Source organism: Streptococcus sp. 27098_8_22 (assembly GCF_041432415.1).
In the GTDB taxonomy this organism is placed as follows: domain Bacteria; phylum Bacillota; class Bacilli; order Lactobacillales; family Streptococcaceae; genus Streptococcus; species Streptococcus pseudopneumoniae_M.
In genome coordinates, this window is sequence record NZ_JAPVZP010000007.1 from 1 (window position 1) to 57,671 (window position 57,671).

The following is a 57,671-nucleotide window of genomic DNA, read 5'->3' on the forward strand; positions in this document are numbered from 1 at the left end:
ATATTGTTGTTATTAGAAGAAGGTCTAAAGTTGTTGAGATCGTTAAAGAAGTCTCCAAAGGGATCAAAATCACGGTTGTTTAAATCTGTAATTCCTTTAAATAAGCTATTGTTAGGATCTGTTTTGATAATTTTGTAGCAATTTTGGCAAAGATCGATTTGCTTTTGTTGTCCATTGAGATTGGTATAAAGATGAATCGTTGAGTCATTGATTTTACAGTTTTGACAGAGCATACCGCCACCTCATTTCTTTCTTAGTCTTGACTAAATCTAAAAGGTCAAAAATAGTCAAACAAGTATATAATTTAATTATATCATGATTATTGGGCAATTCAAGTAAAAAGATTGAATACTAGCACTATAAATAGTAGAGCGCTAATCTGGAGAAGATTTTGATAGCAAGAAAAAAATCCTATTTGTCATACAAAAAGGATTCTCGTTAGTGAAAGGCGGTGGGACAGAAATCGATAGACAAAGTCTCGATTTCGTAGTCCCAGCCCCGCGAAGATGATTAGGAGTTTTGGGAGTCTAAAAGACGAACGAAAAGTCCAATCAGCTACCGCGTCAAAGTTTGATTGCTAATAAAAAGTGAGGTCGGGATCTTTTGTCCCAACCTCTGTATATCTATTATTAGTATAGAAGTTCGTAAATTTCCATCGCAATCAAGTCGATGCTGTCAAAAGTATATGTTTCACGAGCTTCAACATCACGAAGTGTAAAGATTGGGCCATTTTCTTCATCATGGTTAAAAGCAACTTCAGCTACAACAACTCCCTCGCGCTCAAAGTTACGTTTTAAGTTACCACCATCTTTTGTCATTGCTTCTAGGCGGTTGATGATTCTAACCAAATGTGATTCCATTTTGATTCTCCTCCATTTCTTATCGTTACTATTTTACCATAAAGAGTATCCACTTGACTAGAAAAAACTAAGATTTCTCGCTATTTCTGTTTTCTTTGAAATTTTATTGAAAATAAAAGGAAAAAGATTGCATTTTTATTCAAAACATGTTATACTCATACAAGTTTTAAGTTAGAAATTAGAAAGTAGTGGATTTATGAATTTTTCTTTTTTACCTAAATATCTGCCATATTTTAACTATGGTGCTCTTGTAACAGTCTTGATCTCTGTTTTGGTTGTCTTTTTGGGGACAATTTTAGGGGTAGTCTTGGCTTTTGCTCAACGTTCTAAAATGAAGCCCATAACTTGGCTTGCCAATGTTTATATTTGGATTTTCCGTGGAACACCTATGATGGTACAGATCATGATTGCTTTTGCTCTTATGCATATCAATGCCCCGACTATTCAAATTGGAGTTTTGGGAGTTGATTTTTCACGTTTGATTCCAGGTATTATCATTATCTCTATGAATAGTGGTGCCTATGTATCAGAAACAGTTCGTGCTGGTATCAATGCAGTACCTAAAGGTCAATTAGAGGCGGCTTACTCTCTAGGGATTCGTCCTAAAAATGCCATGCGCTATGTCATCTTGCCACAGGCTATCAAGAATATCTTGCCAGCCTTGGGGAATGAGTTTATTACCATTATCAAGGATAGTTCACTCTTGTCAGCAATCGGTGTTATGGAATTGTGGAATGGAGCTACTACGGTGTCAACAACCACCTACTTGCCTTTAACTCCACTCTTATTTGCAGCCTTTTACTACTTGATTATGACCTCTATCTTGACACTAGCCTTGAAAGCTTTTGAAAATCGTATGGGACAAGGAGAGAAAAAATAATGACTGAAACGCTTATAAAAATTGAAAACCTTCATAAAAACTTCGGGAAGAATGAAGTTTTAAAAGGGATTAATCTTGAAATCAAAAAAGGGGAAGTTGTGGTGATTATCGGACCATCTGGTAGCGGTAAGTCAACCCTCCTTCGCTCTATGAATCTCCTTGAAGAAGCGACAAAAGGAAAGGTTATCTTTGAAGGAGTAGACATTACAGATAAGAAAAACGACCTCTTTGCCATGCGTGAAAAGATGGGAATGGTTTTCCAACAGTTCAATCTCTTCCCCAATATGACAGTGAAGGATAACATCACGCTTTCTCCTATCAAGACCAAAGGGGAAAGTAAGGAAATTGCTGAGAAGAGAGCGCATGAGCTCTTGGAAAAGGTTGGTTTACCAGATAAGGCAGATGCTTATCCACAAAGTTTGTCTGGTGGGCAGCAACAACGTATCGCTATTGCTCGTGGTCTTGCCATGGAACCAGATGTCCTACTTTTTGATGAACCGACTTCTGCCCTAGACCCAGAAATGGTAGGTGAAGTACTAGCGGTTATGCAAGAACTTGCTAAGTCAGGAATGACTATGGTCATCGTGACGCATGAGATGGGCTTTGCGCGTGAAGTGGCAGACCGTGTCATCTTTATGGCTGACGGTGTTGTTGTCGAAGATGGAACTCCAGAGCAAGTCTTTGAACAAACCCAAGAACAAAGAACCAAGGATTTCTTGAGTAAGGTTTTGTAAGAATATCATGAAAAGCTCCAAGTGGGCTTTTTCTTATAGTTTCAGACTATAAGGTCTCTTAGGTAAGAAGTGTTAGAGGGACAAGTGTTTTTTTGATATAATAGAAGATATTTGTTAGAAAAGAGAAAACACATGACACAGATTATTGATGGCAAGGCTTTAGCAGCCAAGCTCCAAGGACAATTGGCTGAAAAGACTGCAAAATTGAAAGAAGAGACAGGTTTGGTTCCTGGTTTGGTGGTTATTTTGGTTGGGGATAATCCAGCCAGTCAGGTTTACGTTCGTAACAAGGAACGTTCAGCGATAGCTGCAGGTTTCCAAAGTGAAGTCGTGCGAGTTCCTGAGACCATTACCCAAGAGGAATTATTGGATTTGATTGCCAAATACAATCAAGATCCAGCTTGGCATGGGATTTTGGTTCAATTGCCTTTACCAAAACACATCGATGAAGAGGCTGTTCTACTAGCCATTGATCCAGAAAAGGACGTGGATGGTTTTCATCCGCTCAACATGGGGCGCCTTTGGTCTGGTCATCCAGTTATGATCCCTTCAACTCCAGCTGGCATCATGGAAATGTTTCACGAGTATGGGATTGAACTAGAAGGTAAGAATGCAGTTGTCATTGGTCGTTCTAATATCGTCGGTAAACCAATGGCCCAGTTGTTATTAGCTAAGAATGCAACTGTAACCTTAACCCACTCACGAACACACAATCTTGCCAAGGTAGCTTCTAAGGCCGATATTCTTGTCGTAGCAATCGGTCGTGCTAAGTTTGTGACTGCTGATTTTGTCAAACCTGGGGTTGTTGTCATTGATGTGGGGATGAACCGAGATGAAAATGGCAAGCTCTGTGGCGATGTTGACTATGATGCTGTTGCGCCAATCGCTAGCCATATCACACCTGTACCTGGTGGAGTTGGGCCTATGACCATTACCATGCTGATGGAGCAGACCTATCAGGCTGCATTGCGTAGCTTGGATAGATAATACAATCATTTATTCTAGATAGTGAAGAAACAAGTTCTAAAAAATGAACTTGTTTTTTCTTGCACTTATTTTAATAAAATTACAGTAAAACTTCTACAAATTATTGAAAAAACTCTACTATTTTGATATATTAAAAACATCAATATTTATATGGATAAAATAAGTAAGCGTCTAGAGGGAGGTTTATTTTTTGGAGTAAAATGTAATCGCTTACTAGAACATTGGAAAGGAACAATAATGGATAAGAGATTTTTTGAAAAACGGTGTCATTATAGTATTCGTAAATTTGCCATTGGTGCGGTTTCAGTTATGATTGGAGCTAGTATATTTGGTCTTCAGGTGGCTCAAGCAGCTGAAACCGAAACAGCAAGTCCCAGTGAGGAAACGATTCATCAAGTTCAACCTTTAGATAAGCTTCCAGATGAGGTTGCTGCAGCAATTGCAAAAGCTGAGCAAAATGGCTCACAAGATTCCGCTACTGAAAAAGAAAATGATACTGTTGAATCTGCAAAACCAATAACTGAAGAAAAGGTGACTGAGGCAACAAGTCCTAAGGAAGAAAAGGAAGCGGAAGTAGTCAGCCCTAAAGAAGACAAAGTTGAAAAAACTGAAAAACCTGCTGCTGAAGTAGAGGGGAAAGAGTCTACAATTTCAGAAGGAAGTTCTGAAAAGCCAGCAGTTCGAGAAGAACATACTGATACACCTAATCAAAATAAACCTGTAACGGATGATAAAAGCAAGGAAGAAAAAGCTTCTTCAAGTGAATCACCTCAAGCTACAAAAGAGAAGGAAAAAGAAAATCAGCTCCTTGAAGAGAGAAAACAAAATTTCAACAAAGACTGGTATTTTAAATTAAATTCTCAAGGTGATTTTTCTAAGAAAGATGTAGATGTTCATGATTGGTCTAAGTTGAACCTTCCTCATGACTGGAGTATCTATTTTGATTTTGACCACAAGTCTCCTGCCCGAAATGAAGGTGGTCAATTAAACGGGGGTATTGCCTGGTATCGTAAGACCTTCACGGTTGACGAAGCTGCCAAGGACAAGGATGTTCGGATCAACTTTGATGGTGTCTACATGGACTCTAAGGTCTATGTCAATGGTAAATTTGTAGGTCATTATCCAAGTGGTTATAATCATTTTTCATACGATATTACTGAATTTTTAAATAAAGATGGTAGTGAAAATACCATTGCTGTCCAAGTTACCAATAAGCAACCAAGTAGTCGTTGGTACTCAGGAAGTGGTATCTATCGCGATGTAACTCTGAGCTATCGCGACAAGGTGCAGGTAGCTGAAAATGGAAATCATATTACAACTCCAAAATTGGCTGAACAAAAAGATGGCAATGTTGAAACACAAATCCAAAGCAAGATTAAAAACACTGCCAAGACTTTAGCCAAGGTATTTGTGGAGCAACAGATTTTTACCAAAGAAGGTAAGGCTGTTTCAGATTTGGTTCGTTCTGTAACTAAGAGTCTAGCAGGAAATGAGACAGCAGACTTTAAGCAAACGATTTTGGTTAATAAACCAACTCTCTGGACAACAAAAAGCTACCATCCTCAACTCTATGTTCTAAAAACCAAGGTTTATAATGACGGGCAGCTAGTTGATGTGACAGAAGATACTTTTGGTTATCGTTATTTCAACTGGACAGCCAAGGAAGGCTTCTCTCTTAATGGCGAGAGAATGAAATTCCATGGAGTTAGTATCCACCATGACAACGGAGCCTTGGGAGCAGAAGAAAACTATAAGGCAACCTATCGTAAATTAAAACTCCTGAAGGATATGGGAGTTAACTCTATCCGTACAACCCATAACCCAGCAAGTCCGCAGTTGCTCGATGCTGCAGCAAATCTAGGACTTTTGGTGCAAGAAGAAGCCTTTGATACTTGGTATCGTGGCAAGAAAACGTATGACTATGGACGTTTCTTTGACCAAGATGCAACTCACCCAGAAGCCAAGAAGGGTGAGAAGTGGTCTGATTTTGACCTCAGAACCATGGTCGAACGTGATAAAAATAATCCATCTATCGTTATGTGGTCACTCGGTAATGAAGTTGATGAAGCAGATGGTGGCGAGCGTTCACTGGAAACAGCCAAGCGTTTGAAAGCGATCATCAAAGCAATTGATACAGAACGCTATGTGACCATGGGGGAAAATAAATTTAGTCGTAGATCAAGCGGCTTGTTCTTAGAATTAGCAGCAATCATGGATGCTGTTGGTATGAACTATGGGGAACGGAATTATGATGCGGTTCGTAAGGAACATCCAGATTGGTTGATTTATGGTTCTGAAACCTCTTCAGCGACTCGAACTCGAGATTCTTATTTTGATCCTGCTCATTTACTCTGGCACGACAATCGCCCAAATCGTCACTATGAACAATCAGACTATGGTAATGACCGTGTAGCCTGGGGTAGAACAGCTACTGAATCTTGGACTTTTGACCGTGATCGTGCTGGCTATGCAGGTCAGTTTATCTGGACTGGTTTTGACTATATCGGTGAACCTACACCATGGCATAACCAAGATAATACACCAGTAAAAAGCTCTTATTTTGGTATCATTGATACGGCAGGCTTGCCTAAGAATGATTTCTATCTCTATCGTAGTGAATGGTATAGTGCCAAAGAAAAACCAACTGTTCGTATCATGCCTCACTGGAATTGGACTGAAGAAACGCTCAGGGAACGTAATATGCTGGTCAATGGTAAGGTTCCAGTTCGGACCTTCTCAAATGCCGCTAGCGTAGAATTGTTCTTGAATAACGAGTCCCTTGGTAAGAAAGAATTTGTTAAGAAAACAACTGAAGATGGGCGCCCTTATCACGAGGGAGCTAAACCAAGTGAATTGTATCTTGAGTGGTTGGTGGACTATAAACCAGGTACCTTAACTGCTATTGCTCGTGATGAAAATGGCAAAGAGATTGCGCGTGATAGTGTGACAACAGCAGGGGAGCCAGCTAGAGTTCGACTCACCAAGGAAGAACATGTCATCACTGCAGACGGAAAAGATTTGTCTTATATCCATTATGAAATCGTTGATGAAGATGGCAATGTTGTTCCAACAGCTAACAATCTTGTTCATTTCAATCTTCATGGGCAAGGACAAATTGTCGGTGTGGACAATGGAGAACAAGCTAGCCGTGAACGTTATAAAGCTCAGAAAGATGGTACATGGCAAAGAAAAGCCTTCAATGGTAAAGGTGTTGTCATTGTAAAATCTACTGAAAAAGAAGGTAAATTTACTCTATATGCGGATTCTGCAGGATTGGCTTCTGACAAGGCGACGGTTACAACTGTTTTAGGCAAAAAAGAAAATCGCCATTTTGTCGCTTTTGCCCCTGTGAAGGCAAGAACTGATGTCAGCGAAAATCCTAAATTGCCAGAGACTGTGACAGCTATTTATAGCGATGGTAGTGTAGAAGAAAAAGCTGTGACTTGGGACATCCCAGAAGATCTCCTTTCAAGTGCTGGTGAGAAAAAAGTCCTTGGTAGTGTAGAAGGACTCGAAGCCAAGGCTGAAGCCCTTGTCAAGGTAGTTGCGCTTGATAAGTGGTTGCCAAAAGTAGCAACTGTCCCAGTTGGTACAGCTGTTGAAAATTTGGACAAGACTGTTACGGCTGTTTTATCAGATGGTAACTTGGTTGATGCGGATGTCGTTTCTTGGACCTTGAAAAATCCTGATGCCTTGAAAAAAGAAGGTGGACGTACTGAAGCAACTGGTAAATTGGAAGGCAATGACTACGAGGTTACGGCAACCTTTATCGCGAGTGATAAGGAAACAGAAAGTACTGTTACAGGTCTCACGGTTGGTGACAAGTCTCTTGAAAACTTTGAGCCTGGAAAGACCTACTACCGAGTATCCCTTCCTTATACTGCTAAAATCCCAAGTGTTGGAGCACAAACTACTGGCTACCAAGTAACTGTTCAACAAGCTTCATTAGCTAATGATTATCAGGCTTCTGTATTTTTGAGTGACCAGAAGGGCGATTTAGTTCAAACTTATTTGATTCAGTTTGTAAAAGAAGCGCCTGCCTTGACACGCTTGGAAGTAAGCGTTGAAGGAAAAGAGACTGCAACAGAAGACCAAGTTCTCCCTTATCATGTCATTGGGCACTACGAAGATGGTACACAAACTGAATTTTCAGCGTCAGATATCCATTTGGAAGTTAAGTCAGCTGATGGTGCTCATCTTGAGGTGAATGGTCAGAACTTGCTTCTTTACAAGAAAGGTAGTGTAACCCTCACTCCTCGTATTGACAATCAAACTGATAAGACTCAGTCTGTAGCAACTGAACTTGTGATAAAAGAAAATACAGTAGCCAAGAAAATTGTTAAGCTTCATCCTGTTTCAATCTCTACAGACATCAATCAGCAACCGAATTTGCCTGATCAAATCGGAGCAGAATTTGATAAGGGCTTGCCTCGTAAGGCAGCTGTAACTTGGGACAAGGTAGATGCCAAAGAACTTGGTTACTATCATAGCTTTACCCTTAAAGGTCATGTAGAAGGAACAGATATTGAAGCTCTTGCCAATGTAACTGTTGAAGGTTTGCAGGTTGCTGAAGAAATCAGCCTCACTCTTCCTAAGGGTGAAACTGTTCAATTGCCAGCTAACGTACGTGCCTACCATTCTAATGGAACAACTGTCTATAAAGATGTCCTTTGGGACAAGGTTCCTGAGAACTTTAGTCAGACTGAAGGTATCTATGAAATCAAGGGTCAATTGGTTGGTAGCCATTTGACTACCAAGGCCCATGTCCGTGTTTCTAGTCAAGTTGTTGCTGGAAACAATATCTCTAAACAGTGGACTGGTTCTCAATTGCCAGCTGCTATTGTATCCAATACGGGTGGTGATGATTCGGCTAATACTTTGAACGACTTGACAGTTTCAAGAGCCAATACAGATGTTAAGAATCGATGGACTACATGGCAAACAGGTACAGATAATGATTGGGCGTCTATCTTGTTTGGTAATTCAGGAGATTTGACTAAACGCTTTGTCGATAATCTTTCCGTTGATTTCTATACAGATGGTGCAATCGGACTTCCAAAAGAATATGTCATCGAATATTATGTTGGTCAAGAAGTTCCAGATCTTCCAAACGATGTCAATCATGCTCAAGGAGATACCAAGCATCCATTTAACAATGCTGCCAACTGGAAAGAAGTTGAACATCTCAAAGCTCCAGGACAATTATCCGCAAGCCAAACTAACCACTTTACATTTGATAAGGTTGAAACTTATGCTGTTCGTATGCGTATGAAGAAGGCAGATGGAAAGGCTGGTGTTGGTTTAACAGAAATCACTATCTTAGGAAGTAAGGTTCCAAGTGCTACCAGCTCAGAAATTTCTATCCAAGTAGATGGTAAGAAGCTCGAACATTTCAATCCATCTAAGACAGATTATTATATTCCTCAAGCAAGCAAGGAAATCACTGCCACAGCCAGCAACAACGGTTTGGTAACGGTTGTTCCTGCAACAAGTGAAAAAGGTGCGACACGCCTTATCTTGAAAGCTGAGGATGGAACCATCTTGAAAGAATATCGCATCTTCCGTGATGATGAAAAAGAAACAACACAACCAGTAGCTACGGAAAATAGTGCTCAGACCTTGAATGTTGGTGATCAACTTCAATTGCCTGCAGAGGTAACAGTCTACTATCCATCACAGACTGGCTGGGTTAAGGCTAACCTTTCTGTCCAATGGGATGCAGTGCCAGAACATGCGACTGCTCAAGAAGGTAGTTTTGAAGTCCTTGGTCATGTTCTAGGAACAGACTTAACAACCAAGATGCAAGTAACAGTTGTTACAAAAGGTAATCAAGTCATTTCAGAAAATGCAAATAATAATGAGACTGATTCTAAAGCCTTTGCGTCTACTACAAATGACACACAAGCAGCTTCTCGGGATAAGATTTTCTATATCAACGATGGGCACTTTAACGAAGATGGACGTTGGACTAACTGGTCTCGTACTCCGAAAGACCAAGAAACATCTGTGGGAATTCTCTTTAAGAAGAATGGTCAGATTACACCTCAATCTGTTGGAAAAGTAGCCATTCAATTCTTTAAAGACAGTGGAACAGACGCACCAGCAAAAATGGTACTGGAAAGATATGTTGGTCCTGCCTATACAGAACCAAGCACCATTTCTCGTTATGAAGAAAATGCGGATCATCCATTTAACAAGGCAGAAAACTGGCAAGAAATTCCTTATAAGGCATCTGGAGAAATCGTGGCTGGTAAGCCAATCGAATTTACCTTTGATCCAATTGAGACATCAGCCATTCGAGCACGCATGACTCGTAAATCGACAACTAATGGTCTAGCAATGGTCGAGTTTAGTGCTTACTCTCCTGCTAAAGCAAGAGATGAGGAAACTCCTTCAGTATCCATTTCGGTTGCTGGAAAAGCATTAGAAAACTTTGATCCTGAGGTTTCAGATTATACAGTGAACTTAAATGGCACTAAACCACAGGTGACTGCTCAAGCAAGTGGTCACGGTGTGACAACGGTTGTTGAGTCTAGTCAGGATAACCTTCCTACTCTTGTCCGTCTTCTTGCTAAGGATGGTAGTCTTGTCAAGGAATATCGTATTCACTTCAAGGCTAGTCACCGTATAGTTCCTGAAGAAGGCGACCAAAGTCCTGTTCTCGAACGACCAAGTCTAGAAGTTGTCAAGACCGAAATTCCATTTAAGGAAATTATTCGTGAAAACAATGATTTAGCTCAAGATGAACGTCGTGTAATCTCAGAAGGTAAGAAGGGTGAAAGAGTTGATTATGTTGAGGTTCTAGGATCTAACCGTACAACTGTTCATACAGATACGACTGAGGCGCAAGATCGAATTGTTGAAGTTAAGGTTAAACCAGTCATTACTACTAGCAAAGGTGACGATCCAGCTCCAGTCGTAGAAGTTCCAGAATTTGAGGGCGGTGTCAATGCAGTAGAGGCTGCTAAGAATGAGTTGCCAGAATACACAGATGTAGTCGGCACAGTAGGCGACGAACCAGCTCCAGTGGTAGAAGTGCCAGAATTTGAGGGCGGTGTTAATGCAGTAGAAGCAGCTAAGCATGAGTTGCCAGAATACACAGATGTAATCGGCACAGTAGGCGACGAACCAGCTCCAGTGGTAGAAGTCCCAGAATTTGCAGGTGGTGTCAATGCAGTAGAGGCAGTTAAGAACGAAGTCCCAGAATACACAGGTGGCGTCAATGCGGTAGAAGCCGCTAAGAATGAATTACCAGAATACACAGGAACAGTAGCTACAGTGGGGAACAAGCCAGCACCAAGTCTTGTTAAACCAGCTGAAGAGATCCGAATCTTGACTGATAAGGAAACTGGAGTTCTGGTAGCAGGGATAACTAAAGAGTTATCTAAAGACCTCAAGCTTCAAGTTCAAAAGGTACTACGCCAAGAATTAGCTGGTAAACACTATGATGCGTATCAGGTGAAATTACTAGATAAGGACAACCAAGAAGTTGAACTCAAAGGTGCTGTCCTAGTGAGATTACCAGTTAAGGGTCAGGTTCAAGAGGTTTATCACATGAGCTTAGATCAAGGATTGCAGGTTCAAAAGGTGACGCTAGTAGGTGATATGCTTGAATTTACAACCAAAGATCTAGGACTTTATGCGATTGTCTATAAAGAACAAAACCAAGAACCGGTAGAACAAGCTCATGGGCCAGCGGTTAATGGAGAGATTCTTGAAAATGCTTCAGAGAAAGTAGATTCAGCAAGACTTCCTGAAACAGGTGAAAATCAATCTGATACAGCTGCCTTCCTAGCAAGTCTCAGTCTTGTTTTATCAGTAGCTCTACTAACAGTTAAACGTAAAGAAAAATAAGGACTGATAACTCCCAGCTCTAAAAAACTAATCATTATAAATAAAGGAGAAGATAGCATAGTCTTCTCCTTTATTAATTGGGTAGTGAGGTGTATAATTGAAGTAAGAGAGTTTGAAGAGAAGGACCATGATTGTAAAAGTTTGTAATGCAGATTATAGTCTCCAGTGGGATGGAATCTATCAATTTGCTCTTGAAAACTATCCACAGATTCAAGAATGGGAATTGGAGAAGCTAGCAAAGTTTATTGCTTATGAACAGGACCATCGTCATCAGACCATTATGGAATGTGAGGATCTTGAATTAAATATACAAATTCATGATTACTTGCAAGAGCATAGCTTTTTTCCTCCCTAAAGACCAAGTCATCGCCTTGTAGCTTCTACCTATGATATTCAGAGGAAGTTGGTTACTTCAAATTATTGTAGTCATATTTGTACAGTTGAAGTGGCTCAGGCTATTTTTCAGACTGGAAAACTCATGTCGGCGGTAAAAGTATTTGGTAAAAGTGGGGCTGAACTAGTTACAGATAGTCGTAATGCAGCTTCTGATCCAGCAGACTATTTTGACTATATCATGTTCGGATGGTCTAATACGACTTCGGGTTACCGACTCGCTATGGAGCGTTTGTTAGGACGGGCACCGTCTGAGGAGGAATGCAAGAAAAGTTCATTCCTGGCGTTAGTTTTCATTTTCTGTATGAAGAATTAATTCAAGCGCCAGGTTATATCTTTGATGGCTATCATGTTGCGAAGGTAAGAGATAGGTTAGATTTGGATACCTTTCTTCATTTGTGTGTCATCCCGTCAAAAGATAAGGCTTGTTTTGAAGATTTGATTTCTAGTCAATTACAAGATAGAGTGATTTACCTAGACTATGAGGGAGAAGGGTTACAGGATTGGAATACTAAGGTTAATCAAGTGTTACATAGTAAGGTTAAGTTGAAGGAGTAGTGTATGAAAGAGATTGATCAAGCTCTACTGAAAAAAGTTATCATCGAGCGTTCTCGTTCTAGTCATAAGGGAGACTATGGGCGTCTTCTCTTGATTGGAGGGACTTATCCCTATGGGGGAGCGATTATTATGGCTGCCTTAGGGGCTGTTAAAAGTGGCGCAGGATTGGTGACAGTAGCAACGGATAAGGAGAATATTCCAGCTCTGCATAGTCATCTGCCGGAGGCTATGGCTTTTGCTCTTGACGATAAGCAATTGCTGGAGCAACAGTTGCAGAAAGCAAGTGTTGTCTTGGTCGGACCTGGACTAGTGGATGATAAGCGTGGAGAAAAGCTTCTCCAAACAGTCTTTCATCATTCAAATCAAGACCAGACCCTCATACTGGATGGTGGCGCCTTATCCATTTTTGCTAAGACGGGAATGAAATTTCCTAAAGCTCAGCTTGTTTTAACTCCTCACCAGAGGGAATGGCAAGTCTTGTCAGGCTTAGATTTGGATTCCCAAGGAAGCAAGGAAACAGGAGAGGCTTTGATGAGTTTTCCTTCAGGAACGATTTTGGTTCAAAAAGGTCCAGCTACTCGAATCTGGCAAGCCGGACATGCTGATTTTTATCAGCTGGGTGTTGGCGGTCCCTATCAGGCGACTGGCGGCATGGGGGATACTCTGGCTGGGATGATCGCTGGCTTTGCAGGCCAATTTCCACAAGTTAGTCTCTATGAAAGAGTGACAGTAGCGACCTATTTACATTCAGCAATTGCTCAAGAACTAGCTGAGGACAATTATGTCATCATGCCAACTACGATTAGTCAACATATCCCAGGCTTCATGAAAAAAATACAAAAAGACACCTGAGGTTTTCAGGTGCCTTTTAAGGATTAGAAGAGTCCTTTGACCTTATCAACAAGATTACCGATTCCTTCTGAGCCTGAAACTAAAACGTGTGCTTGGTTAAGATACTCACCGAGTTGATCCTTATTTTCTTCGACAAAGGTTTTTGCGGCAACCAAATCTTTTTTCTCGATTAGCTCTTTTACTTGATTAAACAAATCTAATGGGTTCATGATGCCCCTCCTTTTCTAAACTTCTATTCAATCATTTTTTAGAAAAACTTGCAAGAAACTTGACCCTTCCAATAAAGTTCATGGATGTCAAATTGTGTAAATTTTGATATAATTTTTAATGATGAATTTTAGAAATGATCGTTACGTGGTCGTGGATTTAGAGGCGACCAGTACCGGAAGCAAGGCAAAAATTATCCAAGTGGGAATCGTGGTCATTGAAAATGGCGAGATTGTTGACCAATTTGCAACGGATGTTAATCCCCACGAACCCTTGGATTCTCATATCAAAGAATTAACGGGCTTGACCGATCAGCGACTAGCAGAGGCACCGGAATTTTCTCAGGTGGCTGGAAAAATTTTTGACTTGGTCAAGGACGGTGTTTTTGTTGCGCACAATGTCCAGTTCGATGCCAATTTGTTGGCAGAATTCCTCTTTTTCGAGGGTTATGAATTGCGCACGCCTCGTATCGATACAGTGGAGTTGGCTCAGGTATTTTATCCTCAGCTTGAAAAGTATAATCTGGGGATTCTCTGTCAAGAGTTGGGAATTTCACTAGAAAAAGCCCATACTGCCTTATCAGATGCCCAAGCAACAGCAGAGCTCTTTCTTTGTATGCGACAAAAAATGTTTGGACTGCCAAAAGGCTTATTGGAGCGCTTGTTAAGTTTGTCAGATGGTCTATTATATGAGTCTTATCTGGTCATCGAGGAAGTTTATCAGAAGCAGTCAATCCTAGTTGAACATGATTTAGTTGAGGTGCAGGGTCTGTTTTTGAAAAAGGAAAAACCAGCCCTTTCTCCACGTAAACTATCTAAAGATTTCCAAACCAATATTGCCTTGTTGGATTTGGAAGATAGAACCCCACAAGCTAGTTTTTCTCAAAAGGTTCAAGATTTTCTACAGAATGAGAAAATTGCTTTTGTGCAAGCTCAGACTGGAATTGGGAAAACCTACGGCTATTTGTTACCCGCTTTATCACTAGAAAACGAAAAAGGAATCCTTCTCAGTGTTCCTACTAAAGTTCTACAAAATCAAGTGATGCAAGAAGAGGCTCGTAGATTGGAAGAGGTCTTTCACCTTTCGATTCATAATCTTAAAGGACCACAGAATTATCTAAAACTAGATGCCTTTCATCATGCACTAGAGGAAGAAGAGTCCAATCGCTTGTACACACGTTTTAAGATGCAACTCCTAGTTTGGTTGACCGAAACAGAAACTGGAGATTTGGATGAGATTGGACAACTTTATCGCTACCAGCAGTTTTTACCAAACTTGGTACATGATGGGAATCTTCCCAAAGCTTCTCTCTTTTGGTTAGAGGATTTTTGGAGACGGGGGCAGAAAAAAGCTCGCTCTTGCCAGCTACTTGTGACCAATCATGCTTATCTAGTTACCCGACTTGAGGATGATCCCAGTCTACTAGAGGGCCGTCTCTTGATTTTGGATGAGGCCCAGAAGATCTTACTAACTTTGGAAAGTCTTTTACAAAAGAGTTTCGTTTTAAATGACATAGTAGACCAGCTAGATCAAGCTCTAGTTCGAGAAGAAGGGACGCTTCAGAGACGCTTGATGGAGAGTATTCGCTTTGAGCTTTGTCATTTGATGGACCAGTTCCTATCTGGCAAACGAAGAATGTGCTCTGCGACAACAATGGCACAACTCCAACAGGATTTCTCAGAGTTAGAAGTTCAAGGTTTCAAGGACTGTCAGCGATTTTTCTGCACTGATGGAGAATTTTGGCTATCAGCCTCAGACTTGTCTAGCAAGAAGGTTGTCATTTCTTCCAGTCGCAATCAACGTCTGCTCTTTTCGGAAATCTTTCCAGAGAGTTGTCAACTCTTAGCTGTCTCTGCAACCTTGGAAATTAGTAGCAGAGTATCTTTACCAGAACTAATGGGATTCCCGCATGCAGCCTTTGAAAGACTGGATGAGAATTTTCAAGAAAATCAAGAAATTTTGGTTGTTAAGGATTTTCCATTGGTGACTGAAACCTCTCAAGAAGACTATGCTCATGCTCTTGTAGAAGTGCTGGAAGATTTGTCTTATCTTGAAGAGCCCATGCTTGTTTTATTCACTTCAAAAGACCTTTTGTTGCAGGTATCAGATTCTTTATCTCTTTCTCATTTAGCCCAATATAAAAACGGAGATCCGGCTCAACTCAAGAAACGATTTGAAAGAGGAGACTCTCAACTCTTACTAGGGACAGGAAGTTTTTGGGAGGGAGTTGATTTTGCAACTCACCCTCGAGTGATTGAAGTGGTGACACGCCTGCCCTTCCAAAATCCAGAAGATCCTTTTACGAAAAAAATGAATCAGGAACTGCGTCTTGAAGGGAAAAATCCTTTCTACGACTATCAACTGCCAATGGCTATTATTCGCCTCAAACAAGCGATAGGTAGAACCATGCGTCGTCTTGGACAACGCTCCTCTGTCCTTATATTGGATAGTCGAATGACAAGCAAGCGATATGGAAAGCAGATTGGCAAGGCCTTGTCACAGACTAGTCGAGTGAGAGAAGTTGGCAAAGAGCAAGTATTCTCAAAAGTTCAAGAATTTTTACACAAAAAATAAAATAAACATCTGAAAGAATGAAGGAGACCTTTATGAAACGTTCTCTCGACTCTCGAGTCGATTATAGTTTGATATTGCCAGTATTCTGTTTGCTGGTGATTGGAGTGGTGGCTATTTACATAGCTGTCAGCCATGACTATCCTCAAAATATTTGGCCTATTCTAGGTCAGCAACTAGCATGGATCGTCTTGGGAATTATCATCAGCTTTGTAGTCATGTTTTTTAATACAAAATTTTTATGGCAGGCGACTCCCTATCTCTACGCCCTAGGTCTAGTCCTCATGGTTTTACCCTTGGTTTTTTACAATCCCAATTTAGTGGCAGCAACAGGGGCAAAAAACTGGGTGTCAATTGGAGGAGTGACACTTTTCCAACCTTCCGAATTCATGAAAATTTCCTATATTTTGATCTTGGCTCGGGTCATTGTTCAATTCACACAGAAACACAAGGAAAGTGAACGAACGATTCCTTTAGACTTCCTCTTGATACTGTGGATGATTATCTTCACGCTACCAGTCTTAGGTTTACTGGCCTTGCAGAGTGACTTAGGAACGGCCTTGGTTTTTGTCGCCATCTTTGCTGGACTAGTCTTGCTCTCTGGCGTTTCTTGGAAAATTATCATTCCAATTTTTGCGACAGTTGTATCAGGAATTGCAGGATTTTTGGCAATTTTCATCACAAAAGATGGGCGTGCTTTCATACATCAAATCGGGATGCCAACCTATCAGATTAACCGTATCCTTGCCTGGCTCAATCCCTTCGATTATGCTCAAACGACTACCTATCAACAGGCGCAAGGGCAAATCGCCATCGGTAGTGGAGGTCTGTTTGGTCAAGGATTTAATGTATCCAATCTCTTAATTCCCGTTCGAGAGAGTGATATGATTTTTACCGTCATTGCAGAAGATTTTGGTTTTATTGGTTCTGTCCTTGTAATTACACTTTATCTCCTACTTATCTATCGAATGTTAAAAATCACTCTGAAGTCCAATAATCAATTTTATACCTACATTTCAACTGGCTTCATTATGATGCTCTTGTTCCATATTTTTGAAAATATCGGTGCGGTGACAGGCCTCCTTCCTCTGACAGGGATTCCTCTGCCGTTCATTTCCCAAGGGGGATCAGCCATTATCAGTAATCTGATTGGTGTTGGTTTGCTTCTATCGATGAGTTATCAAACGCATTTAGCCGAAGAAAAGAGCGGTAAGACAAGATTTAAACGGAAGAAAGTTGTTTTGAAAAAAGTTAAATAAGGAGTAAATCATGGCTAAAGTAGCAGTTATCTTAGCAGAAGGCTTTGAAGAAATCGAAGCCCTAACAGTTGTGGACGTATTACGTCGTGCCAATATTACTTGTCATATGGTTGGTTTTGAAGCCCGAGTGACGGGATCACATGCCATCCAAGTACAAGCAGATCGTGTGTTTGATGGTGATTTATCTGAGTACGACATGATTGTCTTACCAGGTGGTATGCCAGGTTCAGCTCACTTGCGTGATAATGAGCAATTGATTGCTGAACTTCAAAAATTTGAGCAAGTTGGTAAAAAAGTAGCAGCCATTTGTGCAGCACCAATTGTACTGAATCGAGCTGGTCTCCTCAAGGATAAAGTGTTCACCTGCTATGATGGTGTCCAAGAGCAAATTGCTGATGGCCACTATCGCAAGGAAACAGTAGTTGTTGATGGTCAACTGACTACTAGTCGCGGGCCAGCAACTGCCCTTGCATTTGCTTATAACCTAGTAGAACAACTTGGTGGAGATGCAGATGCTTTAAGAGAAGCCATGCTCTATCGTGATGTGTTTGGATTAGATTAACTAAAACGAGAGGAATCTATCAATTAGGGGATTCTTCTCGTTTTTTACTGTTAAAATAGAAGGAAATCGTCGCTTTTTTGATAAAAAAATGCTATAATGAAGGGTATGAAATATCACGATTACATCTGGGATTTAGGTGGAACTTTACTTGATAATTATGAGACTTCGACCGCTGCTTTTGTGGAAACATTAGCTCAATTTGGAATCGAAGAAGAACATGATAAAGTTTACAATGCCTTGAAAGTGTCAACTGCTTTTGCGATTGACCAATTTGCCCCAACAATAGAGCATTTTTTAGAAAAATATAAGGAAAATGAAGCGCGAGAGCTTGAACATCCTGCCTTGTTTGAGGGAGTACCTGCTTTATTGGAGGAAATCTCAGACCAGGGAGGACGGAACTTTTTAGTTTCGCATCGCAATGACCAAGTTTTGGAAATCCTTGAAAAGACTGGAATTGCTGACTATTTTACAGAAGTAGTAACAGCTAGCTCTGGCTTTAAGAGAAAACCAAATCCAGAGTCTATGATCTATTTGCGAGATAAGTACAAGATAAGCTCTGGAATCGTTATTGGTGATCGAACTATAGACATTGAAGCTGGACAAGCAGCTGGTTTAGCGACGCATCTATTTGAAAATATCGTGACATTGAGACAAGTATTAGACATGTAAAAAAGGAAAATAAGAAAAAGGGAAAAAATGACAGAAGAAATCAAAAACCAACAGGCACAGGATTATGATGCCAGTCAGATTCAAGTTTTGGAAGGTCTGGAAGCCGTTCGTATGCGTCCTGGAATGTATATCGGGTCGACTTCAAAAGAAGGTCTTCACCACCTAGTCTGGGAAATCGTTGATAACTCTATCGATGAGGCCTTGGCGGGATTTGCTAGTCATATTCAGGTCTTTATTGAGCCAGATGACTCTATCACGGTTGTTGATGATGGACGTGGTATCCCTGTTGATATTCAAGAAAAGACAGGCCGTCCTGCCGTTGAAACTGTCTTTACCGTTCTTCACGCTGGAGGTAAATTTGGCGGTGGCGGATACAAGGTTTCAGGTGGACTCCACGGTGTAGGTTCATCCGTTGTAAATGCTCTTTCTACTCAGTTGGATGTTCGTGTTCACAAAAATGGAAAAATCCATTACCAAGAATACCGTCGTGGTCATGTTGTCGCTGACCTTGAGGTGATTGGAGATACGGATCGTACTGGAACAACCGTTCACTTTACTCCAGACCCAGAGATTTTTACAGAAACAACAACCTTTGATTTCGATAAATTAAACAAACGTATCCAAGAACTCGCCTTTCTGAATCGTGGCCTTCAAATCTCCATCACTGACAAGCGTGAGGGACTTGAACAAACAAAACACTACCACTACGAAGGTGGGATTGCGAGTTATGTTGAGTATATCAATGAAAACAAGGATGTCATTTTTGAAAAACCAATCTACACTGATGGAGAAATGGATGATATCACAGTCGAAGTAGCTATGCAGTACACAACTGGTTACCATGAAAATGTCATGAGTTTCGCCAATAACATTCATACACATGAAGGTGGAACCCATGAACAAGGGTTCCGTACAGCCTTAACCCGTGTCATTAACGACTACGCTCGTAAAAACAAACTCCTCAAAGACAATGAAGATAATCTAACAGGTGAGGATGTCCGTGAAGGATTGACTGCTGTTATCTCTGTGAAGCATCCAAATCCTCAGTTTGAAGGACAAACGAAAACTAAACTTGGAAATAGTGAAGTTGTCAAGATTACCAACCGACTATTTAGTGAAGCATTTTCAGACTTCCTAATGGAAAATCCTCAGATTGCTAAGCGTATCGTTGAAAAAGGGATTCTGGCAGCTAAGGCGCGTGTCGCAGCCAAGCGTGCGCGTGAGGTTACTCGTAAGAAATCTGGTTTAGAGATTTCAAACCTTCCAGGGAAATTAGCAGATTGTTCCTCAAACAATTCAGCTGAAACTGAACTTTTCATCGTCGAAGGAGATTCAGCAGGAGGTTCTGCAAAGTCTGGTCGTGACCGTGAATTCCAAGCGATTTTACCAATTCGCGGTAAAATCCTCAACGTTGAAAAGGCCAGCATGGATAAAATCCTTGCCAATGAAGAAATCCGTAGCCTTTTCACAGCTATGGGAACAGGCTTTGGTGCCGAATTTGATGTCAGCAAGGCCCGTTACCAAAAACTCGTTATCATGACGGATGCCGATGTTGATGGAGCCCACATCCGTACCCTCTTGTTAACGTTGATTTATCGTTATATGAAACCCGTTTTAGAAGCAGGTTATGTTTATATAGCTCAACCACCAATTTACGGTGTTAAGGTCGGCAGTGAAATTAAAGAATACATCCAACCTGGAGCAGATCAAGAAACCCGTCTACAGGAAGCCTTAGCTCGCTATAGTGAAGGACGTTCAAAACCAACTATTCAGCGTTATAAAGGTCTTGGAGAAATGGATGATCATCAACTTTGGGAAACAACCATGAACCCAGAACATCGTCTCATGGCGCGTGTATCAGTTGATGATGCTGCAGAAGCAGATAAAATCTTTGATATGCTCATGGGTGACCGCGTAGAACCACGTCGAGAATTTATCGAAGAAAATGCTGTCTACAGTACGCTTGACGTTTAAAAAAATTGGGAAATAGTTCCCATGGTTTGAAAAATATGATATAATCATTACATTGTTTCAAGTATAAAAAGGAGTTTGATATGTCTGATAATCTGTTGATTATTACTATGATTGCAATCGCGGCTCTTCTGATTATTGCATATGTTGTGGCAGTTTTGTTACGCAAACGCAATGAAAAGAGGCTGGCAGTATTAGAAGAAAGAAAGGAAGAGTTGTATAACCTTCCAGTTAACGATGAAGTAGAAGCTGTTAAGAATATGCATCTGATTGGTCAAAGTCAGATTGCATTTAGAGAGTGGAACCAAAAATGGGTAGACCTATCACTCAACTCATTTGCGGATATTGAGAATAATCTGTTTGAAGCAGAAGGGTACAATAATTCATTTCGCTTCTTGAAAGCTCAACACAAAATTGATCAAATTGAAAGCCAGATTACCCTTATCGAAGAAGATATTGCTTCCATTCGAAATGCTTTGGCAGATCTAGAAAAACAAGAATCCAAAAATAGTGGTCGTGTCTTGCATGCTTTAGATTTATTTGAAAGCCTGCAGAAAACAGTCGCAGGAGATTCTGAGAAATATGGTCAAGCACTTCCTGAAATTGAAAAACAATTGGAGAACATCCAATCTGAATTTTCTCAATTTGTGACGCTAAACTCTTCAGGAGATCCAGTTGAAGCAGCAGGGATTTTGGATAATGCTGAAAATCATATTCTCGCTTTGACACATATCGTAGAGAAAATTCCAGCAATTGTTACTAAACTAACGACTGAACTCCCTGATCAACTTGAAGATCTAGAGGCTGGCTATCGTAAGTTACTTGATGCTAACTATCACTTTGTAGAGACTGACATTGAATCACGTTTACAGTTGTTGTATGAAGCTTTGAAAAATAACCAAGAAAATATTAAAAAATTGGAATTGGATAATGCTGAATATGAAAATACTCAGATTCAAGAAGAAATCAATGCTCTCTATAATATTTTCACACGAGAGATTGCTTCTCAAAAAGTTGTTGAAAACTTGTTGTCAACACTTCCAACCTACCTTGACCACTTAAAAGACAATAATCAAGTCTTGGTGAAAGATATCGAGCGTTTGAGCAAGTCCTACTTGATGGCTGAGAGTGATGTAAATCATGTTCGTCGTCTTCAAGTGGATTTGGATTCCCTAGAACTTACAGTTAGCGATTTGACTTCAGAACAAGAGGAATATTCAGAAGCTTACTCTGTATTGGAAGAACGTTTAGAAAATGTTCAAGCTACATTAAAAGAAATTGAAGATGATCAAGTTTCAGTGAGCGAACGTCTAGTACAGATTGAAAAAGATGATGTTAATGCTCGTCAAAAGGCAAATGTTTACGTCAATCGACTTCACACAATCAAGCGCTACATGGAAAAGAGAAATCTTCCAGGAATTCCACAGAACTTCTTGAAGTTGTTCTTTGCTGCTAGCCATAGTACTGAGGATTTGATGGCAGAGTTGGAACAGTCACAAGTCAACATTGAGTCTGTCAATCGTATCCTAGAAATCGCGTCACATGATATGGAAGTTTTGGAAACAGAAACATACAGTATCGTGCAATATGCTACCTTGACAGAACAGTTGCTTCAATATTCTAATCGCTACAGATCATTTGATGAAGGGATTCAACAAGCCTTCCATGAATCTTTAGAAATCTTTGAAAATGCCTTTGATTATCAAGCATCTTTTGAAAAGATTTCCCAAGCTTTGGAAGTTGCTGAACCAGGAGTAACAAATCGCTTTGTTTCTTCATATGAAAAAACAAGAGAAATCATTCGATTTTAATCAAGTGAAGGCGGTGGGACAGAAATCGATAGACAAAGTCGCGATTTCGTAGTCCCAGCCCCGCGAAGATGATTAGGAGTTTTTGAGTCTGAAAGACGAACAAAAAGTTCAATTAGCTACTGCGTCAAAGTTTGATTGCTAATAAAAAGTGAGGTAGGGATCTTTTGTCCCAACCTCTTTCTTTTACCGATCTTTTTCTAAAAATGGACATTTTCCTATTTATCATTGAAATTATAGGCATGATTTGATATGATAAGACTATGACAAAAAAAAGAACAAGCCGTAAAGTAAACGACAGAAAGAGAAGAAATTTGTGGATTATTGTGGGGCTTCTATTCTTCACAATCTTAACATTAGGAGCAGGTATTGCTTATAAAGTCTTGACGAAGCAAGCTTTTGAGCAAAAAATTGAAGCACTGAAAAAAGAAAAAGATGATTCCTATTCACAAGGAAGTCAGAAAGATCATTTTCGTAAAGGGCAGGCAGAAATCATCACCTACTATCCTATGACGGGGGACAAGGTCATTACCCCTGTTCAGGATATCATTGTAAAAGATATCACGGATAAGGTAGAAGATAAGGAAGATTTGATCTTTTACTACTCTGAGAAAGATTCTTCTTCTATCAAGGGTGTGGAGAGTCATCTTGTGAAAAAACAGGTCTATGATTTGAGTGATTCTACTGTTGTAGAATTAGAAAATACATCATTGGATCAGCTTTATCTTAAGGAAGATGGGACCCTGTTTACTTTAGATCAGCTCTTTACAGATGCTAGCAAAGCCAAAGAAACATTTCTTGAGAATATCAAGTCAACGCTCCAAGATAAAAAGCTTGAACAAACTCTTGTTGATCAAGTAATAGCCGATTTTTCAGCTACCGATTTATCATCTTGGAAGTTCGCTTACAAAGATAGTCAATTGGTGTTATATCCAGTCAAAGAAACTAATAATGTAGAAGAAATAGCTTTGCCTATTTCAGACTTCTTTGATGTTATCCAATCGTCCTATCTAACTGAAAAGGATGCAGAACTTTATAAGAAGGCTCAGGCTGAGAAAAATAAAAAAGTAGTAGCTCTTACCTTTGATGATGGACCGGACGGAAATACAACACCACAGGCATTGGATATCTTGGCTAAATACAAGATTAAAGCAACTTTCTTTGTCCAAGGAAAGAATATTGCAGGTAATGAGTCGATTCTTAAACGTATGCAGTCTGAAGGTCATGAAGTTGGAAACCATAGTTGGAATCACCCAATTTTAACAAAACTGTCATTGGAAGATGCTAAGAAACAGCTCACAGATACCGAAGACGCTATTACAAAAGTTCTTGGAAAAAGTTCTAAATTGATGCGTCCGCCATACGGTGCAATCTCAGATGATATTCGCAATAGCCTTGATTTAAGCTTTATTATGTGGGATGTGGATAGTTTGGATTGGAAGAGTAAAAATGAAGCTGCTATTCTAACAGAAATTCAACGTCAGGTAAGCAATGGATCTATCATTTTGATGCATGATATCCATCAAACATCTGTTAATTCATTACCAAAGGTAATTGAGTATCTGCAGGGACAAGGTTATAGTTTTGTTACTGTATCAGATCTACTCAACACTCGTTTGAAGCCACATGAGATTTACTATTCTCGTAACCAGTAAGGTCATTGTCGGCAAATATTTAGAAAAAATTAAAAAAAGATAGTTTTAATCTTGACAAGTAGGGGAAAATTTGATATCATATAAAAGTTGAGAAAAGCAGAAGTGAGAACTTCTCGCCTTGCGACTAACGTTGTCTGGCCCCTACGGATCAAATTTCAGAAATGAAATACAATCATGTAGTGCGGGTTTGCGTTAGCAAGTCCGCTCTTGTTTTTCTCTAAATTAAAAAAAGAGGTGAAAACCATAGCAAAGCAAGACTTATTCATCAATGATGAAATTCGTGTACGCGAAGTTCGCTTAATCGGTCTTGAAGGTGAGCAATTGGGGATCAAACCACTAAGCGAAGCGCAAGCACTTGCGGATGAAGCTAATGTGGACTTGGTTCTCATTCAACCTCAAGCTAAACCTCCTGTTGCAAAAATTATGGACTACGGCAAGTTCAAATTTGAGTACCAGAAGAAACAAAAAGAACAACGCAAAAAACAAAGCGTTGTGACCGTGAAAGAAGTTCGTTTGAGCCCGGTTATTGACAAGGGTGACTTCGAAACTAAACTTCGCAATGCTCGCAAATTCCTTGAAAAAGGGAATAAAGTGAAGGTATCCATTCGCTTTAAGGGGCGTATGATCACCCATAAAGAGATTGGTGCAAAAGTTTTAGCCGAGTTCGCTGAAGCAACTCAAGATATTGCTATCATTGAACAACGTGCTAAAATGGATGGACGCCAAATGTTCATGCAATTGGCGCCAGCAACTGACAAAAAATAATTGTCAGAAAGTTAAATAAAGGAGAAAAAATCATGCCAAAACAAAAAACACACCGCGCATCAGCTAAACGTTTCAAACGTACAGGTTCTGGTGGACTTAAACGTTTCCGTGCTTACACTTCTCACCGTTTCCACGGAAAAACTAAAAAACAACGTCGTCATCTTCGTAAAGCATCTATGGTGCATTCAGGAGATTTCAAACGTATCAAAGCAATGCTTACTCGCTTGAAATAATCGCGTATTTGTAAGTAAACAATTCTAGGAAATATTTGGAGGAAATATAAATGGCACGTGTTAAAGGTGGCGTTGTATCACGCAAACGTCGTAAACGTATTCTTAAATTAGCAAAAGGTTACTATGGAGCTAAACACATCTTGTTCCGTACTGCAAAAGAACAAGTAATGAACTCTTACTACTATGCATATCGTGACCGTCGTCAAAAGAAACGTGACTTCCGTAAATTGTGGATCACACGTATCAATGCGGCAGCTCGTATCAACGGACTTTCATACTCACAATTGATGCATGGTTTGAAATTGGCTGAGATCGAAGTTAACCGTAAAATGCTTGCTGACTTGGCTGTTAACGATGCAGCAGCTTTCGCAGCTCTTGCAGATGCAGCTAAAGCAAAACTTGGTAAATAATTATTCATAAGACTGGTGCAAGTTTGTCCCAGTCTTTTTTAAACAAGGGAGAAAAAAATGGCTTCTAAAATGCTACACACTTGCTTGCGAGTTGAAAATCTTGAAAAATCAATCGCTTTTTATCAAGATGCTTTTGGTTTTAAGGAATTGCGTCGTAGAGACTTTCCAGACTATGCTTTCACTATTGTTTATCTTGGACTTGAAGGTGATGATTATGAATTGGAGTTGACTTACAACTATGATCACGGACCTTATGTTGTCGGTGACGGTTTTGCTCACATCGCCCTAAGTACACCTGACCTTGAGGCTCTTCACAAAGAACATAGCGACAAAGGCTATGAAGTAACAGCGCCTAATGGACTTCCAGGGACTCAACCAAACTATTACTTTATCAAAGATCCAGATGGATACAAGGTAGAAGTGATTCGTGAGAATTCATTATAGTTCATATCGAGTAGCTTGTAGGCTACTCATTTTTTGAATTTGTAGTAGAATGAAAGAAAAAGAATGGCGTCAGGTGTTCACTAAATTTAAAACCAAAAAAGGTACTCGTTCTTCTATTAAAGCTTTATTAAAACGTGTGAGTCAAGGAAGAGAATTTAATCTAATAAATCATTTGGCAGATATCTATAATAGCTTTTCACTTTCTTACGCAGTTCCTTGTGGGGGAGAAGATTTAGCTAAGATTGTTGGTGACTTCTTGGAGGAGCACGAAGGAATGAATCCTTCTTCCACTAGGGACTGAAAGTGATGCTCCTGCATTAGCTGATGAAATGATTTATTTTGAAGAACAAGATGCGATTTGTCGCTGTTTAAACTGGCGTGAAGCCCAAAGAACCATGTTAATAGAAGAAACTAAAGATGCTGTTTTAGTCATTGAAGCTATCAATGAAGAGCAGGCATCACGAGCTCGGGAAGCAATGCTAGAATTACATACTAAAATTGGTAAATATTTCGGTGTTAGTGGCAAGATTAGTTACTTGATAACTACAAATCCTATCCTAGAGGTAGAATAATGAATGGGAATCACGGTTAATTTAACTGTGGTTCTTTTTTCTACAAGGGAAGAAAGAAATTGTTTTTCTATTTTCTAAAATGGTATAATATAAGTAGAAAAAGGGAGGTGATAGCGAGTGATTGCACAACTTGATACTAAAACGGTTTATAGTTTTATGGAGAGTATGATTTCTATTCAGAAGTATGTTGACCAAGGGAAAGCATACGGCTACTCAGCACTTGGAATCATGGATGTTGACAACCTCTATGGAGCTTATTATTTTATCAAAGAGTGCCAAAAGCAAGGGATCCAGCCCTTATTAGGTCTTGAGGTGACCGTTCATCATAAGGAAGAACTGATTAATCTGCGCTTTCTAGCCCTATCAAATCATGGTTATCGAAATCTCATGAAGCTTTCGAGTCAAAAAATGACAGGTAAAAAGGAATGGACTGATTTTTCTCCTTACCTTGAAGATATTTGCATCATTGTTCCTTATTATTCTGCAATTGATTCCTTGGACTTAGGGCATGACTACTATATTGGAGTGTATCCAGATACACCTCAGTCGAATTTTTCTCACCCCATTCTCCCACTTTATCGTGTTAATTCTTTCGAAGCTGAGGATTTAGAAACGCTCCAAATGCTCAAGGCGATTAAGGAAAATGTGACCTTGCGAGAGGTGGATGTTCAATCGCAACAAGGCTTGTTTTTACCTGCTGACCGTCTTGAACAATTTTTTGTAGAAAAGTTTCCAAAAGCTTTAGACAATCTATCTGAACTGATTGGAGCAACTACTTATGAGATTGATAGTAGTCTCAAGCTTCCTCGTTTCAATCCAGAGAGACCAGCTGTTGAGGAATTGCGTGAAAGAGCAAGAAATGGTTTGCAAGCGAAGGGGCTCCTTAGTCAGCCTTATTTGACTCGTTTAGAAGAAGAGCTATCTGTGATTCACGATATGGGATTCGATGACTATTTCTTGGTTGTCTGGGACCTCTTACGTTTCGGTCGTTCTCAAGGATATTATATGGGTATGGGACGTGGATCTGCAGTTGGAAGTCTAGTGGCCTATGCCTTAGATATCACTGGTATTGACCCTGTGGCTAAGAATCTCATCTTTGAACGCTTTTTAAATCGTGAACGTTATACCATGCCCGATATCGATATTGATATTCCCGATATCTATCGTCCTGAATTTATCCGCTATGTTCGTGACCGTTATGGTAGTATTCACGCTGCTCAGATAGTCACCTACTCGACTTTTGGTGCCAAACAGGCTATCCGAGATGTTTTTAAACGGTATGGTGTTCCCGAGTATGAGTTGACATCCATAACCCAAAAAATTGGATTTAAAGATACCTTAACAAGTGCCTATGAAGGGAATCTAGGATTTAGACAACTGATTCAAGGTAAGATTGAGTACCAAAAGGCTTTTGAAATTGCTAAAAAGATAGAAGGCTATCCTCGGCAAACTTCCATCCACGCTGCTGGTGTCGTGATTAGTGATAAAAATCTAACGGACTATATTCCTCTTAAGTATGGTGAGGATATGCTCATTACCCAGTATGATGCGCATGGAGTTGAAGGAAATGGCTTGCTCAAAATGGATTTCTTGGGCTTACGAAACCTAACTTTTGCTCAAAAAATGCAGGAGCTCTTATTTGAAACTCAAGGAATTCAGTTAAGGATTGAGGAAATTGACCTTGAGGATAGGGGAACTTTAGCCCTCTTTGCAGCTGGGAAGACCAAGGGAATTTTTCAGTTTGAACAACCTGGTGCTATTCGCTTATTAAAGCGCGTGAAACCAGAAAGCTTTGAAGAAGTAGTGGCAACGACTTCCCTCAACAGACCGGGGGCGAGTGACTATATCGACAACTTTGTGGCTCGAAAACATGGTAAAGAAAAGGTAACAGTTCTGGACCCAGTTTTGGAAGATATTCTGGCTCCAACTTATGGCATTATGCTTTACCAAGAACAGGTAATGCAAGTCGCACAGCGTTATGCTGGTTTTAGCCTTGGAAAAGCTGATATTTTACGCCGCGCCATGGGGAAAAAGAATGCTGCCGAGATGCACCGAATGGAGGAGAGTTTTATCCAAGGTGCACTCGAAAAAGGTCATGGAAAGGAACAGGCACAGCAGGTTTTTGCCGTTATGGAAAAATTTGCTGGTTATGGTTTCAACCGATCGCATGCTTATGCTTATGCGGCTTTAGCTTTTCAACTTGCCTACTTTAAGACACATTATCCAGAAATCTTTTATCAAGTCATGCTCAATTATGCTAGTGGAGATTATATTCTCGATGCCCTTGAAATGGGTTTTGAACTAACACCACTCTCTATCAATACAATCCCATATCAGGATAAATTGACAGACAAGACTATTTACTTGGGACTTAAGAGCATCAAGGGGATGCCTCGAGATTTTGCCTATTGGATTTTAGAGAATCGTCCTTTTATAAGTGTTGAAGATTTTGTCACTCACTTGCCTAAAAATTATCAGAAGTTGAGTCTCTTAACTCCCCTAGTCGAGATTGGTTTATTCGATAGTTTCGAGAAAAATCGCCAAAAAATCTTATCCAACTTACCTACTTTATTTATTTTTGTGGAAGAATTGGGTAGTTTATTTGCAGATAATAGCTACAATTGGCTTGAGAGTGAGGATTTTACGCAAGTCGAAAAGTTCCGTAAGGAACATGAGTGGCTTGGAGTAGGTATCAGTCCGCATCCTTTATTGATCTTAGCAAAGAATCCTTTGTACCCAATTGTGAGTTTGTTTGAACTATTTGAAGGGCAGACAGCTACAGTACTCGTTGAGATTCAGTCTATCCGAGTAATCAGAACTAAAAAAGGTGAAAACATGGCCTTTCTGAAAGTTAGTGATAGTAAAACTAAGCTTGAAGTCACAGTTTTTTCTGACCAGTATCGCCAATTTAAAAATCTCTTACATGAAGGAAGATTCTACTACCTTAATGGAAAAGTACAGGCAAGAGATGGTCGGCTTCAATTAGTGTTAAATAATCTAAAAGAAGCAGTGAGTGAACGATTTTGGATACAGGCTGCTGATCATGAACATGATACTGAAATTTATCATATTTTAGAGCAATATAAGGGAGAAATTCCAGTAATCATTCGCTACGAAAATGAACAAAAAAATGTCCTTTTACCGAGTTATTTTGTTGCAAAAGATTTTAGTTTACAGGAATCTTTAAGTCAGATAGTTATGAAAACGATTTATCGTTAAAAATCAATGAAAATAAAAGAATTTTAACTTTAATTATGGTATAATCAGTTAGAATGTTAAAGAAAAAGGAGCAAAACCAAATGAAACGTATTGCTGTTTTGACTAGTGGTGGAGACGCCCCTGGTATGAATGCTGCTATCCGCGCAGTAGTTCGTCAAGCAATCTCAGAAGGAATGGAAGTTTTTGGTATCTATGATGGATACGCTGGTATGGTTGCCGGTGAAATTTATCCACTTGATGCTGCTTCTGTAGGAGACATCATTTCACGTGGTGGTACTTTCCTTCACTCTGCTCGTTACCCTGAGTTTGCAAAACTCGAAGGTCAACTTAAAGGGATTGAGCAGTTGAAAAAACACGGTATCGAAGGTGTTGTAGTTATCGGTGGTGACGGTTCTTATCACGGAGCTATGCGCTTGACTGAGCATGGATTCCCTGCTATTGGACTTCCAGGAACAATCGATAACGATATCGTAGGTACTGATTTCACAATCGGATTTGATACTGCAGTTACGACTGCAATGGATGCCATTGATAAGATTCGTGATACATCATCAAGTCACCGTCGTACTTTCGTAGTTGAAGTAATGGGACGTAACGCTGGTGATATCGCTCTTTGGGCTGGTATTGCAACAGGTGCTGATGAAATTATCATCCCTGAAGAAGGATTCAAGATGGAAGACATCGTAGCAAGTATCAAGGCTGGATATGAACACGGTAAGAAACACAACATTATCGTTTTGGCAGAAGGTGTTATGTCAGCGGCAGAATTTGGTCAAAAACTAAAAGAAGCTGGAGATACAAGCGACCTTCGTGTAACTGAACTTGGTCACATCCAACGTGGTGGATCACCAACTGCTCGTGACCGTGTATTGGCGTCACGCATGGGTGCACATGCTGTTAAACTCCTTAAACAAGGAATCGGTGGTGTCGCTGTTGGTATTCGCAATGAGAAAATGGTTGAAAATCCAATTCTTGGAACTGCAGAAGAAGGAGCTTTATTTAGCCTAACAGCTGATGGTAAGATTGTTGTCAATAACCCTCACAAAGCTGATATTGAACTTTCTGACTTGAACAAGAGCTTGTCATAATCAACTTTAACTAATCTGGTAAAATGACCATAAAAGGTCTAAAAAATAAAGGAGTTTCATAATCATGAATAAACGTGTAAAAATCGTTGCAACTTTAGGTCCTGCGGTGGAAATCCGTGGTGGTAAAAAATTTGGTGATGACGGATATTGGGGTGAAAAGCTTGATGTTGAAGCATCAGCAAAAAACATTGCTCAATTGATTGAAGCTGGAGCTAACACTTTCCGTTTCAACTTCTCACACGGTGACCACCAAGAACAAGGTGACCGTATGGCGACTGTTAAACTTGCAGAAAAACTTGCAGGTAAAAAAGTTGGTTTCCTTCTTGATACTAAAGGACCAGAAATCCGTACTGAATTGTTCGAAGGTGAAGCTAAAGAGTATTCATACAAAACTGGTGAAAAAATCCGCGTTGCAACTAAACAAGGAATCAAATCAACTCGTGAAGTGATTGCTTTGAACGTTGCTGGAGCACTTGACATCTATGATGATGTTGAAGTTGGTCGTCAAGTATTGGTTGACGATGGTAAACTTGGTCTTCGTGTTGTAGAAAAAGACGATGCAACTCGTGAATTTGTCGTTGAAGTTGAAAATGACGGTGTTATCGCTAAACAAAAAGGTGTAAACATCCCTAACACTAAAATTCCTTTCCCAGCTCTTGCTGAACGTGATAACGCTGATATCCGCTTCGGTTTGGAACAAGGTATCAACTTCATCGCGATCTCATTCGTACGTACTGCAAAAGACGTGAATGAAGTTCGTGCAATCTGTGAAGAAACTGGTAATGGTCACGTTCAATTGTTTGCGAAAATCGAAAACCAACAAGGTATTGAAAACTTGGATGAAATTATTGAAGCTGCTGACGGTATCATGATCGCTCGTGGTGACATGGGTATCGAAGTACCATTTGAAATGGTTCCAGTTTACCAAAAAATGATCATTACTAAAGTGAACGCTGCTGGTAAAGTTGTTATCACTGCAACAAACATGCTTGAAACAATGACTGAAAAACCACGTGCAACTCGTTCAGAAGTATCAGACGTATTTAACGCTGTTATCGATGGAACTGATGCTACAATGCTTTCAGGTGAGTCAGCAAATGGTAAATACCCACTTGAGTCTGTTCGTACAATGGCAACTATCGATAAGAACGCTCAAACTCTTCTTAACGAATACGGACGTTTGAACTCAGATACTTTCGAACGTAACTCTAAGACAGAAGTTATGGCTTCAGCAGTTAAAGATGCTACAAACTCAATGGACATTAAATTGGTTGTAACTCTTACTAAGACTGGTCACACAGCACGTTTGATCTCTAAATACCGTCCAAATGCTGATATCTTGGCATTGACATTTGACGAATTGACAGAACGTGGATTGATGTTGAACTGGGGAGTTATCCCAATGTTGACAGAAGCTCCATCATCAACTGATGACATGTTCGAAATTGCAGAACGTAAAGCAGTTGAAGCAGGTCTTGTACAATCTGGTGACGATATCGTTATCGTTGCAGGTGTGCCACTTGGTGAAGCAGTTCGTACTAATACAATGCGTATCCGTACTGTACGTTAATCTAATATTAAAAAGCCTATCATATCAAGCTTTCTAGCTCGTGTGATAGGTCTTTTTTGTGACGAGGGGCAAAATATATCCCCTTCCTTTCAATGCTAAGGTATATAATACAGTTTGTCCTGTAACTTTTGCTGTAATTACAGACTGCAATGGTCATCTTTCTATCTTTATGACTAAACCTAGCTAGGATTTTTTGGATAATAAGTCTATAAGTCTATAAGTGTATGATTGAGGCTTGAGCTTATTACTGTTTGTGCAGAAAGGATTGCTAAAAGATAGGGTTTAGTAGTGTTTAGGAAAATAAAAAAGCTCTCTGGAAAAACCAGAAAGCTTGAGAGGCATCTCCATGTGAGAAATCGGTTCACACAATTTCTCAAGGTCCGCTCCTGCGTTATGACCTCCTTTGCTCAATAGTAGCTCTCGCTACATATCGACTCATCGCAGATTTTATTTTACTATAAAGTCGAAAAAAAGTCAATAAAAAAGAACTGTTAAACAATGCTAATTGCCGGGATCGAACCGGCGACCTCATCCTTACCATGGATGCGCTCTGCCTACTGAGCTAAATCAGCTTACTTAAAAAGTATACTATAGAATCAAATCTTTGTCAATAAAATGTTTTATTTAAAAGTAATCAGCTGTCAGTCAAACTAAAATGGCTTTAGAGAATATCCCTCAGCCATTTTATTCTAACCTAATTGATTTTGTTTTTTTCTGGATTCCAGATAAAACTTGCGATAAAGCTAAAGATGATGGTAACAATTGCAACTAAGACAGCAAGAATCAGTGCTGGTATGCGAATAAACCACCACAAAGGATTTGGTTTTTTATTTGTATGCCATTGTTTTGTTTCCTCATCCAGACGTTGGAATTCTGATTGAATACGTTCAGCAACCATCTCAATTCCTTCATCATTCATTTTCTTAATGTCTGAGATATCGATAGGATTTCCGAAGTTCATATCGACACGTTCACGACTGATGAGTCCTTTTAAGGTCATTGGACCAGTATAAGTAACTGGCATGATGCGAACCTTGGCCATTTTAGCAATCAGAGCTACGCCACCTTTTACATCGTTAGAATGACGACTACCGCTTGGAAACATGATGAGAGATCGGTCGCTCTTTTTAAGGACATTAATAGGATACTTAATGGCAGAAGCGCTAGGATTTTCTCGATCAATAGGAAAGGCACCACACATACGAATCCACCAACCAAAGATTCGGTTGGAGAAAAGTTCCTTTTTAGCCATAAAAATAAACTGTTTCGGTTTGGTCGCAAATGCCATGTAGACAGGATCCCACCAGGTACGATGGGGAGCAACTAGGATATAGTTTTCATCTTGACTCGGAATTTTATTGGTATTATGATAATGAGCATTACCGTTGATAGACCAGAGAATCAACATAACGAGCCCACGAAGATAAGTATAAAACATGGTGTCTCCTTCAAATTTCTTTCTTTTATTATACCTTATCGTTGTAGGACAGGCAAATTTTTTTTGTATAGGCGGAAAAGCTCTTTATATGAAATTAGAATTATTTAAAAAAAAATGATATGATAGAGACTATGGATAAAAATAAAATTATAGGCTTAAGCCAATCAGAAGTTAATGAACGTCAGAAACAGGGGCAGGTCAATGATTTCAAAGCATCAGCTAGTACCAGTACTTGGCAGATTGTAAAACGAAATGTTTTTACTCTCTTCAATGCTTTAAACTTTGCTATTGCCTTAGCACTTGCCTTTGTTCAAGCCTGGAGTAACCTAGTTTTCTTTGCGGTTATCTGCTTTAATGCATTTTCTGGGATTGTAACCGAGCTACGTGCCAAACATATGGTTGATAAGCTCAATCTCTTGAATAAAGAAAAGATTATCACTATTCGTGATGGACAAGAGATAGCTTTGGACCCCGAAGAACTTGTTTTGGACGATGTGATTCGCTTGTCAGCAGGGGATCAAATTCCAAGTGATGCAATTGTATTAGAAGGTTTTGCAGAAGTCAATGAAGCTATGTTAACGGGTGAGAGTGACTTGGTGCAAAAGGAAGTTGAAGACTTGCTTTTGTCTGGAAGTTTCTTAGCCAGTGGGTCAGTTTTGGCTAAAGTTCACCATGTCGGTGCAGATAACTATGCAGCCAAACTCATGCTTGAAGCTAAAACTGTTAAACCGATTAACTCACGTATCATGAAATCGCTAGACCAGCTAGCTGGCTTTACTGGGAAAATCATTATTCCATTTGGAATTGCTCTTTTGCTTGAAGCTTTGGTCTTGAAAGGTTTACCACTGAAGTCTTCTGTAGTCAATTCATCTACAGCTCTTTTGGGGATGTTGCCTAAGGGAATCGCGCTCTTGACTATCACCTCTCTCTTAACCGCTGTTATCAAGCTTGGTTTGAAAAAGGTTTTGGTACAGGAGATGTATTCTGTTGAGACCTTAGCACGTGTCGATATGCTCTGCTTGGATAAGACAGGTACCATCACCCAAGGTAAGATGCAGGTTGAGACTGTCCTTCCTCTGACTCAGGCTTTTGATAAAGATGCTATTGCCAAAATACTAACCAGCTATATGGCTAACAGTGAGGATAAAAATCCAACAGCTCAAGCTATTCGAAAGCGTTTTGTGGGAGAGGTAGTTTATCCGATGATTTCTAGTCTTCCATTTTCAAGCGATCGAAAATGGGGAGCAATGGAGTTGGAAGGTCTAGGAACTGTTTTCCTAGGCGCACCGGAGATGTTGTTGGGTGCTGAAGTTTCTGAAGCTAGAGAAGCTCTTGAACGAGGATCTCGTGTCTTGGTGTTAGCGCTCAGTCAAGAAAAACTTGACCATCACAGGCCGCAAAAGCCATCTGATATTCAGGCTTTGGCTTTGCTTGAGATTCTAGATCCGATTCGAGAAGGTGCTGCTGAGACGCTAGACTATCTTCGTTCTCAGGAAGTAGGGCTGAAAATTATCTCTGGTGATAATCCAGTCACTGTTTCAAGTATTGCCCAAAAAGCAGGCTTTGCAGACTATCAGAGCTATGTAGATTGTTCGAAAATTAATGATGAAGAATTGATAGCCATGGCTGAGGAAACAGCCATTTTCGGACGTGTCTCGCCTCATCAAAAGAAACTAATCATCCAAACTCTGAAAAAAGCAGGTCATACGACTGCTATGACAGGGGATGGTGTCAATGATATCCTAGCTCTCCGTGAGGCAGACTGTTCCATTGTTATGGCTGAAGGAGACCCAGCAACTCGTCAGATTGCAAATCTGGTCCTCTTGAACTCAGACTTCAATGATGTTCCTGAGATTCTTTTTGAAGGTCGTCGTGTGGTCAATAACATTGCCCACATTGCTCCAATTTTCTTGATTAAGACCATCTATTCCTTCCTGCTCGCAGTCATTTGTATTGCGAGTGCATTGTTGGGACGTACTGAATGGATTTTAATTTTCCCATTCATTCCGATTCAGATAACTATGATTGACCAGTTCGTGGAAGGCTTCCCACCGTTCGTATTGACCTTTGAGAGAAACATCAAACCTGTTGAACAAAACTTTCTCAGAAAATCCATGCTCCGTGCTTTACCAAGTGCCTTGATGGTAGTCTTTAGTGTTCTCTTTGTTAAAATTTTTGGAACCAGTCAAGGTTGGTCAGCCATTGAAATTTCGACACTTTTGTATTATCTGTTAGCATCGATTGGTTTCATGTCTGTAGTTAGAGCTTGCTTGCCATTTAGTCTATGGCGTGTGCTCTTGATTGTTTGGTCAGTTGGTGGCTTCCTTGGAACTGCTCTATTTCCAAGAATCCAAAAACTACTTGAAATTTCAACACTGACAGGACAAACATTACCTGTCTATGGCATCATGATGTTAATCTTTATTGTGATTTTTATCTTGACGAGTCGTTATCAATCTAGAAAATAGAGAAAGACTGCAATCCATGATTGCTGTCTTTTTTAGGTGCAGGATTGCCAGATAAAATATGGTATAATAAAGGGAAATAGAGTTTTTGAAAGTGAGAGAAGATGATTTCAAAGAGATTAGAAACAGTAGCTTCTTTTGTTCCCCAAGGAGCTGTTTTGCTGGACGTCGGGAGCGATCATGCTTATTTACCTATTGAATTAGTTGAAAAAGGTCATATTGAAGCTGCCATCGCGGGTGAAGTTGTAGAGGGACCCTATCAATCTGCAGTTAGAAATGTTGAAAGTCATGGCTTAACTGAGAAAATTCAGGTTCGTTTAGCCAATGGTTTAGCAGCTTTCGAAGAAAGTGACCAGGTTTCTGTTATCACTATTGCTGGGATGGGAGGTCACTTGATTGCTACGATATTAGAAGAAGGATTGGACAAACTAGCCGATGTTGAGCGATTGATTCTTCAACCCAATAATCGTGAAGACGAGTTGCGTAGTTGGTTACAAGAACATGGTTTTCAAATTATGGCAGAAAGTATCCTAGAAGAAGCTGGAAAATTTTACGAGATTCTAGTTGTGGAAGCTGGAGAAATGAAATTGTCAGCAAGTGACACCCGTTTTGGTCCTTTTCTATCTAAAGAACTTAGTCCCGTATTTGTTCAGAAATGGCAAAAAGAAGCAAGTAAGCTAGGATTTGCCCTTAGTCAAATTCCAGAAAAAAATCAAGAAGAACGTCAGGTTCTGGCTGATAAAATTCAAGCCATCAAGGAGGTGCTCCATGAAAGCAAGTGAAGTGATTAAGCGTTATGAAGCCTATTGCCCACAAGAATTTTCTATGGAAGGCGATAGTCGTGGTTTGCAGATTGGTACCTTAGACAAGGACATCCAAAAAGTCATGGTTGCCCTTGATATACGTGAAGATACAGTGGCAGAAGCTATTGAAAAGGGTGTAGATTTGATTATCGCTAAGCACGCGCCTATCTTCCGTCCGATAAAGGACTTGGTAGCTAGTCGCCCTCAAAATCAGATTTATATTGATCTTATTAAGCATGATATTGCAGTCTACGTTAGCCATACTAATATTGATATCGTTGAAAATGGTCTTAATGATTGGTTCTGCCAACTGTTAGATATTAAGGATACAACGTATCTGCAAGAAACAGGTCCAGAACGTGGCATTGGACGTATTGGCAATATTAAACCTCAAACGTTTGAAGAATTTGCTAGTCATGTTAAGGAAGTATTTAGTCTAGATAGCCTTCGAATGGTGTATTATAAAGAGACTGATTTGCAAAAAACAATCTCAAGAGTAGCTATTTGTGGTGGCAGTGGGCAGTCTTTCTACTCTGATGCAATAGCAAAAGGAGCAGATGTCTACATTACTGGTGACATCTATTACCACACTGCCCAAGATATGTTGTCAGACGGCTTGTTGGCTCTGGATCCAGGCCACTATATTGAAGTTCTCTTTGTTGAAAAAATTGCAGCGTTCCTGAACGAATGGAAGGAAGAAAATGATTGGCCTTTAGAGGTTATCGCAAGTCAGGCATCGACAAATCCATTCCATCATATCTAGTTAGAAGGTGAAGACAATGAAAAAAGTTGCCATTGTAGGAGCAGGAATTGTAGGGGCAACGGTTGCCTACTATCTTTCTAAAGAAACTGATATCGAAGTAACTGTCTTTGATCATGGGCACGGACAAGCGACCAAGGCAGCGGCAGGGATTATCAGCCCCTGGTTTTCTAAACGACGCAATAAGGTCTGGTACAAGATGGCGCGCCTAGGAGCAGATTTTTATGTAGATTTATTAGCTGATATAGAAAAATCTGGTCAAAAGGTAGATTTTTACCAACGCTCAGGAGTCTTTCTTCTTAAAAAAGATGAGTCCAAACTAGAGGAACTCTATCAACTGGCCTTGCAACGTAGAGATGAATCTCCCTTGATAGGGAAATTAGCCATTCTGGATCAAGAGTCTGCGAGTAAGTTATTCCCTGGTCTAAAGGGATTTGAGAGATTGCTTTATGCTTCTGGTGGAGCTCGAGTAGATGGGCAACTCCTGGTGAGTCGTTTATTGGATGCCAGTCAGGTTAAGGTCGTAAAGAAAGAGGTTAGTCTAACTCCTTTATTATCGGGCTATCAGATAGACAATCAAATATTTGATCAAGTAATTTTATCTACGGGAGCTTGGCTTGGACACATTTTGGAGCCTTTAGGCTATGAGGTGGATGTTCGTCCTCAAAAAGGTCAACTTAGAGATTATCAAGTGCCACAAGACATGGGAACTTACCCTGTAGTTATGCCGGAAGGTGAGTGGGATTTGATACCATTTCCTGGAGGCAAGTTATCTCTAGGAGCTACCCATGAGAATGATATGGGATTTGATCTTACAGTCGATAAAAATTTGCTCCAACAAATGGCTGAGGCAGCGAATCCATTTTATCCGAGTTTAAAGGATGCAGTTTTATCTGGTGAACGTGTAGGAATTCGGACTTATACGAGTGACTTTTCTCCATTTTTCGGACAGGTTCCAAACTTATCAGGAGTCTATACAGCAAGTGGTCTAGGATCTTCAGGGTTAACGACTGGTCCTATTATCGGTTATCATCTAGCTCAAATGCTTCAAGGGAGAAAAGGAGTATTGGATCCAGCAGATTATCCGACTGAAAGATACATTAAAAAGAAACAATAGTAAACCTTTTACCTAGTTTTTACGATAGTCTTAGGAAAGTAAATGACTTTCCCTATCAAAAATGGTAAAATGAAAAAAATAATCCAAGAATTGAGGAAATAAAATGCAAGAAAAAATTCTGGTAACAGGTGGAGCAGGTTTTATCGGAACTCACACTGTCATTGAACTGGTCCAAGCTGGACACCAAGTAGTTGTCGTGGATAATTTGGTAAACAGTAGCCGTAAAAGCTTAGAAGTGGTGGAAAGAATTACTGGCGTAGAAATTCCTTTCTATGAAGCAGACATTCGTGATACTGAAACTCTTCGTGATATTTTCAAACATGAAGAACCAACAGGTGTAATTCATTTTGCTGGTTTGAAGGCTGTAGGGGAATCTACACGTATCCCTCTTGCCTACTATGATAACAATATCGCTGGAACTGTCAGTCTCTTGAAAGTTATGGAAGAGACTAACTGTAAAAATATCATCTTTAGCTCATCAGCAACAGTATATGGAGATCCGCATACTGTTCCAATCCTCGAAGATTTCCCTCTTTCGGCTACTAACCCTTATGGTCGTACTAAGTTGATGCTTGAAGAAATCTTGACAGATATCTATAAAGCCGATTCAGAATGGAACGTTGTTTTACTTCGTTACTTCAACCCAATCGGTGCGCATGAGAGCGGTGATTTGGGTGAAAATCCAAATGGTATTCCAAATAACCTCTTGCCATATGTTACACAAGTCGCAGTTGGTAAGTTGGAACAAGTTCAGGTCTTTGGAGATGATTACGATACAGTAGATGGAACAGGTGTTCGTGACTATATCCACGTTGTTGACTTAGCAAAAGGGCACGTTGCGGCCCTTAAGAAGCTTCAAAAAGGTTCAGGACTAAACATTTACAACCTTGGTACAGGAAAAGGCTACTCAGTTCTTGAAATTATCCAAAATATGGAAAAAGCAGTCGGACGTCCTATTCCATACCGTATTGTTGAACGTCGCCCAGGTGATATTGCAGCTTGCTACTCAGATCCAGCAAAAGCTAAGGAAGAGCTAGGATGGGAAGCAGAACTTGGTATTACAGAAATGTGTGAAGACGCATGGCGTTGGCAAAGCAAGCATCCAAATGGATTTGAAGACTAAGATGACGATTTCAATCATAGTCCCATGTTTAAACGAAGAGGAAGTACTTCCTCTTTTTTATCAAACTCTTGAAGCACTGATCCCAGATTTGGAAACAGAAATCGAATACATTTTTGTAGATGATGGTTCGACTGATCAGACTTTGGACGTTTTAAAGGTTTATCGAGAGAAAAATCCTGCAGTACATTATATCTCTTTCTCGCGTAATTTTGGGAAGGAAGCGGCCATATATGCAGGTTTACAACAAGCAACAGGAGATTTGGTGGTGGTTATGGATGCAGACCTTCAGGATCCACCAAGCCTCTTGCTTGAGATGAAAGAACTACTAGATCAGAATCCGGATTTGGACTGCGTTGGAACACGCAGAACCAGTCGAGAAGGAGAACCCTTTTTACGTAGTTCCTGCGCCGATCTTTTTTATCGTTTGATGCAAAAAATTAGCCCAGTAGCTCTTCCATCGGGTGTTCGTGATTTTCGGATGATGAGAAGATCAGTTGTGGATGCAGTGTTAGAATTGACAGAATACAATCGCTTTTCCAAAGGACTCTTTGCCTGGGTTGGTTTCCGTACTCACTATCTAGAATACCCTAATGTTGAAAGGCAGGCAGGTAAGACAAGTTGGAGTTTTAGACAACTCTTTTTCTACTCTATCGAAGGGATTGTGAATTTTTCAGATTTCCCTTTAATATTAGCCTTTGTTGCTGGCCTTTCGTCGTGTTTTCTGGCTTTGGTGATGACATTGTTTGTAGTTGTTCGTACTCTCGTACTGGGTAATCCAACTTCTGGTTGGACCTCTTTGATGGCTGTCATTCTATTTCTTGGTGGTGTCCAATTATTGACGATTGGGATTCTCGGAAAATATATCAGTAAAATTTATATGGAAACGAAAAAAAGACCCCTCTATCTGATAAAAGAACAGAGTGAGTCAAGATGAGATTTACTAAAAATAAGTCCTTCAAAAGACTATAATTTTCTGGAAAAATATGCTAAACTAGATGAAGCGGGATTTGGAAATCGAATCGCCACTGATGACAAATTAATCTTTGATGAGCGCGTGAGTGGGGCACTGTTTTACAGCTTCCACTAGCTCTTCACTAGCTGGGACGTCTCTCTCTAGTTGATTAGGATCATCATAGAAACGCACAATACCATTATCATGGTAATCAAATAAATCAGAATAGGTTTGGCATAGCCCGCAGGCAATGCATCTTTCAGGTATAAGTGTGATTTTCATATTTATATTGTAATAAGAAATTAGAAAAAAAACAAGGAGTAAGGTATGGAAAAGGAACCATGGCAAGAAGATATTTACGACATCGAGGAAAGTCGTTCAGAGAGAAGAAGTAGAGGAAATAAGGAATCAGGAGTAGGAGCTAATCGTATTTTAACGATTTTGGCTTGTATTTTCTTTGTTATCGTTGTCGGTATGATTGCTATTCTAATCTACCTGTCATCTGGTGGAAGTGATCGTACGGCAGCCTTGAAAGATTTTCATGATTCTTCTGCGCCTAAGGTAGAGGAAGTTTCTTCAACATCATCAAGTAGTTCAGTTGAAGCATCAAGTTCTGAAGCAGAATCAACTTCTTCAAGTAGTTCAGAGGAACATACAAATGCTGAGGGAACCATTACTGTCCTTGCAGGTGAAGGTGAGGCAGCTATTGCAGCTAGAGCAGGCATTTCTATTGCCCAGCTTGAAGCCTTGAACCCTAGTCATATGTCTTCAGGAACTTGGTTTGCAAATCCTGGTGATGTCCTTAAGACAAGATAGGAGTTAGAATGAAAACAATTCAGATCGCCATTGATGGACCAGCATCCAGTGGGAAGAGTACAGTAGCTAAGATTATCGCTAAGGACTTTGGATATACCTACTTGGATACAGGTGCCATGTATCGTGCTGCGACTTACATCGCTTTGAACAACCAAGTAAGTCCAGAAGAGTCTTCTCGACTTCTTGAATTATTGGAACAATATCCGATTAGCTTTGGTCGTGCTGAAACAGGCGAACAGCTTGTTTTTGTTGGGGACGTTGATGTGACAAATCCAATCCGAGAAAATGAAGTAACCAATGCTGTATCTGCTTTTGCAGCCATTCCAGCTATTCGTGAAAAATTGGTAGCCCTTCAACAAGAAATTGCCCAACAAGGCGGCATCGTTATGGATGGTCGAGATATTGGTACAGTGGTCTTGCCTAAGGCTGAATTGAAGATTTTTCTTGTTGCTTCAGTGGATGAACGTGCAGAACGACGTTATAAGGAAAATCTTTCAAAGGGAATCGAAACAGATTTGGAAACTTTGAAAGAAGAGATTGCTGCGCGTGATTATAAAGATAGTCATCGTGAAACCTCTCCTCTTAAGCAGGCTGATGATGCAATCTATTTGGACACAACAGGGCTAAGTATTTTAGAAGTTGTCGAAAAAATTAAATCAGAAGCAGTCAAACATTTTTAATTTGAAATTTTAACCGATTGACCATGATAGTGGTGAGTCGGTTTTTTAGCAATTTGTCAAATTTTAAATTTTAAGGTATAATAGATTCTGTTAACGAAAATTTGACAATCAAACCATCATGAAAATAGAAGGAGATAAAATGAACAATCTACCAAATTGCCCAAAATGTAATTCAGAATATGTCTATGAAGACGGTGCCTTGCTAGTCTGCCCAGAGTGTGCTTATGAATGGAATCCTGCTGAGCAAGCTGAGGTTGAAGAAGGCCTTGTTGCTATAGATGCAAATGGGAACAAGCTAGCTGATGGAGATACAGTTACCTTGATTAAGGACCTTAAAGTCAAAGGTGCTCCAAAAGACCTTAAGCAAGGGACACGTGTTAAAAACATCCGTATTGTTGAAGGTGACCACAACATCGACTGTAAGATTGATGGTTTTGGCGCAATGAAACTTAAATCAGAATTTGTGAAGAAGATTTAATGATGTTGAAAAATAAAACAATTATATTTTATAGTCGTGCTCTTCTCTTTATCGCTGCTTTTCTTGGTGTTTATTTGGAAATTACCAAGCATGGTGGTTTTGGGATGTTGCTCTACTATACAGTGCTTTCTAACCTTTTGGTAACACTTTTTACAGCTTATCTGTTACTAAAGATGCGTGGTGACGATGATAGTTGGCAAAAACCAGGTATTTTACGACTCAAAGGTGGCGTTACCATGAGTATCATGATCACCTGTGTCATTTATCATTTTATGCTAGCACCGATCGCAACAGATTTTTACCGTTTGGAAAATTTCCTTTGCCATTATATTGTGCCCCTCTGGTTTCTAGCAGATACGCTCTTGTTTGATAAGAATCGCCAATATAAGTGGTTTGATCCTATTGTGTGGACAGTCTTGCCTTTGCTCTATATGGGATTTGCTATTCTCAACGGTTTAGTTCTCAAAATGAATATTCCAAATGCTAAGGACAATCCCTTCCCCTATTTCTTTTTAAATGCTAATAAATATGGTTGGGGCTTTGTCTTTAGATGGGCAGCCACTATCTTTGTTGCTTACATGATCTCAGGATATCTGTTTTATCTTGTTAAAAACATTAAAAAATCTAAGAAATAAGAGTACCTTATATGGGTACTTTTTTTGATGATTGATATAATTGTACCCGGACAAATCAATTTTTTTTATCTTGTTCTTGAGTCATTTCTACCTTACAATAAAACTGTAGCTACCAATACAACTATTGAGGAAGAGAAAATGACTGAAAATCGTTATGAATTAAATAAAAATTTGGCACAGATGCTTAAAGGTGGCGTCATTATGGATGTTCAAAATCCTGAACAAGCAAGAATTGCAGAGGCTGCAGGTGCGGCAGCTGTTATGGCCTTGGAGCGAATCCCAGCTGATATTCGTGCAGCTGGTGGTGTCTCTCGCATGAGCGATCCAAAGATGATCAAGGAAATCCAAGAAGCAGTCAGCATTCCAGTTATGGCCAAGGTTCGAATTGGGCATTTTGTCGAAGCACAGATTTTAGAAGCCATCGAGATTGACTATATCGATGAGAGTGAGGTGTTATCTCCAGCTGACGATCGTTTCCATGTGGATAAGAAAGAATTCCAAGTTCCTTTTGTTTGCGGTGCTAAAGATCTAGGAGAAGCCTTGCGTCGTATCGCTGAAGGTGCTTCAATGATTCGTACCAAAGGGGAACCTGGAACAGGAGATATCGTTCAGGCAGTCCGTCATATGCGTATGATGAATCAAGAAATTCGTCGCATCCAAAATCTCCGTGAAGATGAACTCTATGTCGCAGCAAAAGAACTCCAAGTTCCAGTAGAATTAGTTCAATACGTCCACGAACATGGGAAATTACCGGTTGTCAACTTTGCAGCAGGTGGTGTAGCAACACCTGCAGATGCTGCTCTCATGATGCAGCTAGGTGCAGAAGGTGTCTTTGTTGGTTCAGGGATTTTCAAGTCAGGTGATCCTGTTAAACGTGCAGCAGCAATTGTCAAGGCAGTTACAAACTATCAAAATCCTAAAATTTTAGCTCAAATCTCTGAAGATTTAGGTGAAGCCATGGTTGGTATCAATGAGAATGAAATCCAAATTCTCATGGCTGAGCGAGGAAAATAGATGAAAATTGGAATATTGGCCTTGCAAGGTGCCTTTGTAGAACACGAGAAAATGCTTGCTCAACTAGGAGTTGAAAGCATCGAACTGCGAAACCTAGAAGATTTTCAGCAACATCGAAGCGAGCTGTCAGGGTTGATCTTGCCAGGGGGTGAGTCTACAACTATGGGAAAACTCCTACGTGACCAGAATATGCTACTCCCTCTAAGAGAAGCTATTCTCAATGGCTTACCAGTCTTTGGGACTTGTGCAGGCTTGATTTTACTAGCAAAAGAGATTACCACTCAGGAAGAGAGTCATCTAGCGACTATGGATATAGTAGTAGAGCGCAATGCCTATGGACGTCAGCTAGGAAGCTTTTATACTGAAGCAGACTGCAAGGGTGTTGGCAAAATTCCCATGACCTTTATCCGTGGACCTATTATTAGTGAAGTTGGTAAGGGTGTTGATGTTCTGGCAGTAGTGAACAATCAAATCGTTGCTGCTCAAGAAAAGAATATGCTAGTGACTTCATTTCATCCGGAATTAACAAATGATCTTCGCTTGCATCAATACTTTATCAACATGTGCAAATAAAAATAGGTCGGGATTTTCCCGGCCTATTTTTACATGTAATAAACAATGGCAATGTATTGGAGAGCTGAAGCTGCTAGGATGAAGAGATGCCAGATCATGTGGAAGTATGGTTTCTTCTTAGCGTAAAATCCAGCACCAACTGTATAGCAAAGCCCACCTGATACCATAAGAGTCCAAAAGATTGGATTTGTTTGACTGATGATTGCTGGTAGGATAGCCACAACTAACCACCCCATAATTAAGTAGAGAATTAGACTAAATTTTTCATTGACTTTTTCGGTAAAGATTTTATAAAGAATACCGAAAATAGTTGTTCCCCATTGGATAGCAATAATCAGGTAACCAAACCAGTTATTCATCAAGGTCAAAACGACAGGAGTATAAGAGCCAGCAATCGCAACATAAATCATGGAATGGTCGATAATGCGCAAGACATACTTATGAGTGGAACCATAAGCCATAGAATGATAGATGGTCGATGAAAGGAACATGAGAAAGAGGCTAATAACGAAAATCGACACCCCAATCGATGATAAAAATCCATGAGCTTCATAACTATATGTCGATGAGATAGGGAGCAAAATCAGCATGATAAGTGCCCCTACAGCATGGGTGACACTGTTTGCTATTTCTTCTCCAAAACTAAGGCGTTTGCTAAGTTTGAAACTAGTATTCATTTGTTTCCTCCTCTTCGGTTTCTTTATAGACCAGTGCAAGTGTTTGATGATAGAGCTTGACCGTTTGGCAGCTTGCTTGGATAATAGGATTGGCTGGGTCAATGTCTTCGTTCATGTAGTTCACAAAAGCGTTGTAAAGCTCTTCTGAGTTAGTCTCTGTGTGTAGGGTATTCAGCGTTTGAGCAATTTCCTGGATTGAAAAAACAGACTTGAGCGTTGTGATAGCAATCAATCGGGCGATTTGTTTGCGTTGGTATTTTTTCTTTTCAGGTTTGCTGATATAGCCGTGTTTGACATAGTTGTTCACCATTGATGCAGTTAAACCTTTTTCTTTAGTAAGAGAAATAGGGGAACAAACTTTATTTACATAAAGTAGGACCTGATCCAAATAGAGATCAATGTTTGGAATTTCGTCCCATTCTGGGTAGGAAAAAGTAGATTTCATTTCCAACTCCTTTTTATCTAGTTTTGATAACTAGATTATAAAATAATAGAAATCAAAAGTCAAGTTTTAACTGCTTGTAGAAAGCCTTAAATTATGCTATGATGAGAGAAACTAGTCAGAAAAGAGGAGATAAGATGGAAATTCGTTTAGCCTTTCCGAACGAAGTAGATGCAATTATGCAGGTGATTGAGGAAGCTAAAAAATGCTTGGCGGAAGCTGGTAGCACTCAGTGGCAAAATGGTTATCCAAATACTGGTACGATTATCGAAGATATTATCTCAGGTCAGGCTTATGTAGCCCTGGAAGAAGGAGAACTCTTAGCTTATGCAGCAGTAACCAAGAGTCCAGAAAAAGCCTATGAAGCAATTTATGATGGAAGCTGGGAAGGAAGAGAGTCAGAGTATCTAGTTTTTCACTGTATTGCTGTCGCTAGTGATGTGCAAGGGCAAGGTGTTGCCCAGACCTTCTTGGAAGGCTTGATTGAAGGCTTTGATTACCTAGATTTTCGTTCAGATACGCACGCTAAGAATAAAGCTATGCAACATATTTTTGAGAAGCTAGGTTTTAAACAAGTTGGTAAAGTTCCAGTAGATGGGGAACGCTTGGCCTATCAAAAATTAAAATCAAATGTCTAAGAAGTATGCAAAGATGCTGTACAAGTCTCCGATTGGAATCTTATCTTTGGTAGCAGATGATCACTATCTGTTTGGGATATGGGTTGAGGAAGAGAGTGATTTTGAGAAGGGATTATCTGAAAATGATATAACTGCTGTTGAAAGTCATCCCATTTTAAATCAAATTGCTAGCTGTTTAGATGCTTATTTTAAAGGACAAAATCAAGATTTGTCTCAGTTACCTTTGGCTCCTGTCGGTAGTGATTTCGAAAAAAGAGTCTGGAACTACTTGCGGGGAATTCCTTTCGGTCAGACTGTTACTTATGGACAAATAGCTAAGGACTTGCAAGTAGCTTCTGCCCAAGCAATCGGAGGAGCAGTAGGGCGCAATCCCTGGTCTATTCTTGTCCCCTGTCACCGTGTGCTAGGTGCTGGAGGACGTCTGACAGGCTATGCTTGGGGACTTGATAAGAAGGCTTGGCTCTTGAATCATGAAGGTGCAAGTTATCAAGAAAATAAAAAATAGAAAGAGAAAAAATGTTAGAATTTATCGAATATCCAAAATGTACAACTTGTAAAAAAGCCAAAAAAGAGTTAGATCAACTCGGGCTAGAGTATAAAGATGTTCATATCGTAGAAGAAACTCCGAGTGAAGAGGTCATTTTAAACTGGATCGAAACTTCTGGATTTGAGTTGAAGCAATTTTTCAATACCAGTGGAATTAAATACCGTGAACTGGGCTTAAAAGATAAGGTTGGGACTTTATCCAATAAAGAAGCGGCCAAACTCTTGGCCAGTGATGGTATGTTATTAAAACGTCCTATATTAGTGGAGAATGGTGTTGTTAAACAAATTGGTTATCGTAAAACCTACGACAACTTGGATTTGAAATAGTTTTTTTCTATCTCCTTGATAGGTAAAATATATAACCTCACGCTTTTAAAGTATGATAAACTAGTAGGTAGACAAAGTCTCTTCTGCTCGTAGCAAATATTTTAAATCTAGGCAGAAGTATGATAGAATGATTCATTATCAGGAGAGGATGTTTCTATGAATGTTACAACAATTTTAGCATCAGATTGGTACCAAAACTTGATGCAGTATATTCCAGACGGCAAACTGTTTAGTTTTCGTTCTGTCTTTGATGGGATTCCAAGAATTGTACAACAATTGCCAACAACATTGATGTTGACAGTATTTGGTGCTTTTTTTGGTATAATCTTGGCCTTGGTTTTTGCTATTGTAAAAATTAATCGCGTTAGAATTCTTTATCCATTACAAGCATTCTTTGTTAGTTTCTTAAAAGGGACACCAATCCTAGTGCAGTTGATGTTGACTTACTATGGAATTCCTCTAGCATTAAAAGCGTTGAATCAACAATGGGGAACTGCTTTTAATATCAATGCGATTCCGGCCGCAGCTTTTGCCATTGTAGCTTTTGCTTTTAACGAAGCAGCTTACGCTAGTGAAACTATCCGTGCCGCTATTCTTTCTGTCAATCCTGGAGAGATTGAAGCCGCTCGTAGTCTTGGAATGACACGTGCACAAGTTTACCGTCGTGTGATTATTCCCAATGCAGCAGTAGTAGCGACTCCAACCTTGATTAACTCCCTAATCGGTTTGACTAAGGGGACTTCCCTAGCCTTTAGTGCGGGTGTTGTAGAAGTCTTCGCCCAAGCTCAGATTTTGGGTGGTGCCGACTATCGTTACTTCGAACGTTTCATCTCAGTTGCCCTTGTATACTGGGTGGTAAATATCGCTATTGAAAATCTTGGCCGCTTTATTGAGAAAAAAATGGCAATCGAAGCACCAGATAATGCGAAAACAGATGTGAAAGGAGACCTTCGCTAATGATTAAGATTTCAAATTTAAGCAAATCCTTTTCTGGTCAAACCGTCTTGGATCATCTGAATTTAGATATTCAAAAAGGGGAAGTAGTAGCTTTGATTGGTTCCTCAGGAGCGGGGAAGTCAACCTTTCTTCGTAGCCTAAATTATCTGGAAACACCTGATAGTGGAAGTATTCAGATTGATGATTTCAAAGTTGACTTTTCTCAAATTACTCAAGATGAAATCTTGACTCTTCGTCGCAAGTTGTCCATGGTGTTCCAACAGTTCAATTTGTTTGAGCGTAGAACAGCCTTAGACAATGTCAAGGAAGGTTTGGTAGTTGTTAAAAAACTTTCCGACGAAGAAGCAACTAAGATTGCCAAAGAAGAGTTGGCTAAGGTTGGTCTTTCAGATCGTCAACAGCACTATCCTCGCCATTTATCAGGTGGACAAAAACAACGGGTAGCTTTGGCGCGTGCTTTAGCCATGAAGCCAGCAATCTTGCTCTTGGATGAACCTACTTCAGCCCTTGACCCAGAATTGGTTGGTGAGGTAGAAAGATCTATCGTTAATGCAGCTAAATCAGGTCAAACCATGATTTTAGTCAGTCACGATATGTCCTTTGTTTCTCAAGTAGCTGATAAGGTTTTGTTCTTGGATAAAGGAAAGATTATTGAGTCTGGAACACCAGATGAGATTATCAATCATCCTAAAGAAGAACGAACAAAAGAATTCTTTGCTAGTTACAAACGAACCTATATTTGATATAATAGAAGATAAGAAAGACTCAGTTGGCTAGGCTAACTGGGTTTGCTCTTTAAAATTAATAGAAATGAGAGAGAGCATGCTAGTTCAGCTATTTGCTTTGTATTTAGAGAGTTTAGTGTTGACAATTCTAATGGTCTTGATTATTTTGGGACTCTGGATTGGACTTAGAGCTCTGTCTGGGGTTGACAAAACTGCTAAAGCACGTCAAGCCCATTTATACGATATGATTATGATTGGAGTTTTAACAATTCCAGTATTGTCATTTGCAACCATGAGCATTTTGTTGGTTCTCAAGGCTTAATAGTTGTAAAATGGGATTTAATCCGTTAGAATAAAAACAGTTACAACGAGAAAGAAGGAAAGTGAATGTACGATACGATTATTATCGGGGCAGGTCCTGCTGGGATGACCGCAGCCTTGTATGCAGCACGTAGCAATTTGAAAGTTGCTTTGATTGAAGGTGGACTTCCTGGTGGTCAGATGAATAATACCTCTGACATTGAAAACTATCCAGGTTATGCTAATATCAGTGGTCCTGAATTAGCTGAAAAGATGTTTGAACCTCTTGAAAATCTAGGTGTTGAGCATCTCTATGGCTTCGTTGAAAATGTTGAGGATCATGGTGAGTTTAAAAAAGTCGTAACAGACGACCAGGTTTATGAAGCGCGTACAGTTATCGTGGCGACTGGTTCTAAGCACCGTCTCTTGGGGGTTCCAGGAGAAGAAGAACTCAATAGTCGTGGAGTTTCTTACTGTGCAGTTTGTGATGGAGCCTTTTTCCGCGACCAGGATTTGTTGGTTGTAGGTGGAGGAGATTCGGCTGTTGAAGAAGCAATCTTCTTAACACAGTTCGCCAAATCTGTAACCATCGTTCACCGTCGTGATGAACTTCGTGCCCAAAAAGTATTGCAAGACCGCGCCTTTGCCAATGATAAAATCAACTTCATTTGGGATTCTGTTGTCAAAGAAATCAAGGGTGAAAACCGTGTGGAATCGGTTGTGATTGAAAATGTTAAAACAAATCAAGTGACTGAACATGCCTTTGGAGGTGTCTTCATCTATGTTGGTTTAGACCCTGTTAGTGACTTTGTCCAAGAGTTGCAGATTCGCGACCAGGCAGGTTGGATTGTGACAGATGATCACATGAAGACAAGTGTTACAGGTGTCTTTGCGGTTGGGGATGTTCGTCAAAAAGACCTTCGCCAAGTTACAACAGCAGTTGGTGATGGCGCTATTGCAGGTCAAGAGGCCTACAAATATATTACCGAACATTATTAAAAAGGCGGTGGGACAGAAATCGATAGACAAAGTCTCGATTTCGAAGTTCCAGCCCCACGAGGATGATTAGGAGCTTTTTGGAGTCTAAAAGACGAACAAAAAGTTCAATCAGCTACCGCGTCAAAGTTTGATTGCTAATAAAAAGTGAGGTCAGGATCTTTTGTCCTAACCTCACTTTTTATTAGAGTCGATTTCGAAAAACTTCGTACATGAGAATGGCTGCAGCGACGCTGGCATTGAGGCTCTGTACGTGCCCATTCATTGGAATAGTAATCATCTCATCCACTTGTTTTTTGATGTTGCTAGAGATACCTTTGCCTTCATTTCCTATGATGAGAGCAATCTTTCCTTTGGTATTCCATTTGTGGCAAGGAGTTCCGTTCATATCAGTACCAAATGTCCAGAAACCTTCATCCTTAAGTTTGTCTAAGGTTTGGCTAAGATTAGTGACTCGAGCAATAGGAACGTGTTCAATCGCACCTGTTGCTGTTTTTGCTACGACAGGAGTAACACCGACAGCTCGATGTTTGGGAATGATGACACCTGAAACATTGGTTGCATCCGCTGTTCTCAAGATAGAACCAAGATTATGTGGGTCCGTTAAACCATCAAGGATTAGTAGCAGTGGGTTTTCTTCCTGGCGTGTCTTAGCAAGAATTTGTTCAAGTTCAGTGTAGGCAAATTCAGAAACGCGCAAGACAAAACCTTGGTGAACAGCTCCTTCAGTCATCTCAGAAAGTGATTTTTTGGAAGTCCAAGAAATGGATACTTTCTTTTCAGTAGCCAATTCCTTAACTTTTTCCACATTCTTTCCTCGTAAATCTTCCTGAAGGTAGAGTTTGTTTCCAGTATTTGCTAAAAGAGCTTCTGTGACGGCATGAACGCCATAGACAATATCGTTTGTTTTCATATCTTCATTATAACACAAAATCCCGTCTTGCAACGGGATTTTCTTTATTCAAGAATGAGCAGGCCATCTTTAACTTCAAATGGGTCTTTTTCATTGATACGATCATAGAACATAATGCCATTTAAATGGTCAATTTCATGTTGAACTACGATTGAGTTGTAGCCTTTAAGTTTGATGCGGTGCTTTTCTCCATCCTTATCAAAATAGTCGACAGTTACTCGAGCGTGGCGGATAACATAGCCTGGAACGGCACGGTCAACAGACAAGCAACCTTCTCCCTCGCCTAGAGCAGCGTCTTGGACTGAGTGGGATACAATTTTCGGATTGTACATGACAGCCTGTAAATCATAGGCTTCTTGTGGAGTTTCCCCTTCCTCAGTGATATTCGGTACCAGTACGGCGATGATGCGTTTTGAGATGTCGAGCTGCGGTGCAGCAAGTCCAACTCCCCCACGTAGACCTAATTTTTCAGCCATAACAGGATCTTGCGAGTGTTTCAAAAATTGCATCATTTTTTCTCCAAGAATGATATCTTGATCACTCAAGGGGAAGCTGACTTCCTCGGCAACAGCACGAAGAGTAGGGTTCCCTTCGCGGATAATATCTTTCATATCGATTAAATGAGCAGATTTGGTAATTCGTTCTATAGCAGACATATTCTTTCCTTTCCTTCTATTACAATTACATGATAACACAAAACAGATGAGAAAGAAAGTCACAGAAGTTGCTAAAAAATAATATAATAAAAGGAAATACCTATTTGTCTGTGGTATAATAGAGTAAGAAATATGACTTTGAAATTATGGGAGAAAAGATATGGAACAACGTAGTAGTAGAAGAAAAAATGGTCCCGTTTTACAAGCTATTAGACATTCCGTTCGGTTTTTCAGGAACTATAAGCAGTGGAATAATCGCACTTTTATTGTGGTCTTGTTAGCTTCGGTAGCTGTCTCGATGATGCTTACTTTATTAGTGGAAGGAGCTCGAGGGATTTCTTTAAGCAGTAGTGATCCAAGTTCCGCACACCAAGAGTCAAGTTCTCAGGCAAATAATGCAGAGACGGAACAAGAAACGAGTGCGCGTATCATGGCAAATGGTGATTTGCTCTATCATGACATTATCTACATTTCAGCCAAAAAATCAGACGGCACCTACGATTTTCATGAAAACTTTGAATACGTAAAACCTTGGCTGAAGCAAGCTGACTTAGTTCTTGGTGATTTTGAAGGAACCGTAAATAAAGACCACTATCTTGCAGGTTATCCTTTGTTTAATGCACCTGGTGAAGTTATGGATGCTATAAAAGATGCAGGCTATCAAGTGCTAGATTTGGCTCACAATCATATCTTGGATTCTCAGATTGAGGGAGTGGTTTCAACTGCAGATGCTGTTGAAAAGGCAGGAATGACACCGGTCGGGGTCTATACCCATGAATCACGAGATAAGGCTCCTTTAGTTATCAAGGAAGTTAATGGTATTAAAGTTGCTATTTTAGCTTATTCCTATGGTTTTAACGGTATTGAACAAAGCATTTCACAAGAGGATTATAATCGTTATCTTTCAGACTTAGACGAAGATAAAATGAAGGCTGAAATTGAACGAGCAGAAAAGGAGGCGGATATTACAATTATCATGCCTCAGATGGGAGTTGAGTATCAAATTGAGCCGACTGAGGAGCAAAAGAAACTTTACCATAAAATGATTGATTGGGGAGCTGATATTATCTTTGGTGGTCATCCTCACGTTGTTGAACCAGCTGAAACGGTTGAAAAAGACGGTGATAAAAAGCTTATCATTTACTCTATGGGGAATTTCATCTCAAATCAACGGATTGAAACCATGCAGGATGTGGAAAATGCCAAGTGGACGGAACGTGGAGTCCTCATGGATGTGACTATTAAGAAGAAATCCGGTAAAACAACTATTGAGACGGCCCAAGCCCATCCAAGCTGGGTGAGTCGTACTCCAAAGGGAGGCTATTCTCCAGAAGGCTACCCACTCTATCTTTACCAAACTTATATCCTGGAAGACTTTATTGAGAGTGGAAAATACCGTAGTCAGTTAGACGAGGCCACCAAGCAACGGATTGATACAGCCTATAAAGAAATGAACGAGCATGTAGGTTTGAAGTGGTAGTGACATTAAAAGAGGAGCAAGATGGATATTAAGATAATAGCGACGGATATGGACGGTACTTTGTTGGATCCTCAAGGACAACTGGATCTACCTCGACTAGAGAAAATTTTAGATCAGCTAGATCAGCGTGGAGTTCGTTTTGTCATTGCAACGGGAAATGAAGTTCATCGAATGCGACAATTACTGGAACATCTAGCAGATAGAGTAGTTCTCGTGGTTGCTAATGGTGCTCGTATATTCGAAAATGATAAATTGATTCAAGCTCAGACTTGGGACGATGCTATGGTTGATAGGGCTTTGGGTCATTTTAAAGGCAGAGAGTGTCAGGATCAGTTTGTCGTAACTGCTATGAATGGCGGTTTTGTCAAGGAAGGTACTGTCTTTACAGAACTTGATAAATTCATGACTCCAGAGATGATTGAAAAGCTCTATCAACGAATGCAATTCGTCGATGAATTTGACTCTAATCTCTTCGGTGGTGTTCTCAAGATGAGCATGGTAGTTGGTGAAGAACGATCCGATTCGGTTTTACAGGAAATTAATGAATTATTTGATGGGCATGTGCGAGCTGTTTCTAGTGGATATGGTTGTATTGATATCTTACAAGATGGGATTCATAAGGCTTGGGGCTTAGAAGAATTGCTCAAACGTTGGAACTTAAAACCTGAACAAATCATGGCTTTTGGAGACAGTGAAAATGACATTGAAATGTTAGAGTTGGCAGGTATTTCTTACGCCATGGAAAATTCAGAGGATAGAGTCAAGGAAATTGCGACAGAAGTAGCTCCACCCAACAGTCAGGCAGGTGTTTACAAAGTTTTAGAAAACTGGCTAGAAGAAGGAGAATAACTTGGCAGTACAACTATTAGAAAACTGGCTCTTAAAAGAGCAGGAAAAAATTCAAACCAAGTATCGTGAACTTAATCAAATCTCAGTGATTGAACCAGATATCATCTTTATTGGAGATTCTATTGTTGAGTATTTTCCCTTGCAAGAATTACTAGGGACAACAAAGACCATTGTGAATAGAGGTATTCGTGGTTATCAGACCGGACTTTTACTAGATAACCTTGATGCTCACTTCTATGGTGATGCAGTGGATCAAATTGTACTTTTGATTGGGACAAATGACATTGGAAAAGATATTCCAATGAATGAAGCACTGAATAATCTCGAGAGTGTGATTCAAACCATTTCTCGCGACTACCCACTGTCACAGATAAAGCTAGTTTCCATCTTGCCTGTCAATGAAGGTGAGGACTTTAAACAGACAGTGTATATTCGTACCAATGAGAAAATCAAGGCGTGGAACCAAGCCTATCAAGACCTTGCCTCTGCCTATATGCAGGTTGAATTTGTGCCTGTTTTTGAGAACTTACTAGATCAGAAAGGTCAACTCAAGTCAGACTTCACAACAGATGGCCTTCACCTCAGCGTCTCTGGTTACCAGGCTTTATCAAGTACTCTAAAAAAATATATATTTTAGGATTGGTCTTTATCAGATATCTATCTTGTAATCAGTAATTTTACTAAAACAATAATTTATTCTAAACCTGTAAATTGAATAAAAAATATTCAATTTACAGGTTTGGAATTTTTTAATATAGAAAACATTATTAAGTGAAAGTTTTGTTTTGGTATAAAAGCTATTGGAATGCAATTATATAAAAAAAGCGACACTAACATACATTGATTTTAAGCGAATTAATTGCCATAAAAATGAATAATAATTATAAAAAAGCTAGGGAGTGAAATCCTTATTTCTTGATTTAAAAGGCCCGAATATGGTATACTGGTAGGGTTACTGCTAGTATGTAGAAAACTTTTATTTTTTCAGGAAAAGTCAATAATCTTACATATTATTAGTTGAAATGTTTAAAAAGGAGAACTTATCACATGATAAGAAGAGAGCAACAACGATTTTCTTTAAGAAAATACAAAGTTGGTGTCGCATCAGTTTTCTTAGGAACAACCCTTAGCTTCATGATGGCTAACGGTAGTGCTGTAAATGCTGCTGAGATTGTAGCAAAACAAACAGCAGAGAATACTGAACTAGTCGATAATAACGACAAGGAAAAGTTGAAAGAGCCATCAACGGATGTGGCAACTTCAGCTAATTCTGAAACTTCAGAAGTTAAGTCAGAAACATCAACACCTGAAGTTAAGTCTGAAGAAGTAAAATCAGAACCAACTGAAGTAAAATCAGAAGAAACAAAAGCTGAAAAACCTGAGGAAAAAACATCTGTTAGCCCTGAGGCAAAACCAGAGTCTTCTAAGCCAGTAGCAGCAACTGCTTCAAAAGTAGAAGAAGTTGTAGCAACTAAGCCTAAGGCAGAAGAAAAGACTGAATCTAAATCAGAGAAAAAATCTGAGCCTAAAGTAGAACTTTCAGTAGTAGCTGAGGCAACTAGCCTTGATACAAATGTCAGTGTAGATAAGGTTGAAGCAAAACCACTTGTTGATAAATCAACTCTTGCCTTAGCAGCGGAAAATACTGTAAATGCCGCTGCTTTGGCTACAAATGGTGGCCGTCGCCGTAACCGTCGTGCTGCAACTGACCATAACACAGAAGCAATAGCAACTACAACTACACTTAAAGATGGTGAAACAGCAGATCCAGATATGACAGATCCTGTTGGTGCAACAGTTAAGTCCCAGGATGTACCCGTAGGATACGAGAGAAAAGCTGGAGATTACTATACATTTAGTATCTTAGATCTCACAAAATTCAATGAACGCTACAATACTAACTACTATCTTCGTATCTATAAGAACTTTGATGCATCAACTGACTCAGTTGCAGAATTAATTGATAAGACAACAGGGGCTGTAGTCGAAACAAAAACTATCACTGCAACAAGTGGCACTCAGGAGTTCTCTACAACAACAACCAAGTCAAACTCTGAGTTGACCTTACAAGTTGACTATCAGACTTCTATGGCAGCAGATAAAACAGTTCAGCCTTTTCTACAAACAGGTTATAAGGTGGCTGATAGAATTGCATCGCTAGTAAATTCAGGTCATCAACTTACACCGACAGAACAAGCACTTTTTAACGCAGTTTATGCTGCTCGTACAACTACTGATATTATGAACGTAGTTGAGCCTACCTATAATGGACGCCCGATTACGGATAGTAACTTCAAAATTCCACGAGTTGTTACCAAAACCACTCACTATAAAGTAGTTGACAAAGCCAATCCTACCTATAATGCTAGTAAAACAGACACAACTGTTCAAGATTATGAGGCGAACGGTAATGAAGTTGAATTAGCCAAGTACACCTTGACAGCTACAGAAGGTCAAAACTTCACTGCTTCAGGTAAACGTCAGTTTGCAGGTTACAAACTCTATCAAGAAGTTCCTGCTGATAGTATGACGGGTTATGTTTCTCGTCCATATGTTGTTGGGACTAAATTTATGGATGCGGAGCGTGCGGGCATCAAGCGTATCAAAGAAATCGTTGGAGAAGATGGTTCAGTTGTCGTTCGTATCTATCTTCTTGATCCAAAGCAACAGAGCAAGCGTTCGAACGGTACCTTAAGTACAGATGGCTATATGCTACTAGCAGAAACCAAGCCTATAAAACCTAGAAAGGCAAACACAGAAGATTTAGTTGTTCAGAAGACTCCACTTTACACAATTCCTTTCACGGATAAGAATGGAGTAAACTATCCAAATGGTAAAGAAATGGAGTTTGGCTTCCAAAAAGCTTCAGGATACATACCTAAGAAAACAGTCTTTATTCCTTTCCTTGGAGATAATATTGGACACCTTTCTCCAAATGCCCAATTAGTAAGGGGAGTAAACGGTATTGGTACAAACGTTGACTTACTTAATGGATTGACGCCATATAAGGAAACAGTTTACTACTATGAAAAAGTAGATCCGGTAACCTATACACCTGAAGTAAGCAAAGTTCTTGATGGTCGTACCTTGAACGACGGTGACTTTAGCTTTACTCTTAAACAAGAAGGTGGTACACACCAAGAAACTGTTACCAACAAAAATGGTAAGGCAACCTTTAGCAAACTAACAT

General features: G+C 39.8%; 50 protein-coding genes, 1 tRNA gene, 3 pseudogenes and 1 other annotated feature (1 of these 55 running past the window's edge). Of the genes and pseudogenes, 44 read left to right on the forward strand and 10 right to left on the reverse strand.

Going from position 1 to position 57,671, the window contains the following annotated elements; genetic code table 11:
- Window positions 1-233 (reverse strand): annotated as a pseudogene (locus O3633_RS07760) (ATP-dependent Clp protease ATP-binding subunit); the annotation flags it as partial.
- 396 nt (window positions 234-629) lie between these two features.
- Complete coding sequence (locus O3633_RS07765) at window positions 630-860, reverse strand: DUF1797 family protein (RefSeq protein ID WP_000443576.1); 231 nt, start codon at window positions 858-860, stop codon at window positions 630-632.
- A gap of 196 nt (window positions 861-1,056) precedes the next feature.
- Between O3633_RS07765 and O3633_RS07770 the strand changes: the two genes are divergently transcribed.
- From O3633_RS07770 to O3633_RS07795, 6 genes and pseudogenes are all read left to right on the forward strand, one after another.
- Window positions 1,057-1,740 (forward strand): amino acid ABC transporter permease, encoded by a 684-nt coding sequence (locus tag O3633_RS07770; RefSeq protein WP_371620906.1) that lies wholly within the window; start codon window positions 1,057-1,059, stop codon window positions 1,738-1,740.
- A complete protein-coding gene (locus tag O3633_RS07775; protein WP_371620907.1) occupies window positions 1,740-2,474 on the forward strand; it encodes an amino acid ABC transporter ATP-binding protein in 735 nt (244 codons plus the stop codon). Before O3633_RS07770 ends, O3633_RS07775 begins: the two co-directional genes overlap by 1 nt.
- A gap of 132 nt (window positions 2,475-2,606) precedes the next feature.
- The gene (locus O3633_RS07780; protein WP_371620908.1) at window positions 2,607-3,461 is read left to right on the forward strand and encodes a bifunctional methylenetetrahydrofolate dehydrogenase/methenyltetrahydrofolate cyclohydrolase; all 855 of its coding nucleotides are present in this window, start codon (window positions 2,607-2,609) and stop codon (window positions 3,459-3,461) included.
- A 237-nt stretch (window positions 3,462-3,698) separates the two neighbouring features.
- Complete coding sequence (locus tag O3633_RS07785; protein WP_371620909.1) at window positions 3,699-11,315, forward strand: SIALI-17 repeat-containing surface protein; 7,617 nt, start codon at window positions 3,699-3,701, stop codon at window positions 11,313-11,315.
- A 127-nt stretch (window positions 11,316-11,442) separates the two neighbouring features.
- A pseudogene (locus O3633_RS07790) lies at window positions 11,443-12,266 on the forward strand (phosphate ABC transporter ATPase).
- Window positions 12,267-12,269: 3 nt separating this feature from the next.
- Window positions 12,270-13,118 (forward strand): NAD(P)H-hydrate dehydratase, encoded by an 849-nt coding sequence (locus O3633_RS07795; RefSeq protein ID WP_371620910.1) that lies wholly within the window; start codon window positions 12,270-12,272, stop codon window positions 13,116-13,118.
- 23 nt (window positions 13,119-13,141) lie between these two features.
- Here the strand turns inward: O3633_RS07795 and O3633_RS07800 are convergent, their stop codons facing one another.
- Entirely contained in the window at window positions 13,142-13,327 is a 186-nt protein-coding gene (locus tag O3633_RS07800; protein WP_371620911.1) for a hypothetical protein, read from the reverse strand.
- A gap of 118 nt (window positions 13,328-13,445) precedes the next feature.
- Between O3633_RS07800 and O3633_RS07805 the strand changes: the two genes are divergently transcribed.
- From O3633_RS07805 to pyk, 15 genes and pseudogenes are all read left to right on the forward strand, one after another.
- The gene (locus tag O3633_RS07805) at window positions 13,446-15,899 is read left to right on the forward strand and encodes a bifunctional DnaQ family exonuclease/ATP-dependent helicase (protein ID WP_371620912.1); all 2,454 of its coding nucleotides are present in this window, start codon (window positions 13,446-13,448) and stop codon (window positions 15,897-15,899) included.
- Between the two features lie 32 nt (window positions 15,900-15,931).
- A complete protein-coding gene (locus tag O3633_RS07810; protein WP_371620913.1) occupies window positions 15,932-17,155 on the forward strand; it encodes an FtsW/RodA/SpoVE family cell cycle protein in 1,224 nt (407 codons plus the stop codon).
- A 10-nt stretch (window positions 17,156-17,165) separates the two neighbouring features.
- Window positions 17,166-17,717, forward strand: coding sequence for a DJ-1 family glyoxalase III (locus O3633_RS07815; protein ID WP_371620914.1), 552 nt, complete (start codon window positions 17,166-17,168; stop codon window positions 17,715-17,717).
- 105 nt (window positions 17,718-17,822) lie between these two features.
- Complete coding sequence (locus O3633_RS07820; RefSeq protein WP_371620915.1) at window positions 17,823-18,386, forward strand: HAD family hydrolase; 564 nt, start codon at window positions 17,823-17,825, stop codon at window positions 18,384-18,386.
- Between the two features lie 27 nt (window positions 18,387-18,413).
- Window positions 18,414-20,360, forward strand: coding sequence for a DNA topoisomerase (ATP-hydrolyzing) subunit B (gyrB, locus tag O3633_RS07825; protein WP_371620916.1), 1,947 nt, complete (start codon window positions 18,414-18,416; stop codon window positions 20,358-20,360).
- A gap of 80 nt (window positions 20,361-20,440) precedes the next feature.
- Window positions 20,441-22,168: a septation ring formation regulator EzrA gene (gene ezrA, locus O3633_RS07830; RefSeq protein ID WP_371620917.1), complete on the forward strand. Its 1,728-nt coding sequence runs from the start codon at window positions 20,441-20,443 to the stop codon at window positions 22,166-22,168.
- 260 nt (window positions 22,169-22,428) lie between these two features.
- Window positions 22,429-23,820: a peptidoglycan-N-acetylglucosamine deacetylase PgdA gene (gene pgdA / locus O3633_RS07835; RefSeq protein ID WP_371620918.1), complete on the forward strand. Its 1,392-nt coding sequence runs from the start codon at window positions 22,429-22,431 to the stop codon at window positions 23,818-23,820.
- A gap of 88 nt (window positions 23,821-23,908) precedes the next feature.
- Window positions 23,909-24,039 (forward strand) — a sequence feature (ribosomal protein L20 leader region).
- 15 nt (window positions 24,040-24,054) lie between these two features.
- The gene (infC, locus tag O3633_RS07840) at window positions 24,055-24,585 is read left to right on the forward strand and encodes a translation initiation factor IF-3 (RefSeq protein WP_000848177.1); all 531 of its coding nucleotides are present in this window, start codon (window positions 24,055-24,057) and stop codon (window positions 24,583-24,585) included.
- Window positions 24,586-24,617: 32 nt separating this feature from the next.
- Window positions 24,618-24,818, forward strand: coding sequence for a 50S ribosomal protein L35 (rpmI, locus tag O3633_RS07845; RefSeq protein WP_001125942.1), 201 nt, complete (start codon window positions 24,618-24,620; stop codon window positions 24,816-24,818).
- 50 nt (window positions 24,819-24,868) lie between these two features.
- The gene (gene rplT, locus O3633_RS07850; RefSeq protein ID WP_000124829.1) at window positions 24,869-25,228 is read left to right on the forward strand and encodes a 50S ribosomal protein L20; all 360 of its coding nucleotides are present in this window, start codon (window positions 24,869-24,871) and stop codon (window positions 25,226-25,228) included.
- Window positions 25,229-25,285: 57 nt separating this feature from the next.
- On the forward strand, window positions 25,286-25,672 hold the full coding sequence (gene gloA, locus O3633_RS07855; protein WP_000157160.1) for a lactoylglutathione lyase: 387 nt from the start codon (window positions 25,286-25,288) through the stop codon (window positions 25,670-25,672).
- Between the two features lie 58 nt (window positions 25,673-25,730).
- A pseudogene (locus O3633_RS07860) lies at window positions 25,731-26,244 on the forward strand (B3/B4 domain-containing protein); the annotation flags it as partial.
- Window positions 26,245-26,361: 117 nt separating this feature from the next.
- On the forward strand, window positions 26,362-29,463 hold the full coding sequence (locus O3633_RS07865; protein ID WP_371620919.1) for a DNA polymerase III subunit alpha: 3,102 nt from the start codon (window positions 26,362-26,364) through the stop codon (window positions 29,461-29,463).
- Window positions 29,464-29,543: 80 nt separating this feature from the next.
- Window positions 29,544-30,551 carry a 6-phosphofructokinase gene (gene pfkA, locus O3633_RS07870; protein ID WP_049530926.1) on the forward strand — a complete coding sequence of 336 codons (1,008 nt, stop codon included), beginning with the start codon at window positions 29,544-29,546 and terminating at the stop codon, window positions 30,549-30,551.
- Window positions 30,552-30,615: 64 nt separating this feature from the next.
- A complete protein-coding gene (pyk, locus tag O3633_RS07875) occupies window positions 30,616-32,121 on the forward strand; it encodes a pyruvate kinase (protein WP_049530925.1) in 1,506 nt (501 codons plus the stop codon).
- Between the two features lie 499 nt (window positions 32,122-32,620).
- Here the strand turns inward: pyk and O3633_RS07880 are convergent.
- A tRNA-Thr gene (locus tag O3633_RS07880) sits at window positions 32,621-32,693 on the reverse strand.
- Between the two features lie 122 nt (window positions 32,694-32,815).
- Window positions 32,816-33,559: a lysophospholipid acyltransferase family protein gene (locus O3633_RS07885; RefSeq protein WP_371620920.1), complete on the reverse strand. Its 744-nt coding sequence runs from the start codon at window positions 33,557-33,559 to the stop codon at window positions 32,816-32,818.
- Between the two features lie 131 nt (window positions 33,560-33,690).
- Here O3633_RS07885 and O3633_RS07890 point away from each other — a divergent pair, with 131 nt between their 5' ends.
- The 6 genes from O3633_RS07890 (at window position 33,691) to O3633_RS07915 (ending at window position 40,761) form a co-directional block, all read left to right on the forward strand.
- On the forward strand, window positions 33,691-36,027 hold the full coding sequence (locus O3633_RS07890) for a cation-translocating P-type ATPase (protein ID WP_371620921.1): 2,337 nt from the start codon (window positions 33,691-33,693) through the stop codon (window positions 36,025-36,027).
- Between the two features lie 101 nt (window positions 36,028-36,128).
- Window positions 36,129-36,806: a tRNA (adenine(22)-N(1))-methyltransferase gene (locus O3633_RS07895; protein WP_049530922.1), complete on the forward strand. Its 678-nt coding sequence runs from the start codon at window positions 36,129-36,131 to the stop codon at window positions 36,804-36,806.
- The gene (locus O3633_RS07900; protein ID WP_049530921.1) at window positions 36,793-37,590 is read left to right on the forward strand and encodes a Nif3-like dinuclear metal center hexameric protein; all 798 of its coding nucleotides are present in this window, start codon (window positions 36,793-36,795) and stop codon (window positions 37,588-37,590) included. Before O3633_RS07895 ends, O3633_RS07900 begins: the two co-directional genes overlap by 14 nt.
- Before the next feature lie 16 nt (window positions 37,591-37,606).
- Window positions 37,607-38,704 carry an NAD(P)/FAD-dependent oxidoreductase gene (locus O3633_RS07905; protein ID WP_371620922.1) on the forward strand — a complete coding sequence of 366 codons (1,098 nt, stop codon included), beginning with the start codon at window positions 37,607-37,609 and terminating at the stop codon, window positions 38,702-38,704.
- 103 nt (window positions 38,705-38,807) lie between these two features.
- A complete protein-coding gene (galE, locus tag O3633_RS07910) occupies window positions 38,808-39,827 on the forward strand; it encodes a UDP-glucose 4-epimerase GalE (RefSeq protein ID WP_371620923.1) in 1,020 nt (339 codons plus the stop codon).
- A complete protein-coding gene (locus O3633_RS07915) occupies window positions 39,811-40,761 on the forward strand; it encodes a glycosyltransferase family 2 protein (RefSeq protein WP_371620924.1) in 951 nt (316 codons plus the stop codon). Before galE ends, O3633_RS07915 begins: the two co-directional genes overlap by 17 nt.
- A gap of 102 nt (window positions 40,762-40,863) precedes the next feature.
- Here the strand turns inward: O3633_RS07915 and O3633_RS07920 are convergent, their stop codons facing one another.
- On the reverse strand, window positions 40,864-41,061 hold the full coding sequence (locus O3633_RS07920; RefSeq protein WP_371620925.1) for a ferredoxin: 198 nt from the start codon (window positions 41,059-41,061) through the stop codon (window positions 40,864-40,866).
- A 45-nt stretch (window positions 41,062-41,106) separates the two neighbouring features.
- On the opposite strand from O3633_RS07920, the gene O3633_RS07925 reads away from it, so the two are divergent.
- From O3633_RS07925 to pdxT, 6 genes are all read left to right on the forward strand, one after another.
- Window positions 41,107-41,595, forward strand: a complete 489-nt coding sequence (locus O3633_RS07925; protein ID WP_371620926.1) for an SAG1386/EF1546 family surface-associated protein — start codon at window positions 41,107-41,109, stop codon at window positions 41,593-41,595.
- Between the two features lie 8 nt (window positions 41,596-41,603).
- Window positions 41,604-42,275, forward strand: coding sequence for a (d)CMP kinase (cmk, locus tag O3633_RS07930; RefSeq protein WP_045762908.1), 672 nt, complete (start codon window positions 41,604-41,606; stop codon window positions 42,273-42,275).
- A gap of 139 nt (window positions 42,276-42,414) precedes the next feature.
- A complete protein-coding gene (locus O3633_RS07935; RefSeq protein WP_045762909.1) occupies window positions 42,415-42,753 on the forward strand; it encodes a zinc ribbon domain-containing protein YjdM in 339 nt (112 codons plus the stop codon).
- Window positions 42,754-42,755: 2 nt separating this feature from the next.
- On the forward strand, window positions 42,756-43,388 hold the full coding sequence (locus tag O3633_RS07940) for a Pr6Pr family membrane protein (RefSeq protein WP_371620956.1): 633 nt from the start codon (window positions 42,756-42,758) through the stop codon (window positions 43,386-43,388).
- A gap of 138 nt (window positions 43,389-43,526) precedes the next feature.
- Complete coding sequence (pdxS, locus tag O3633_RS07945; RefSeq protein ID WP_371620927.1) at window positions 43,527-44,402, forward strand: pyridoxal 5'-phosphate synthase lyase subunit PdxS; 876 nt, start codon at window positions 43,527-43,529, stop codon at window positions 44,400-44,402.
- Entirely contained in the window at window positions 44,403-44,975 is a 573-nt protein-coding gene (gene pdxT, locus O3633_RS07950; RefSeq protein WP_371620928.1) for a pyridoxal 5'-phosphate synthase glutaminase subunit PdxT, read from the forward strand.
- 29 nt (window positions 44,976-45,004) lie between these two features.
- Here the strand turns inward: pdxT and trhA are convergent, their stop codons facing one another.
- Both trhA and O3633_RS07960 read right to left on the reverse strand, forming a co-directional pair.
- Entirely contained in the window at window positions 45,005-45,652 is a 648-nt protein-coding gene (gene trhA, locus O3633_RS07955; RefSeq protein ID WP_371620929.1) for a PAQR family membrane homeostasis protein TrhA, read from the reverse strand.
- A complete protein-coding gene (locus O3633_RS07960) occupies window positions 45,642-46,097 on the reverse strand; it encodes a DUF1836 domain-containing protein (protein ID WP_371620930.1) in 456 nt (151 codons plus the stop codon). The genes trhA and O3633_RS07960 overlap by 11 nt, the downstream gene beginning before the upstream one ends.
- Before the next feature lie 134 nt (window positions 46,098-46,231).
- Between O3633_RS07960 and O3633_RS07965 the strand changes: the two genes are divergently transcribed.
- From O3633_RS07965 to trxB, 7 genes are all read left to right on the forward strand, one after another.
- Window positions 46,232-46,732 carry a GNAT family N-acetyltransferase gene (locus O3633_RS07965; RefSeq protein WP_371620931.1) on the forward strand — a complete coding sequence of 167 codons (501 nt, stop codon included), beginning with the start codon at window positions 46,232-46,234 and terminating at the stop codon, window positions 46,730-46,732.
- Complete coding sequence (locus O3633_RS07970; RefSeq protein WP_371620932.1) at window positions 46,725-47,237, forward strand: methylated-DNA--[protein]-cysteine S-methyltransferase; 513 nt, start codon at window positions 46,725-46,727, stop codon at window positions 47,235-47,237. Before O3633_RS07965 ends, O3633_RS07970 begins: the two co-directional genes overlap by 8 nt.
- 11 nt (window positions 47,238-47,248) lie before the next feature.
- A complete protein-coding gene (locus O3633_RS07975) occupies window positions 47,249-47,605 on the forward strand; it encodes a Spx/MgsR family RNA polymerase-binding regulatory protein (protein ID WP_371620933.1) in 357 nt (118 codons plus the stop codon).
- 156 nt (window positions 47,606-47,761) lie between these two features.
- Window positions 47,762-48,562, forward strand: a complete 801-nt coding sequence (locus O3633_RS07980; RefSeq protein WP_049508615.1) for an amino acid ABC transporter permease — start codon at window positions 47,762-47,764, stop codon at window positions 48,560-48,562.
- Window positions 48,562-49,305: an amino acid ABC transporter ATP-binding protein gene (locus tag O3633_RS07985; protein WP_070459629.1), complete on the forward strand. Its 744-nt coding sequence runs from the start codon at window positions 48,562-48,564 to the stop codon at window positions 49,303-49,305. The genes O3633_RS07980 and O3633_RS07985 overlap by 1 nt, the downstream gene beginning before the upstream one ends.
- Window positions 49,306-49,384: 79 nt before the next feature.
- A complete protein-coding gene (locus tag O3633_RS07990; protein ID WP_371620934.1) occupies window positions 49,385-49,609 on the forward strand; it encodes a DUF4059 family protein in 225 nt (74 codons plus the stop codon).
- Window positions 49,610-49,674: 65 nt separating this feature from the next.
- Window positions 49,675-50,586 (forward strand): thioredoxin-disulfide reductase, encoded by a 912-nt coding sequence (trxB, locus tag O3633_RS07995; RefSeq protein ID WP_371620935.1) that lies wholly within the window; start codon window positions 49,675-49,677, stop codon window positions 50,584-50,586.
- 181 nt (window positions 50,587-50,767) lie between these two features.
- Here the strand turns inward: trxB and rlmB are convergent, their stop codons facing one another.
- Window positions 50,768-51,496 carry a 23S rRNA (guanosine(2251)-2'-O)-methyltransferase RlmB gene (gene rlmB, locus O3633_RS08000; RefSeq protein WP_000855759.1) on the reverse strand — a complete coding sequence of 243 codons (729 nt, stop codon included), beginning with the start codon at window positions 51,494-51,496 and terminating at the stop codon, window positions 50,768-50,770.
- A 44-nt stretch (window positions 51,497-51,540) separates the two neighbouring features.
- Complete coding sequence (gene def, locus O3633_RS08005) at window positions 51,541-52,152, reverse strand: peptide deformylase (protein ID WP_371620936.1); 612 nt, start codon at window positions 52,150-52,152, stop codon at window positions 51,541-51,543.
- Between the two features lie 160 nt (window positions 52,153-52,312).
- Between def and O3633_RS08010 the strand changes: the two genes are divergently transcribed.
- The 4 genes from O3633_RS08010 to O3633_RS08025 all read left to right on the forward strand — a co-directional run.
- Window positions 52,313-53,632 (forward strand): CapA family protein, encoded by a 1,320-nt coding sequence (locus O3633_RS08010; protein ID WP_371620937.1) that lies wholly within the window; start codon window positions 52,313-52,315, stop codon window positions 53,630-53,632.
- Between the two features lie 21 nt (window positions 53,633-53,653).
- A complete protein-coding gene (locus O3633_RS08015; protein ID WP_049530909.1) occupies window positions 53,654-54,481 on the forward strand; it encodes an HAD family hydrolase in 828 nt (275 codons plus the stop codon).
- 1 nt (window position 54,482) lies between these two features.
- Window positions 54,483-55,118: an SGNH/GDSL hydrolase family protein gene (locus O3633_RS08020; RefSeq protein WP_371620938.1), complete on the forward strand. Its 636-nt coding sequence runs from the start codon at window positions 54,483-54,485 to the stop codon at window positions 55,116-55,118.
- Window positions 55,119-55,528: 410 nt separating this feature from the next.
- Window positions 55,529-57,671, forward strand: partial view of a streptococcal pilin isopeptide linkage domain-containing protein gene (locus O3633_RS08025; protein WP_371620939.1) — the start only. Its footprint extends 6,224 nt past the window's final position; only the first 2,143 of its 8,367 coding nucleotides appear in the window; it begins with the start codon at window positions 55,529-55,531; its stop codon lies beyond the right edge, outside the window.

What these genes read in the sequence shown, in the direction of transcription:
- pgdA (WP_371620918.1), top strand. Translation starts at nt 22,429, where the DNA reads ATGACAAAAAAAAGAACAAGCCGTAAAGTAAACGACAGAAAGAGAAGA.
- O3633_RS07890 (WP_371620921.1), top strand. Translation starts at nt 33,691, where the DNA reads ATGGATAAAAATAAAATTATAGGCTTAAGCCAATCAGAAGTTAATGAA.
- O3633_RS07985 (WP_070459629.1), top strand. Translation starts at nt 48,562, where the DNA reads ATGATTAAGATTTCAAATTTAAGCAAATCCTTTTCTGGTCAAACCGTC.
- O3633_RS07915 (WP_371620924.1), top strand. Translation starts at nt 39,811, where the DNA reads ATGGATTTGAAGACTAAGATGACGATTTCAATCATAGTCCCATGTTTA.
- O3633_RS07895 (WP_049530922.1), top strand. Translation starts at nt 36,129, where the DNA reads ATGATTTCAAAGAGATTAGAAACAGTAGCTTCTTTTGTTCCCCAAGGA.
- O3633_RS07960 (WP_371620930.1), bottom strand. Translation starts at nt 46,097, where the DNA reads ATGAAATCTACTTTTTCCTACCCAGAATGGGACGAAATTCCAAACATT.
- O3633_RS07780 (WP_371620908.1), top strand. Translation starts at nt 2,607, where the DNA reads ATGACACAGATTATTGATGGCAAGGCTTTAGCAGCCAAGCTCCAAGGA.
- O3633_RS07885 (WP_371620920.1), bottom strand. Translation starts at nt 33,559, where the DNA reads ATGTTTTATACTTATCTTCGTGGGCTCGTTATGTTGATTCTCTGGTCT.
- pdxT (WP_371620928.1), top strand. Translation starts at nt 44,403, where the DNA reads ATGAAAATTGGAATATTGGCCTTGCAAGGTGCCTTTGTAGAACACGAG.
- O3633_RS07925 (WP_371620926.1), top strand. Translation starts at nt 41,107, where the DNA reads ATGGAAAAGGAACCATGGCAAGAAGATATTTACGACATCGAGGAAAGT.
- O3633_RS07795 (WP_371620910.1), top strand. Translation starts at nt 12,270, where the DNA reads ATGAAAGAGATTGATCAAGCTCTACTGAAAAAAGTTATCATCGAGCGT.
- O3633_RS07775 (WP_371620907.1), top strand. Translation starts at nt 1,740, where the DNA reads ATGACTGAAACGCTTATAAAAATTGAAAACCTTCATAAAAACTTCGGG.
- O3633_RS07770 (WP_371620906.1), top strand. Translation starts at nt 1,057, where the DNA reads ATGAATTTTTCTTTTTTACCTAAATATCTGCCATATTTTAACTATGGT.
- O3633_RS07965 (WP_371620931.1), top strand. Translation starts at nt 46,232, where the DNA reads ATGGAAATTCGTTTAGCCTTTCCGAACGAAGTAGATGCAATTATGCAG.
- O3633_RS07810 (WP_371620913.1), top strand. Translation starts at nt 15,932, where the DNA reads ATGAAACGTTCTCTCGACTCTCGAGTCGATTATAGTTTGATATTGCCA.
- rpmI (WP_001125942.1), top strand. Translation starts at nt 24,618, where the DNA reads ATGCCAAAACAAAAAACACACCGCGCATCAGCTAAACGTTTCAAACGT.
- def (WP_371620936.1), bottom strand. Translation starts at nt 52,152, where the DNA reads ATGTCTGCTATAGAACGAATTACCAAATCTGCTCATTTAATCGATATG.
- O3633_RS07805 (WP_371620912.1), top strand. Translation starts at nt 13,446, where the DNA reads ATGATGAATTTTAGAAATGATCGTTACGTGGTCGTGGATTTAGAGGCG.
- O3633_RS08015 (WP_049530909.1), top strand. Translation starts at nt 53,654, where the DNA reads ATGGATATTAAGATAATAGCGACGGATATGGACGGTACTTTGTTGGAT.
- cmk (WP_045762908.1), top strand. Translation starts at nt 41,604, where the DNA reads ATGAAAACAATTCAGATCGCCATTGATGGACCAGCATCCAGTGGGAAG.
- O3633_RS07970 (WP_371620932.1), top strand. Translation starts at nt 46,725, where the DNA reads ATGTCTAAGAAGTATGCAAAGATGCTGTACAAGTCTCCGATTGGAATC.
- O3633_RS07940 (WP_371620956.1), top strand. Translation starts at nt 42,756, where the DNA reads ATGTTGAAAAATAAAACAATTATATTTTATAGTCGTGCTCTTCTCTTT.
- O3633_RS07785 (WP_371620909.1), top strand. Translation starts at nt 3,699, where the DNA reads ATGGATAAGAGATTTTTTGAAAAACGGTGTCATTATAGTATTCGTAAA.
- O3633_RS07920 (WP_371620925.1), bottom strand. Translation starts at nt 41,061, where the DNA reads ATGAAAATCACACTTATACCTGAAAGATGCATTGCCTGCGGGCTATGC.
- pyk (WP_049530925.1), top strand. Translation starts at nt 30,616, where the DNA reads ATGAATAAACGTGTAAAAATCGTTGCAACTTTAGGTCCTGCGGTGGAA.
- galE (WP_371620923.1), top strand. Translation starts at nt 38,808, where the DNA reads ATGCAAGAAAAAATTCTGGTAACAGGTGGAGCAGGTTTTATCGGAACT.
- trxB (WP_371620935.1), top strand. Translation starts at nt 49,675, where the DNA reads ATGTACGATACGATTATTATCGGGGCAGGTCCTGCTGGGATGACCGCA.
- O3633_RS07975 (WP_371620933.1), top strand. Translation starts at nt 47,249, where the DNA reads ATGTTAGAATTTATCGAATATCCAAAATGTACAACTTGTAAAAAAGCC.
- O3633_RS07765 (WP_000443576.1), bottom strand. Translation starts at nt 860, where the DNA reads ATGGAATCACATTTGGTTAGAATCATCAACCGCCTAGAAGCAATGACA.
- O3633_RS08010 (WP_371620937.1), top strand. Translation starts at nt 52,313, where the DNA reads ATGGAACAACGTAGTAGTAGAAGAAAAAATGGTCCCGTTTTACAAGCT.
- rlmB (WP_000855759.1), bottom strand. Translation starts at nt 51,496, where the DNA reads ATGAAAACAAACGATATTGTCTATGGCGTTCATGCCGTCACAGAAGCT.
- O3633_RS07935 (WP_045762909.1), top strand. Translation starts at nt 42,415, where the DNA reads ATGAACAATCTACCAAATTGCCCAAAATGTAATTCAGAATATGTCTAT.
- O3633_RS07905 (WP_371620922.1), top strand. Translation starts at nt 37,607, where the DNA reads ATGAAAAAAGTTGCCATTGTAGGAGCAGGAATTGTAGGGGCAACGGTT.
- gloA (WP_000157160.1), top strand. Translation starts at nt 25,286, where the DNA reads ATGGCTTCTAAAATGCTACACACTTGCTTGCGAGTTGAAAATCTTGAA.
- ezrA (WP_371620917.1), top strand. Translation starts at nt 20,441, where the DNA reads ATGTCTGATAATCTGTTGATTATTACTATGATTGCAATCGCGGCTCTT.
- O3633_RS07990 (WP_371620934.1), top strand. Translation starts at nt 49,385, where the DNA reads ATGCTAGTTCAGCTATTTGCTTTGTATTTAGAGAGTTTAGTGTTGACA.
- rplT (WP_000124829.1), top strand. Translation starts at nt 24,869, where the DNA reads ATGGCACGTGTTAAAGGTGGCGTTGTATCACGCAAACGTCGTAAACGT.
- pdxS (WP_371620927.1), top strand. Translation starts at nt 43,527, where the DNA reads ATGACTGAAAATCGTTATGAATTAAATAAAAATTTGGCACAGATGCTT.
- O3633_RS07820 (WP_371620915.1), top strand. Translation starts at nt 17,823, where the DNA reads ATGAAATATCACGATTACATCTGGGATTTAGGTGGAACTTTACTTGAT.
- O3633_RS07815 (WP_371620914.1), top strand. Translation starts at nt 17,166, where the DNA reads ATGGCTAAAGTAGCAGTTATCTTAGCAGAAGGCTTTGAAGAAATCGAA.
- O3633_RS07800 (WP_371620911.1), bottom strand. Translation starts at nt 13,327, where the DNA reads ATGAACCCATTAGATTTGTTTAATCAAGTAAAAGAGCTAATCGAGAAA.
- O3633_RS07980 (WP_049508615.1), top strand. Translation starts at nt 47,762, where the DNA reads ATGAATGTTACAACAATTTTAGCATCAGATTGGTACCAAAACTTGATG.
- gyrB (WP_371620916.1), top strand. Translation starts at nt 18,414, where the DNA reads ATGACAGAAGAAATCAAAAACCAACAGGCACAGGATTATGATGCCAGT.
- O3633_RS07900 (WP_049530921.1), top strand. Translation starts at nt 36,793, where the DNA reads ATGAAAGCAAGTGAAGTGATTAAGCGTTATGAAGCCTATTGCCCACAA.
- trhA (WP_371620929.1), bottom strand. Translation starts at nt 45,652, where the DNA reads ATGAATACTAGTTTCAAACTTAGCAAACGCCTTAGTTTTGGAGAAGAA.
- pfkA (WP_049530926.1), top strand. Translation starts at nt 29,544, where the DNA reads ATGAAACGTATTGCTGTTTTGACTAGTGGTGGAGACGCCCCTGGTATG.